The sequence below is a fragment of the Pontibacter sp. LHS2 genome (genome assembly GCF_058932845.1).
This window is the reverse complement of sequence record NZ_JBZYWG010000002.1, coordinates 517588-575258: the sequence shown is the minus strand read 5'-3', so window position 1 is coordinate 575258 and position 57671 is coordinate 517588. Positions and strand designations below refer to the sequence as shown.

Genomic DNA, 57671 nt, shown 5'->3' with positions numbered 1-57671 from the left:
TTGATTATCTCCTGCAATAAGGACAGCATTGATCCAGTTGAGCCTAACACTTCTTTCAATATACAGGAGGCCATTCATTATCACGAGTATAAGTTGCAGGGGAAACCCAGTCTCCAAGAAGTAAACGGAACACAAAGTGCGGACAAAAATCATAAATTGGATCGCAGTGTACTATGGTACTTGGCTACTTATGCTGAAACTGACAATTACAGTTATTATGAGGTGCCGATTGTCTTTAGTGAAACTAGGATGCAGATTATTACTACAGATGCTCAAACCGTCGATTTTAACACGGTTAAACCTGTTCTGGCTTCTTCTCTAAACCGTTTAATAATTTATAAGGATAAAGACGGAAAGATAGGAGAGCGTTTAGTTACTTATGTGCCTGAGATAGACTACCTCAAGAAGAAGAAGCGACCAGACATTAGCCACAATAGTCTTAGGAAGCTTGACAAAGACTTTAATGGTTATTTAGTCTATAAAGACTGGCATGAAAAGACAGAGTTTATTCTTCATATCAACCAGGGAAAACCAATTCGCAAAATAGTTCCTAAGCAACACGGGCACCAAGCTTCCCGAACTGGCTCCTCCATCCAAGCTACTGGTTTACAGCAACTGCAGGCGGAGAGTTACAGTAACTCGGTTTACTGTGTGCAGTATTACGAGCACTCTTGGGTTCGCAACTGTGCCTTGAACCCAGATGAGCCACCTTCAGATGAAAACTGTGGTCCATGGCGTATGCAGAGTTCGGAGATTGTAGATGAAGTTTGCTTTGGCGGCGATGCATCTGATCCATGTTTGAATCCTGAAAATGTACAGGATGGACTTTGTGGAACGGGAGGAGGCAGTCCAGGAACCGGATCCGGCGATGGATGGGGCAATAGTACAAACTTCTATTATGATCCGGCTTTGGTTTATAATGCCATTGGTAATATACCTGTCCGTGAATTTCAGGATAAATGTGCTGGCATTCAATTCATGTGGAATAATTACCCTAGCAACGAAGTCAATGGATATATAACTTCTGCAGGTAATTTAATTGTGACTGATATTCTTCCTTTCCATGGTGGACAAGCCAGTGGCCTTTATGAGTTTGATGGGAGGCTTTACTATCACTGGCCTTCTTCTCAAGGCCAACCTTCTTTGAATCATACTGATTTAGTAGCTAACGGCCCGAATTATTTCATTCCTGTAGTAGCTGCGATTCACACCCATGCCCCTTGCCGACAGGATGGAAGTGACGGGGTTTCCCATACTGTGAGTTCCGGTGATAATCAATTAGCGCAACGATACCCCCAGCTCAGTAAATGGGTTATTGGCTGCGGGGCGATAGCGCAATATGGTACAGGAAGTCAGTTCTTCAATATTCAAACAGGCAATCTTAGCACGTTGTGTAATAACATCAACTAAATACTTGCCATATTGAGTTGGCTTAATAGGCCCAGCGGATTACAGGTTGTAGAAGGAGGTTGCTTATCTCCTTCTACAACCTATGCTGGAATCACATTTATACACTTTTATTATATTATATTTAAAGAGCTATGAAATTTTCAAAGTATTTGTCTTGCTTGATGTTCATACTGCTTGGTTGTTCATCAGCCACTCAGCTGCCTAAGCGTCAGGTTGTGAATCCTAATGATGACAACTTACATTTTGGATCTAAGTACAAAAAGCAAGAAGGACAGCTAAACGAGCCAGAAGCATTTCCAAAGCAGGCTATTTACTTCAACTATGAAGACTTTAGGGACTTTAGTCCCGCCGGTCGCATTATAGTGGATAAGCCATTTGATACTGTAAATGACTTAAAGAAGGTCCCTGTCGATAAGCAGGGGTTATTCCATGAACTTACAATAGATTCTTCCACCGTTAAGTCTTTATCAAACCTGCTGTTAAAAGCAAATAGACCAGTTTTAAACTATAATTATACAGGTAGTGAAACTTATAGATTAATCTGGACTAGGGCGTTTCATGATGACTACATTATTGAACTGTATAAACAGCGTGACAGAGCAACGATGCATATTACCAAAATTGATAAAGAGACTGGAGTGCTAGAAATAGCAGAGAAGACGATTTCTATAAAACAGTTTGAAGAATTTAAAAAATTATTGACAAATGGTAATTTTTGGGCCTTTAAGCCTTATCAATGGGTTTCGCAAATAGACGGCTCTAATTGGACCATCGAAGCACACACCCCTTTAGGGTATAAGCTGCTAAGTCGTTATAGTCCTGGATTGATTTATGAGGATGAGCTTCTTCTCAGACAAGCAGGGCAATGGTTGATAAGTAAGGGTACAGATAACCTAAAGGACGTGTATTAATATTTAAAATATAAAAGAGGGGCATTTCAGCCCCTCTTTTATATAATAGGATTTACATGTAACTAACTTAGCTGATCCGTTAGAAGAATAAGCTAAGATAGATTATTGAATCAATTTGATTAATTATATTATAGTCTGCTCACAATCTTATCTTGTGAGATCTATTCTTTTTCTTCACTATTAGTAGTAAAAATCTGCACATCAAAGTCACTTACATATTCATACCGTATACCATTCTCGGTATACTTATCCTCTACCCAATTATCACTAGCGTAGCTGCCAAAATGAATAACCTTATCCGCACAGGGTACTGAAACTGAAGGATCTAATTCTTCAGTTTCAGTACTTGCGTTTCTTTGTCTTCCGGTAAATAGTCTAAGCTTGTTTTTATTGCCCATAACATAGGGTGTATAAATTTACAGAGAATGCCTGAGAAAAGGAATAATAAACAAAAGGTAGCATAGATACTAGATAAATACAATGCGTAGATTCCAATATTAACTATTTCATATTTTGATAAAATATAGAAACTCTTATTGCTTTTAAGTGAACGTACCAAGTCCTCTATATACATGCCTATATTAATGTAAACTTTATATGTTAATTCTGATATAAATATATATATTGCTATTACATATAACATTAGTTAGGTTCGTCATGGTAGGTACTAAATGGTTTAAATGTGATCTACATTTACACACCCCAGCAAGTAAGTGTTTCAAAGATAGAGTGGCAGTTACACCTCAGCAATGGGTTCAAGAAGCGTTAGATAAAGGCTTAGACTGTGTAGCCGTTACAGATCATAACACAGGTGACTGGATTGATCAAATAAAAGAAGCTGCATTTGAAAAAGGACTTACTGTATTTCCAGGTGTTGAACTTACTTGTAGTGATGCAAAAGTGCACATTTTAGTGCTTTTTGACCCAGTGAAAACTAAACAGGATATTGAGGACTTCATCTTTCTTTCTGGTATTGAAAGAAAGGACTTTGGAGAACAAGACGCTCATTCACCCAAAAGTGTGAAAGAGGTAGTAGAACTTGCAAAAGAGAGGGGGGCGATTTGTATTCCGGCACATATTGATGAATATAATGGTATATGTCAGATGGCCAATACACTTAGGCAAAAACTCTTTGAAGGAGATGATGTACTTGGAGTCCAAGTAGTACATCAATGTCTCACTGTTTTGGCTAAAGAGTATAATGCTACTGCAAAAAATGAAGCATTAAATAAAATTAATGCCCACTTTGGGGCGTCCGAAAAGGATATAGCAGAGAAAAGGCTAAAAGTTTCAGAAGAATTTATTAAAAGCTGGCGCTTATCTGTTGTGCAAGCTATTGAGGCTAACAAAGCTGTTCTTACGTTTTCTGACAACCCACATTCTCTAGGAGATTCTAAGCATGGTTTAGCTGGTATTGGCACCAGGTATACTTGGATAAAGATGGATCAAGTGCCTAGTCTTGAAAGCTTAAGACAAGCCCTGTTGTTATACAAGTTTAGAGTAAAGTCGGACTTTGAGTGTCCGAATGGTACTAAGCCGTATGATAATCCTGATTTATGGTTAAGAAGGATTACCATAAAAGATACAAATATATCTCATAATACGGAACCGCTAGAAATTAGCTTTAGCCCTCAGATGAATACAATAATAGGAGGAAGAGGAAGTGGTAAATCTTCTATTCTCCAATTTATAAGAGGTGTTTTTGGTAAGGAGAACGAACTAGAATCACTACCTATAGTTTTAGAAGAATTTAATCGTTTCTTTAAACTGAAAGAAAGAAATGGTAGGCAAGGAGTATTAAAAAATGGCTGTGTAATTGAAGTAGAACTGGTGAGAAGAGATGAGCTATACATGGTCAGAATGAAACATGAAAATACAAAAAGGCTTGAAGTATTAAAGTTTAATACTGACAATTCCAACTTTGAGGAAATGCTTGATAATAGCTTTTTGAATTTTTTTGACTTTGATATTTTTTCTCAGAAGCAAATATTTGAAGTAGCTACTAATTTAAACTCTTTAAGAGAAAGGATTGACGAGACTAGCCAGGAGATTAAAAGTTTAAAAAATCAGGCTGAACTGAAGGCCCAAGAATTTAAACAGAAATCTAGTGAAATAAGAACGCTTCAGTTAAAGGTACAACATAAGCCTATCCTTTTAGCGGAACTGCAAGATATCGAGGGCAGAATCAAAAAGTATCATGCTAGCGGTATTGACGATGAGCTTAAGAAACGCCAGTCTTTCTATAATGACACTGCAGTTTTGAAAGAGTTTATTTTTGCCATAGAAAGTAAAGCTGTTGAATTTGACACATTGGCCGAAAGTATTGCAAAACCTGCAATTGATTTATCGGAATTCAACGAATCCTACCAAGAAGTTCTGAATGAAGTAATAGGAGGCATCAATTCTAAAGTACAGGAAACGATAGAGGCATTAGTAAAATTAAAGGAAAGTTACAGTATCATACCTTCAGATCTAAGAACTGCCATATCTGAAACAAAATGGTACTTAGATAATCAGAAATCTCAAGTCGAATTTGAATCAAAAAAGCAAGAGTTATCTAAAGCAGGTGTTAATGCTGTAGAACAGATACAAACGGACATAGATTTACTAGAAGAAAAGAAAAGTCAGCTAAAGAATCTTGAGCAAATTGAAAATAATATAAGTTTAGGGATTTCTGATAAAGCAAATTTAAAGCAGGAGTTTGTCAACTTAAGGCTGCAAATGACTCAAAAGAGACGTGAATTCTTAAACTCGTTGCTTATTAATACTAATGTTAGAGCGAAAGTAGAAGGATGCAAAGATCTTGATAACTTAGAAGATATCGTCAGATCTATCATTGATAGCCCAGGTTATGAAGATGATGTTAATAAATTAAAGGAGAACTGGAGAGGCAGTAATTTAACGAAGAATAATGAAGAGCTATCAAAGTTAATCCTTGCAATCGTAAGTGATGAGTATACAGGAAATTCATTTGGAGGTAGATTTAAGAATAAGATAAAGTCTCTAAATGGTGAGCAACTTGATGATTTTGATTTGATGTTTCCTGAAGATAAGATTAATATAGAGTACCGTAATGGTGCAGGTACTTGGAGACAGCTTTCAAGTGCTTCTGCAGGTCAAAAGACAGCGGCTATACTTACAATGATTTTATGTCAGGGTAATAAACCGTTATTATTGGATCAGCCAGAAGATGATTTAGATAATAATTTAATTTATGACCTAGTCGTAGAGCAGTTAAGAAAGACAAAGGAGTGTAGGCAAATAATATGTGTGACTCATAATGCCAACATACCTGTAAATGGAGATAGTGAACATATTATTGTTATGGACTCCGAGACTAAGCATATTCATGCAAAGCATAAAGGTAGTATAGAGGACCTAAACATTAAAAAAGCTATCTGTGATATTATGGAAGGTGGTACAATTGCATTCGATATGCGCTATAAGAGGTATAGTAAACTAAGAGTTCCAGTATGAAATAAGCTATATTTTTAGAACTGTTCAAACAGAGATTCAAGCGAATGTTTGAATCTCTGTTTATTTTATCCACTAGCTATTCAACAGCTTTGCCGGAGTTAGACCACCCATTCGATGCAGGTTACACTCATGCCTATGCTAAAGATGGACGACTTAATCAAAAGAGAAAAGCCTTCTTGAGGCACATGCTATTTCTATTACCTGCAATAGTCAGGATGAAAGCTGACATTCTCTAGCATTGAGCAGTAGTTTTGCTGACATTTCCCTTTTCTCGTTTTTCTTTATTAATCCCCTCTCACTCAATCATGGAGGGATTACGAAAAAAACTGCAAGTCTTTTGCTGCCAAAATTAGCAGTAGTGTCAGGGCAAGTAGTAGCACCTACAATTTATAGCACTGTTTTAAATCTACTGCACTTACAGATTTCGAAAGCGAGAATATGTAGGTATTGGTTTACCCAGATGCGAAAGGGAGTCAACTTGTTGTTTATTTGTCCCGTCTGGGTGGAGTTGGCGGCGGGTTGGTGTGACCAGGAAACTCTTTTGTGTCCGGCTCTGGTCGTTCATATGGACTTGGGGCTGGCCTAGGCGTTGGCACTTGCGGTCTTTCAGGGGGTCTCTGTTTGCTCATATGCTATATTTTATTTAGGTATATGTTACAATTTACTTCAGCTTCCTTGTGAAGACTTGCATGTTTAAAGAAGATGATGTCTTCTGGCGTTTGATCAAGTACTGCCATTCGTTTACGAATGACTGGATATGTTTCCCAAACTTCATTTTCATCTATGGCTTCTCTGTCAAGCTTATGCCATAATTCTTCAAGTTCCACAGTTAAAGTCTGCCACTGGCCCTTCTTCTCACTAAAAACTTTAATGTATTTAGGGAATAAGAAGTAAGGCTTTACTAAAGTCATTACTTGACTAGCGCCTATGATTATACCCCACAAAAGATGTAGGTGATCCCATATCGCCCAAGCTGCAATACTTGAAGATGTAGATAGTACAAGAAATATGTTGAGTGACAGATCGTATTTCTGATAACGCTTTACTACTAAGCTTGAATAGCATTCATTCACTTTAGCATCTGCCAGTGCTCTCCATACCTTGTCCCTTATGTCGCTCATTAGATGTATACGGTTTAGACTATAAATATATACATTTTACGTTCTTTAAATTACACTAAATTTCATTGACTCGGAGTTGTGTTATTCTATTTCTGCAGCAATTTTATATTTAAAGGTCCTTAAACCATAGTGATTAAGTTTATTTCATCTAATCATATTGTTGCGTGGAAGATTTTTATAAGGGAGTATTATGAACTTACCTTTAATGGCTTGATGACACATTTGATCCTTTTATCCAGCACATGTTACTTGATTCTATTTATAGCATCATCTTTTAGATGTGGGTCAAAGTGTTTTAGCTGAAATGCCCAGAAATCTTGGGCAGGTATTCAGGCTAAAGGACTGATCCTGAAATCACATTAAACCCGAAGGTGCTTTGTGTTACATATTTTAGCAGATCTGTTGTGAACAGCGTTTACAGGAAATCAGTCTAATAGAATTTCTACAGTATCATGCCAAAAATTCTTAGCTACACATGGCCAGCATAGCATAAACTCCACTAGGTCACTGAGCCTGGTCGTATAACAGGGAGACAGCTTATCCCTTTTGAGTTTCCACTCACGGCCTGTTCCCTGGGCACTGCAGAAGACAGTATTCCTTCCCAGTTTTGCTGACAGGCTATCTAATGCCAGCATAAGCCTAGTGTGCATTTCTCTGTCGAAGGTGTCCAATTATTCGAGGCAATTGTAACTGAGAATTTAACTTAGCGAAGGCCTAAAATCCGAGCTTATAATGCATGTTTAGGTTTTGGGATGGTGCTATATATCGGACGATAGCACTCAGATATATAACGTTGTGAGTAATTTGCCAAAATCAATACTTTTCTTGTTGATGTTAACACATTGTACAAGGAGTGGTACAGTTTGTAGAAGCCTTAAATAGCGCCAATACTAATAATAGGTCTTTATAATCTTTTTCAAGTGATTAAAAACTTACTCTGAATCATCCTTATCCTTGACAAATCCTTTACAAGTTTGAAATGGATTCTTTGAAATTTCTTTAAAAACGCTGCATAGTGTTTGAAATCCTTGACATATCCTTGACAAACTCTTGATAAGTTTGAGGTAAACTCTTCTAAATTCCTCTAAGAATGTTGAGTAATGTTTGAAATCCTTGACAAATTCTTGGGTTGATATCGGTTTGAAAGGAAATTGAAAATTCTTTCCATCGTCTCTTCCCCTTTATACCTTCTTCAGTTTCATTTGATCCTTTTTCAACTTTTAGCTGCACAAGCACTTAAAGCTGTATTACTATAGTTTCTGAAGCAATGCTTCGCCTCGCTTTGTGGTGAGGTATATTTGGTTCTTGCCACTGGGTTTATCAGGAATCGTCAATTGCAGAAAATCCAACTGTATCAGAGGCTGAATGTACTTCCTGTAACTGGCTTAGGGTCGATGCCCACGCTGCTTTGAATCTCAAGCCTGCTATGTGCTACTTTACACAAAAGCAGAATTCTCTTAGTAAGGGCAGCATCAGTTGGCTCGTAATCCGGGATCTCCGGTAGCGGTAAAAAGGCCTCATGCACTGGAAGTGTTACCAAAAAGTAGCTTCTGGCTTCATATGTGTCAAAGACAGGGGGGGGACTTCTGCTTCTCCAGTTGCGCTTTTTCAGGGTCCGAGGTTAGTACATGAGTCATTACATTCCCGGGTACGGTGGTCACCAGGCTAGTGACAATAGCCAGCACAATTTTCAGAATGTACTGGTTCCGGGTGATCAGTTTCAGGCACTCCCGCGGCCCGCCCTCCGCGAAATCCTCCGTCTCGATTCTGAGCTCCACCCCCTTGAGCATGGCCACTTCCTTAATGATAGCCAGTAGTTCCTGCTTGCACCAGTGCATCCATGGAGCAGGAGCAGGAGGACTCTAATAGTCCAGAAAAGAAACTTTAGGATTCAGGTTTTACTGTTCAGAATCTGCTTTGCTGAAGGACTTTGTTAACTTCTTGAAAAATCGCTATGCGGTAGTACACAACGGTAATCGGTTTTCTCCAGGGAGTGCCATCCAGAAGGTTTATCAGCAGGAAAAACTTTAAAAAAGTTCTTCCTGCATAAGATGAGACAGGACGGAACTGCTACAAGGAGTTAAGCTTCTTTAGCAGCATTTGCGACACGGCAGTAATTTTACAGAATATAAATTTAAGGTAATACCTGTTGACACCGGAAACCAAGTCCCTGTCTTCAGTTTTTTTCCGGGTATAGAAGCTGTAAATTCTTTATTGTTAACTTTAACCGAGCATTAAATTTAACCATGTATATAAGAAGCCTGTACCTGAAAAACATCAGGAGCTATAGTAGTCAGGAAATTGAATTCTCCAACGGAATAAACCTGCTTGTGGGTGCTAATAATGCAGGTAAGTCCACAATTATAAAGGCGCTCTATAAGTTGCAAAGAGGGCATAGCTTAGGGAAGGATGATGTTCGGAAAACAACTAAGAAAGGTGAAATAGCCGTACGATTTGAAGCAATGGGAGAAGAGGATGTTCCCCTTTTCCGATCCGCACGTGACATGCCTAAACTTGAAACTGTTCCGGCAGGCGGGCAACTGGTTATTTCATACCAACTGAGTGCAGATAAAGAGCAGAAAGACAGGGCCTGTTTCTGCGATCCTGGTGGAAGAAGCAGGCTGTCTTATGATGCTGGCATAAGTGAAATGTATGTAGCTGGCGCAGCAGCAGATTTAATCGAGTTTGCGGGTCTGCCTGATATGGAGAATGAAAAAAATTTTATTTACCCGTTTTTTGCCAAAAGGAAAAGACAATACTACCACCATAGCCGTGGGTCGGAAGCTACCTATCAGGTACATGAGGACCTCAGTAATTTAGCATCAAAAATTCAGAAAATAACCTCCCCGTCATTTCAGCATGCTGATGAGTATAACCGGCTGTGTGAGAAAATTCTTGGTTTCAGGATAGGTTTAATCCCAGGTGAGCAGCAGGAGGAACGTTTAGGAATGTATGTCGATGGTTCGTCCACTATACCGTTGGAATCAATGGGAGAGGGCGTCATGAACGTGTTGGGATTGCTCGTAATACTTTTAACGGAGAACAACAAGCTTTTTCTGATTGAAGAATTAGAAAATGACCTGCATCCTGCGGCCTTGAAAGAGCTATTGCAGTTGATTACTGTTAAAGCCGGAAGTAATCAGTTTGTTATTTCTACGCACTCCAATATAGTGGTTAAGTATCTCGGCTCCGTACCGGGCAGTCTTATGCATCACGTTATCTGGAAACCCTATGAATCAGGCAGCAGTGCCAGAGTGCCTAGCTCTGCAATTCAGCTTGTACCAGACACACCGGTGGCCCGCATGGAAATGCTGCAAAATCTGGGTTATGATCTGTTCGACTTTGGCACTTACAGTGGATTTCTGATTCTGGAGGAGTCTTCTGCGGAGCAGGTCATCCGGGAGTTTCTTATGCCGCACTTTACACCCTCACTTGTCAGCCGTCTTAGAACGATAGCCTCGCAGGGAGCCGATGATTTACCTCCGAAGTTTCAGGATTTGCACAGGCTCTTCCTTTTTGTGCACAGTGATCCTGTCTATAAACATAGAGCCTGGGCAGTCGCTGATGGAGATTCAGTAGGGCTTAAGAGTATAAGGGAGCTGAAGAAGAGTTTTAAGTCCTGGCCATCTGAGCACTTCGTGACTTTCAGCCAACCTGCCTTTGAACATTATTATCCTGAAATTTTCCGACACGAAGTTTGTGCTGTACTTGGAATCAGAAATAAGAGAGAAAGAAAGCAGGCCAAGGGCGATCTGTTACGAAATATATTGAACTGGGCGAGAACCAATCCTAGAGAGGCGATCCCTGCTTTTGAAGCATCTGCGGCTGAAGTAATACAGTTACTGAAAAGGATTGAGACTGAGATGGCAGGTAGATAGACGAAAGAAATTGCAGATGAGTGTCAGCAACTGTTTACACTATCGTCTGTTCATCAGTAATCTGCAGCTGCAGTTCTATCTGATGCCACAGGATCTGAAGAGCTGAGTACAAAGAGATGAACTCCGCAGCCGCCACCGTCCCGGACGGGCGTCAGCTCATCTGCTGTGAGGATGCAGGGCTTGTATTCCTGCCCGGCTGCAACTGTTGTCGGGCCTGCAACCAGATTATCTGATTTTAAACCTGGGGCTAAGGGGCTTCGGGTAACCCTGGAGCAGATAAAGAGAAATACTGCTTCTGCTGGCAATACCTTCATAGCAGCCTGGCTGTGTTCCGGTTTTCTGTAAACATCAGTTGACAATGTCAGCAGAAAATACGGGGGTGGTGGCTTTCAATAATTGCACTGTTGCAGCGGGTGAAGATCTGCCCCTGCTGTAACAGTGCGATTACTGAAAGTATTATTAGTACTGAAATTAAATAATCGTCTGGATCAGCTGAAAAATGTGTTTTGCACTCAGATCATTCAGGCTGGTCTGAGCTGAATCTGACCGGTAATTGGTAACCCACAGTATATTATAGCTAAAGTTGCTCGCAGTATTTTTTACCGCATCAACTGTTGAGCCGTTGGTGCGGCAGGCACAGATTATCAGATCACAGGTTTCCGCCCTGGTAAAGTCATCCAGGCTGCCTGCTAACCTGCTGCCTGGATCACCCTGGCTTTCAATGCCTATTTTCTTTCCGTTTAATTCTATAATCAGCTTAATGTCAGAACCTTTGATAAGATCTCTGAAGGTGGCCTGAGGATAGTTCAGCCGAAAAAGAGATACAATGTTCCTGATTGTTTCTGACTTGCCCTGGTTGGCGACGCCCCATACTGCTATAATAGTACTCATATTGTCTGTTGTGATTTTTGGGTTTTTCCTGAATATCCCTTTTATTGATTTAATAGTACCTCATAGAGTATATGCTCTTCTCTCTGAGGTACTTCGGCTGCCTGACTGAATTAAGTATTATAAGCGAACAGTTGCAAAATGCGGCTGTGGCAGCATTGCTACAGCCGATTTGTTTTTCTTTCCAGCCTGGCCCGGGCACCCTGAAGTCCCTTTCTCATAGCCTCGATGAAATCCTCTCTGAATGTCAAGTCTCTATGACCCAGAAAAGGGAGCACGGCTCTGCCCGCCTGGTACAGGTCTTCATCAGTGACGGAGTCAATATGCCTGTCAAAGTCTATGCTATACTGATTGAGCGCCAGGTTACTGTCCAGTTCATTGCCTGCATCAGAGTCCGTGTTTCTTACATCTATTCCGGATTCCTTTAAAATTTCATAGAACGTCATAATGTCTGTATAAGGTTGAAAAGTAAAAGCAGACCGCAGAGTTCCGGGACCAAAACCATGCAGCCCTGCATGTAACAGCTTAAAGATGCGGTTCCGGCAGACTGCAGAATTAAAAGATAACCCGAAGTTTATGTTTACCCTCAGAAAAGGCTCCTGTTCGGCTGACTTGCCGGCTTCCGGAAATTAAAAGCTGCTGCTGCTCACTGAATCCCTGCCGGCCTGATTCGTGTTTACTGTCCTCCAGGCTTTCCTGGTTTTTAACTGCAGCCGCTATACGCGGAAATCCAGAAAGTAGGTGTCAGGACCTGTCTGCGTAATATCAACTGTGGTTCTTCCGTACTGCTCCAGGTCCTCCTTCGTTATTGGTCGATTATCCGTAATTCCGAGTCTTCGCCTGAAGTAAGTGCCCAACGTATCCTTATTGGGATATGATGCGATATTTTTCGGGTAATCCTGTCCGTCCCTTATATCAGTTACAGTCCCTTCGAATCTGCCCTGCATTGTCGTGCCGTCATCCCAGTTAAAGGTCAGAACCGGGTTATGAGCGGTCTTCGGCGGAAAAACCCCGGGGTTCCTGCGTATTGTGTCCAGGTGCAGCGGTATATAGGCATCCAGCACACGGGTATGATTACGTGAATTGGCACCCCAGTTCAGTCCTCCTGTTCTGTGCATATTGCCTGTTTTTGTAAGTAAAGTCAGTCTTACTGTGGTCATTTTATCGGTTTAATTATGTAAATATCTATACAGAGCGTATCAACCGCACCATCCCGTTCTGGTGATAGTATTTTCCCTCATTCAGACCGGTCCCCGTATCGCAGTGGAGTTCAGATTTTCCGGTCGGTCACTCTGGGGCTGAGCTGTTCACCATATGCGAAGCGGCAGGATGAATAAGCCCGTGTTCACTCCTGTCCAGGTGAGCGGCCACAGTCTTTCACGGAAATTTAAAGGTTTTTCCTGTTCTGTCAAAATACACTTTCATGGGATTTTTCACAGGCTCCCGGAAGACTTTCCGATCACATACGGAGTGCAAATCCGGCAGTCCGGCATACTCACTCGTGTGTGTTGCATTCTGACCGTTTTCACTGCAGGTTTACAGTACGGGACCCACTGCCGGAAACTTTAGCGGTATACCCTGAAGTCTCCGGAAATTCTGCTGGTCAAAATGACAGTTATGAAATAAGTATCAGGAATAGTAGATTTACTTTTCATAGTATGCCCCTGCTGCTCTTCACGCATTGAGGACATATGCTGTAACCTTAAATATACCACACACACAATAACCATGCTCTACTTAAAACGGTTTACTTCACAGGATTATCGTCCGGGAGGGGGAGGCAGTAATACACTGATAGCCAGTAAAGTGCTGGCTTATGACTTCTTTCCCGCACCGAAGCCTTATCCTGGAAATCATGACCTGAGATTTATTTCCCCGGCCCTTGATACGGTACTTCAGTTCGGGTATAATGGCTCCGCTGAATCTGAAGTCAGGATAAAGAATTTTGCCGAGGTGATCAGGGCAGAGGGGGGCGGTGTCGGCGATATAGGTATTTTTCAGAAAAGCCCGGATCAGGAAAACACCTATCAGGTGACGATTATCAGGCAGTCAGGTCCTGATTACTCTTTCTTTGCCCGGTTACTGGGTTCCAAAAATCATCTTGTAACTGAAACCGTGTCGGAAGAGGAGGAATCCCCTGGCGCTTCCGGCGAAATTCCGCACCCTTTTAACTGGTTAATATACGGTGCACCCGGTACAGGCAAAAGCAGGTTCCTTGATAAAAAATCAGCCGGACTTTTTACTTATAAAAGACGGATCACCTTTTACCCTGATTACAGTTATTCAAAATTTGTAGGAAGCTATAAGCCTTCAGTTTTTTATAAAAGTTCCTCTTCCCCAGGTGCTTTCCACGAAACCAAGGCGGACTCAGCCCCTCATCCGGATGGGATCAGGAATGAGCCCGTGATTGATTACTCATTTGTCCCCGGACCTTTTATGGAGACGCTGACAGCTGCGTACAGAGGCCTGAGCACCGGGGAGAAATTTCTGTTAATCATAGAAGAGCTGAACAGAGCCAATGCAGCTTCGGTTTTCGGAGAAGTCTTCCAGCTGCTTGACCGGAAGGATGGGAAAAGTGAATACAGAGTCAGGCTGTCCGGTGAGGCGATGCTTTATGTGACTGAAGTGCTGGCCGGGGAAGCATTTGATGTACTCCGGGAGGATATCAGAAACAACGGCCTTTACATTCCATCCAATCTGTATATATGGGCTACTATGAACAGTGCGGATCAGGGAGTTTTTCCGCTTGATGCAGCCTTTAAAAGAAGGTGGACACCACATTTTATGCCTCTGGAAGAGAATGAAAGCAAAGCACCTGTAACTTACCTGCGGTTCGGGGGTAAGTCTTATCACTGGAATTCACTGAGAAAGGCCATCAACAGGTACCTGACCGGCAATGCAAAAGTGGCGGAGGATCGGCTGATCGCCCCCTTTTTTATAGGGAACGAGGAGCTGTCTGATGCAGAGAAGCTTAATGACACTTTTAAGAACAAGATTCTGCTTTACCTGAAAGATGATGTGCTGAGACATAAGAAAGGTTTTTTCAGACCGGAAATCTCTACCTTTTCAGCAATTCACGAGAACTTTTCATTCCATACAGACGCATCCAGGAGCTATGACTTCTTCGGTATTCTTACGCCTGCTGCAGCTGATTTTCTGCAAACGGAGTATGACAGCTGCTATGAGACCTACAGGGCCGGGGAAAATCCGGAAGAAACGTCAGGGGACGACGTTATGGCGAATGAGGCTTAACTGTCCGGTGAAAGTGATACGGCAGGCATACCGCAGCAGGCGTTCTGCTGAAACTGATTCTTCTGAAGGGCAGTCTGCACTATTTTAATTCATTATCATTTACATGATCAGAACTGATGGAACATGCCGGATTAACCGTCTTCTTTGAAGTGCTGGAAGAGTGGTCAGCTGAGAAGATTAAGGACCTGCTGGGAGAACTCTATGGGATATTTAAAACCCGGGGCCTGATCAAAAGGAAAGCGAACCGGGATACCTTCAGCTTTGACTTTGCGGGGTTTGCCGTTAACAGAGACAGAATGGTTATCGTCCTTCCGAAATACCTGCACACAGAATATGCTGCCATCACTTCACGGTCTGCACAGGATGAATGGAAATCCAGGCAGGCCAGAAAGCTGCTGAGCCTTTTAAAAAGGCACGAGGAGGAATCCGAGCGGGAAAACCGGATTGATGTGCAGCGATCCGATTTTTTCAATGAATCCTCGAATGGCTATACAAATGAAATACAGATAGCCGAGTTCATTCTGAAAGATTACCAGGAAAACGGCTTGTGGTCCTACCAGGCCAGGGCTGTATTGCCGGACAGGGACGGAGAAGTGGACTGGGCTCTGACAGTATCTGATACAGAAGCTGTTGTCAGCAGAGGTATACCCTATTATTTTGATACTTATTCCAGTATAACGCAATCAGTTACAGAAAGCATTATTACTGATATTCATAAATATGCCATTGACTACAGTAATCAGCGTTATGCGTTTCTGCTGGGGGTGGAGCTGGATGAGGATCAGGGCTCAAAGGCACTGGAGGATATAGGTGACAGCTCATTCCTGCTTTATATCCTGGAGAAACAGCTTCGGGTGACATTCGTGGAACGTGAGATTCTTCTGCTCAGATATCTGGCTGAGCTGATTGAGATGAATTCCGGAGAGTCAGAAGAGTGTTTCTCCCTTTACGGAAGGAGAGACTTTGAAGTAGTCTGGGAAAATGCACTTCAGTATCTGTTTAAACACGAGGAATATTTACGCAGGAAGTACTTTCCCCTTCCGGAGTGGTATGATCATAACTCCGGAACGATACTGAAGGTAAGTATCAGTGATACACTGAAACCTGACATACTGAGAGAGTTCAGGGACAGTACGGGTGATGAGCGGATACTGGTGCTTGATGCCAAGTACTATCTGCTGAATTATGATCATCGCTCCACCTTTCCGGGAGTAGGTGATATAGTGAAGCAGTATTTCTATGAAGCCGTATTAATGCGGACCCCTATAAACTTTGCTTCAGCAGAAGTCATCAATGCACTTGTTTTCCCCCGGTCAGGAAACTCTTCCGGAAAGCACTTCCCGGTAGGTGGGCATGTAAAACTGGATAATGATTTATTCAGTATCGCAGTACGGGGAACAGTAAAGAACAAGCCCATCCTGGTTCTGTATTTCGAGCCCGAGTACGTATTTGACCGCTATGTGAACACGGAGCAGTTTTCCGATGCTGAGATCCACCAGCTAACGGATAGCTGCAGGATGTACCTGGAGGATATCCTGGCCTGATCCTTGAAGTTTAATTCGCAGACCCTGTCTGCCTGTAATACCCGCTTCGAGTTCTGCAGCTTTGATGACAGGACCTTAATAAAATCCTAAAAGTACTTTTCAATGAATATGCGCAGGGCTCCGGCTATTTTCTCAGCCAGAACAGGAGGTACGGCGTTTCCTATCATTTTAAACTGATCCCCCATACTGCCCAGGAACTCATATTCATCATCAAAGCCCTGCAGCCTTGCTGCCTCTCTTGGCGTGATGCTTCTGGCCTGCGCCGGATCAGGGTGTATATGCCTTAATCCGTCCTTGTACAGATGCGCAGGAATGGTATTACTGGGCTTTTCAAAATCCAGGACATGATACTTGTGAAACCTTGAGGTTTTTCCGGTCTTTTCATAATATAGCTCTATCAGCGCCGCTGAAGACGGATATCTGACCGATCCGTTCAGCTTGTCCTCGGCTATTTCCCTGAATATGTCCTGATCTCTTACGGAGTGGAATCTCGGTATGTGATTCATGATGCTCATACCATTGCATGAATGGGACATTTTTCGGCCATTCGTTTTTTCCTGATCAGTCAGTGGTTCCAGCACAGGTAAGTCCAGAAGAGCATCTTTTACAGTGACTTTTCTCTTTACCCTGAAGGCAGGCAGAATAGAAGAGTAGAAATCATGGAGGGCCAGTGTGGGATCGGATTTAATCTGAGCCTTATTTACCCCGATGATGATCACTCTTTTCCTGTTCTGCGGCACGCCATAATCAGCTGCATTCAACAGGGCATACTTTCTGAGGTTGCCAATCATTTCATAGCCGGCTGCTTCAAAACTGCTGTGGATGCGATTAATGATGGGTACTCCTCCCGGTTTTGCACTCAGGATTCCCTCAACATTTTCGAATACGAATACCTTTGGTCTGAAGAACTTGACAACCTCCATATAACTTTCAAAAAGAAAGTTTCTGTAGTCGTCGTGCATGCCCTTTTCATCTCTTACACGCCCTGCGATAGAATACGCCTGGCATGGAGGTCCTCCTATGACAACATCCACAGTTCTGCTGCCGACCAGTTGCTTTAAACCTATATGGGAGCCGAACCTGGCATCATCCTGCCAGCCATTGATCAGCTCATCTGTCCGCTGGATATCGAACCTCAGGACAATTTCATGAGCGTCAGGACGATTATACCTGGTGGCTAACCTCCTGATCAGTGTCTGGCAGGGCTGGTATTCCCACTCAACAAGACCTAATGATCTGTAGCCGGACTTCTCAAACCCGTCAGTAAGCCCCCCGCAGCCTGCAAATAAATCTATAGAGTTAATCATGAGATAAACTTAAGAAGCTGTTGTCCGATAACCTTTCCTAAAAGAGGAGGCACAGCATTGCCTACCTGCTTATTCTGCTTGGTTCTGGGGCCAATGAATTTAAATGAATCGGGGAATGACTGCAGCCTTGCATTCTCTCTGACTGTAGGAACCCGGTGCCACCTGTAATGGAAATGATTTCTGTGGCCGGTATCAATTGTCTTTGAAGGCTTCTGGCTGTGGTACCTGGTCCAGGCCTCATTAAATTTCCTTGAATCACCGACTCCCGGAGGCAGGTCTTTATGGTTTCCGCCTTCAGGAACCTGCGAAATAACGCTTATTACATGTTCTGTATGTTTTGTAGAGACATGGTTGTACAATGTTTTGTCTCCGTTCCGCATTAATTTCTGATACCCGCTGAATGATGGTATTTCATATAGCATTTCTTCGGCACCGACCTCATTTTCAAGTGAAGGGAGGTCTCCGATAGCCTGTTCACAGGTCACATAGGTGTCAGGAGTATGTGTCGGCTCAGGAAACACAAAAGTGCCCAGCTCCTGTTTCAGTGCCACGAAGAATACCCTTCTGCGAATCTGAGGAACTCCATAGTCTGGAGCAAATACCTGCTTATGTACAATTGTGTAGCCTAGTTTCTCACAGAGCCTGTAAATCTCATTCTTGGCTTTTCCGCCATACAGGTTGGCAATACCGGGGACATTCTCAATTATGATAGCCTTCGGCTGAAGCTTCTCTGCAAGCTCAAACACTGAGTAAAAAAGCGTATTTCGCTTATCATCCTCCTTCCTGGTGCCTGTAAGCGAGAAGCCCTGGCAGGGAGGCCCGCCGATTATCACATCCAGGGTTTCTCCGTTGACCTCCTCAATTATTCTATCAATTGAAACCTCTTCATGCAAATCCAGTAAGAGACCTTTGGATGAATCGTGGTTGAATTCAAAGGTCTTCAATGCAGTTTCATCATTATCAACACCCAGCAGAACACGAAAACCTGCCTGCTGAAACCCATAAGAAAACCCCCCGCACCCTGAGAACAAATCAATTGCTGTAAACTTTCTTTCCATTTGGAACTAAACCTGTACTATTATAAAACTCTATTTTAATGGTAGTCTAAAGAAGCGTGCAGATGCCTTTTATGCAAATATACACTATAGTGATAACAAATATACATTCCCTGTTACTGATAATACCGATGACATCTGTTTATTCTGAATTGTCTATATTCCACGAAAATAACTGATTCAGATTAGCTCCAAAAGATTGTTTAGAGTTGTTTCTCTATTATGTTTTTTTAATTCACATTCCCAGATAGTTAGCACTTTCCATCCCAGGCTTTCAAGTGCTTTGGTATTCCTGATGTCTCTTTCCGTGTTCTTATTTAACTTGTCAAGCCACCATTCCGTCCTGGTTTTAGGTATAACAGAATATTTACATCCCTCATGGCAGTGCCAGAAGCATCCATGGACCTGAACGATGGTTTTGTGTTTTGGTAAAACAATGTCCGGTTTACCCGGCAGCTTTTTATCATGCAGCCGGTATCTATAACCTTTAGAGAAAAGAAATTTGCGAACAATCAATTCAGGGCTGGTGTCTTTTCCCTTTATTTTTGACATGTTGTATCTTCTGGTTTCCTTTGAGTGAACATCTGCCATAGGTTCTGAACCAAATTGCCTAATTTAGTAACTTTAACGAAGAATCATGATTAAAGCGTACAAAGTCAATATTATCAGGGAACCCGGGCCCGATCCTCTGACCGGCGAGTTATATCCATTTGAGCATGAGGAGCTCATAATAGATGCGACGTCAGTGAGAAGTGCTTATGTTACTGCTTGCACACTCTTTAGAATGAAGGTCAGAGGTCAATTACTTAGGTTCTTCATTGATGGCGTTGAATACCTTGATGAGGGGTTTTGAGTATAGTATACGCTGAACAGGGCAGACGATACAGGTATTCTGCCCCGGAAGATCAGGTAAGGGCCGAGGCGTATCTAATACTTGTCCTGGAGTACAATTACGAACCCCACAGAATCAGTTTAGAAGTCATTGTGCTACAAAGAACGACTAGCTATTTAGCCAATATTGTAAAGGAGTTTGAGGAATGGTCCTAGGCTAAAATACTTAGATGTTCTTGACCTCTTAAAGTTTTATGAGGGTTGAACTAGCATGTGGTGGGTTCGCAGTAATACAGAAAGTCTAATCCCTTTTATTTCAATTCATATTTACCTTTAATGGAAAGAAAGACGAAAGTAGCCAGTATTCTAGAGAATGGACAGTGGTTACTCTGGACTGGCATCCTGTTCTGCCTTTCATCGCCACTGCTTTTTACCTTGCCTCTGGGTTGGATTGACTTTACAGAAACAGGTAACATAGGAGACACGATCGGTGGGATATCGGCACCATTCATCAATATCATGGGATCGATCCTGATTTTTCTGGCTCTTAAAGCTCAGATAAAGGCCAACACCATGATGCAGCAGCAATTGAAGAGTCAGGAACAGGCCAGAATGCAGGAAAATGAAAGCAGGCAGCTTTATCTATTCTATACAAATTTAAAAAGCAGTATTGAAGGGTTTAAATATTCCACCTTAGACACATGGTTGCTGGGAGAGCAGGAGCGTATTGAGTTGAGCGGCAGTGAAGCTATTTATAAGCTGTTTCAGGACTTTTACTGTGACTTTCATGCCGATGAATACGAAATAGAGCGTAATCCTAAAATTACAGAGATCGTGAGTATGCTTGAAATCTGCGATACGTTGCTTTCCAGAATTCAAGCATCGGATTTACCCGACAGAGATACGCTTTGGACGTTAACAAGTCATCAGTTCCTTTACAGAATATTTCCAAGGATGAGAGCTGAGTACCCCGATGGCCTCGAAACTTACTACTGCGGGAGTTGCAAGAAAAATCATGGGCTGCCCGCAAGGCTATGCAAGTTGATTTTTGACATCAACAGTAAGCTGGAGAAAGGATTAGCTGCGGTAAACTCAGATGGTACTATTGCCCTTGCTCCTTTAAACGGAAGTAATTCTCCTGAACTGCAACCAGTTTAATTATTTCGTACCCACCCCTTGTCGATAGAAGCACTTTTATCTGATTAACTAAGCGTGGCACTGACTTTAGCGAAATTATTGTTTAGTTAACCTGGCACCTGGTGCAGCCCATATGTCATAAACATGCTAGCGCGATAGCGTTCAGCGTCATCGACTCCTATTGCAGGGGAATCCTGCACGCACATCCGCGCATGTGCATTACCCTATCTCCATCCCAAGTGTGGGGGAAGCTGGGACAAAGCCTTTGTATTGTTTCTCTGTTGCCTTTAATAAGACTGAAGTCTCATAGAACACTGCCATTAATCCTATAAAAACCTTCAACGAAATATTTTACATGTTTGCATTGAACAGGTGAACATGCAGTGACTTTCAGATTTTAACTCATCCTATAATTACTTAATTTAATTACAGTATACAGGCCGGTTTAATAATTCCTTCTCTTCAATTGGTATAGAATAAATGGTATATTAGCTGATTATAGTGCTAAGGTTCCGAACTAGATGGATGGATTCAATTTATATAGAGAAGCAAGAGATTTTTATGATCGCCTGATTCCTGAAAAATCTGATGGGTTAATCCTGTTGTCTCTATTTGATAAATTCGGGGAAGGAGACTTCAAGGAAGACGAGATTATTCGAATCATCAACAAAACATTAAAGGATTTTGGGCATGTTTCATCCAGGGTGGAGTATGAACGCAACAATAACATTATCCTTAGACTTCAGGACTTTTTTCTGTGGCGTGACGAAATCAAGAAAGTATATCGCTTTAAGCCATACGGGATTGAGTTCTGTAAGAGAACTTGCAAGCGACTAGAGGGCAGTTATAGCCCCGCTAAAATCAAACGCTGGTTTGATGACTTATATAACAGGCTGCAAGAGGCAATCAACGAGGAGGGGGGCTTTAGGCAATGGGTAGAAGATCACTTTGAACCGCGCCATACCACTCTTGGTGAGCAAGTCGAAATTCTGGACCAGCAGGTAAATGAAGCAGTAAAAGACTTTAAGTGGCAATTAAAGCATACCAAAGAAAAAGGCAATATTATTCAGACGATTCAGGGGATTGAGATGGGGCTGGATGTAATCAAACAGCAGGCTACCGAACTCAAGAAGGCTTTTCATACCACTTACGAGATTGATGACGCACTGACCCAGATTTTGGAAGAGCAGGAAGCAAGCTCATACTTAAGTGACATAAAGAGAGTACGAGACTTTAATGACCATGTCCGCTCCCACCTTGAACAAGTGAGCAACCGCATAGAAAAGATCAAGCCTCGGGTACGGGAATTTATTTACGATTTCAATCAACGCGATTTCGATAGAAAAACAGAGCAGTTTCTAGATTTACTCTTCACTTATTCTAAGTATACAAGAGCTGGGGGCAAAAAAATGCTTGAACTTCCCGACTGCGTCCCTTTACGAAAAATAGCAGATAGCCAAACTTTACCACATTTTACCATTGTGCCACTACGGGAAATCGGGCCTAAGCTCCCTGTTGAGTTTCCTGTGCGAACGATTGATCATAGCAAGCGAGCCCTTTTAGTGAACAAGGCAAAAGCCTGGAAATATGAAAAAGACAGAGTCGTACACTGGGCAACGTTTGCACTTGAAAAAATTGAAAAAAACGGATCGTTGGATTTCTCCCCTCTCTTTTTCAGAATATTGAGGGAGGAGCACAACAATCTTTCGATCGCTGTGAAAACAGCGCACCGGCTATTAAAGATTAGTTTGAAAAATAAAGGCTTTAAGGTTCAGATACAACAAGAAGCATTTAAGGAAAGTACTACCCCAAATATTTCTTTATGGAGAATGAAGATAACCAAACTGTAACCCGTGTAGACTTCTTGAAAGATAAAAAGGTTGAACAGGTTTTCGCTAAGGTAGATTATCTGCTTAGGAGTGGGGTGCATATCCAGCATGATTACCCATTGCCTGGAGAACTATTCCGCTTTGTAGACCGGAATTTTGATAGCCTGAGACTTTATTATCAGGAACTGTTCCAAGTTAAATTGGATAAGGGAGGAGGGGAATTCAGGAGTTATTTCTATATCGATTTTGAAGAAGGAAACCGCGGTCACATTCATGAGAGTCACAGGGAATACCTAAAAACGGAATATGTGATTATAGGAATGCTTTTTTTTAAGCTTTTTAAGCTCGACGGTAATATTGAGCTGGACAGGGTCTCTGACTTCATAGCTCTTCTGTTTTCAGAATACGAAGAAGAAAAAGCTGCACTGATGAGGCTTTTAGCGGATGCCATGACTGACAAAAATTCGGATCTTACAGATCAGCGGGTAGGGCATGTCATTGCAAAGGCATTTAATAAGTTCAATGATCTGGGATGGATTGCGTGGGAAGATGAACAGGAAAAGGACCGCTTTCGGTATTTACCCTCATTTGAGAGACTACGCCTGCTATATCAACCCCAGATTCTGGGCATTGGCGAGCTAATAAAGAAACTTGAAGATGAAAAGTAGTTTTCCTAGGATATACAGTTTGTCAACCATTGGAATCAAGCAGCACTTTAACTGCGATTACCTATTCCATCCCAACCGTACAGACTTCAGTGGCGAGAGCGGCAGCGGTAAAAGTATGGTGGCAGATATGATTCAGCTTATACTTGTGGGCTCTCGCTTGTTTAAGTCTTCCACTGACAGCAACAAAGTGCGCGACCCCAAGGGAATGGTACTGGAGCCAGGAGGCCGGCAACATGGGATTTGGTATGTTTTTCTGAATATTGAGACTCACTACAACAAGTATATCGTTTTAGGCGCGTATATCGAAAGTTCCCATAACAAAGTACAAGCCTTTATGATACAGGCTGGATATGACTGGGAGGAGCAGCTCACCCCGCTATCCAAGCCTATTTTTTATCGGGACCTTTTATTAGGCGAAAAGATACTACCGATTGGAGCACTGGAGGAGCAGCTGTCAGAAGTGCGATTAAAGCAGCTGTCCTGGAAGGCATACCATCAGATACTCTATAGCCAGGAGTTGTTGGCACTTGATCTAACGAAAGACAAAACGCTGGAAAGCTTTGCCAGCATACTCAGGTCTTTCTCAAGAGGCAAGGGGTTCAAGACGGATTCAACTGCTTTGAAAAAGTTTCTCTTTGGTGATGATGACCAAATCAAGCTGATGCAGAAGTACCGTGATGAAGTGCAGGCGATTAACAATGATTTTCACGAGCACCAACGGTATTTGGCAGAGATTAAGCTGATCAACGATAAGCAAAGGCTTATTGAGGATATCATCCGGCTAAACACAGAATATGCATTAAAACAGCGTGAATATATCACGAGCAAATGCTGGTATTGGCAGCGACTGAGTCATGAATACAAACGTGAACTTGAGATTGCCACGGCCGAATTCAACAGTAGTAACATTAAGCACAAATTGCTTATTAGGAGGGAGGCAAGGCTGGAAGTTGCCTCTTTGCGCAACCTTATGGAGTTGAAAGAGCGACTTGATAGCCTGGAAGAGGCAAGTTCGCTCTCAGCCTCATGTGCGGATGAAACTGTTAAACGATTTCAAAAAGCCAGCGCCAACAAGACCGATGCTGACAAAGTGGAACGTTGGGTGATCAATCATGACAATAGCATCGACAATGTAAAATTATGGTACAGGGCTGAGCGTAATAAGGTTTCTCAGCGAGATACTCTTAATCGTTTTATTAGGCACATGGAGGCAAAAGGGCAACTGCGTGCTTTTGAAGCTTCCGCGTGGTGTACGGATTTTGAAATGAAGCGTGGCCGGTATACCAATGAGCAACTACAAGTAAGTGATACGCTTAAGGCGTTAACTACACTTTCTAAATTCTCCAATTTACATGATCCAGAATCACTCGCAGTTTGGGCAAAAGACAATCTGACTTTCCCGATATCGCACGAGGCAGAAAGTGTCCTGGTTTATTTCCAGGGGTATCCACGTGAGGAACCGGAGCCAATTCAATATAAACGATATCTGCCATTTCCAGATGATTTGTTTGACAAGCTTCAATTAGAGCACCAGGCGGGAAATGGGTTTTGGATTAATTTGGGGGGAGTGTACGAATTCATTGAGTACACAGAAAGTCGCCTGCTTAATGCAACTGATGCAGAAGAATTATTCGCAGAGCTCTTAGAGCTAAATAGCGGACTTAAGGAGCGAATTAGAGTTTTGACAGAGCAGAAAGAAGCGGAAACTAAGCTGAAAGCAGCTCTTGATGATTTTGGAGGACTGGAAGAGGTGGTGCAATTATATAGCAACAGAGGCGCTCTGTTGAATTATTCACCAGCGGATGTTACATTCTTGTCGGATGAGGAGTTCAACCGGCATGTCGAGCTTTATCAAGATAGAGATAAGATCCTCAGTGAATTCAAATTTGCGAAAAATGAATATGATCATCTGATTGCCATGCAATCAGATGAAGCGTCAAGGATGGAGGTTATCAAAAATGAAATAAAGCATACGCTAAAACATTTCAATCTTCAGACATTTGAAGAGCAAGAAGTTCATTCCCTTCTTCAGAGAAGGGAAGCTACTATGGAAGCAGCTGAAATAGAGTTGGAAGGTCTTGCAGCAGTTACGACGATACAGCATCTAGAAAAGGCATTAATACCGGCTGAGGCGGAACTTGTCCACATATTACAGCTGAAAGCTGATTATGCGAAAGAACATGCTGATATGCATAGAGAAAAGGGTGCATTAGAGGGGCTAGCGTCTAAGGCTAGAGATGCTTTCCAGCAATCAATGCAGCATTACCTGATAGCTCTCCAGGAGGATTTCGATTTAGCAAAGCCATTCGATGTTGAATCAGATCCAGATGAGGGCGAACATAGTTTAAAGGAACAATACACAGCGGCTAAATTGGAATTCCAAGCCAAATACAACCTGATCAAGGAGTCTCTGGAAGACGCAAATCAATTGGACAGTTATTCTGTAGGCATGTTAGCTTACAAGCTACTTCCCACTGTTTTTGAGAGCTCGAGCATTGACCTAAATTTGGTAAATGAAAGAATCGCTGAGCGACTGAGTAAATTAACACATGATATCCATGAGATCGGTTCAAGAAAAATAGAGATCCTCAAAGCTGTTTTTACTGAGGTACACAGAACGTATAATCAGTACCTTGAGAAGATACAAGGGATTGATACTTACCTGAAAAACAAAAATCATTTAATTACCGGAGGAAACCGCGCCTCACTCAAGCACAGGAAATCAATCGATTACCCAGACAGGTGGATGGCTCCTTTTCGCAGGCAATTGGACGATGCATTAATGAATTTCGGACTGTTTGAAAACCTCAAGGAGGAAGTGGATATCAATAACATGATGCTGAAGGCATTTCAGGCGGCTGGAGGAAGTAACAAAGTTAGCCCTGAAGATTTACTGAATCCCAAATCCTATTTTGACTTAGACTTTGACCTGAAGCTTGATAGCGGGGCGTCCAATGCAGGAAGCCAGGGACAAACCTATACGGCCAACGCACTGCTCGGATTGGCAAGACTGTCATTGATTGAATCGGAAAAAAGGAAGGGGCTCCGTATCATGCCCATAGACGAAGCGGAAGGATTGGGCAGTAATTATGACATGTTGCACAGGTTGGCAAAACAGGAAAATTATCAAATTGTCTCCATGTCTATAGAAACTGCAGGCGACATTCTGGAAGGAGAGCAATACATTTACATCATGAACGAAAACAATCTGGCAGACGAGTCCAGCTATGTTCCTCCCCTGGGTATATTCACAGGCGGTGATCCAGTTGAAAATATTGATTTGTCCATCTATCAGAATGAGGTATAGAAATGAACGAAAATCTTTCTTGGAGAGAGCTAAAGGCGCTGGATGAAATATGTACAAAGCGACAAACGAAGGCGAAAGTTCAACAGCACCCCTACATCAAATATTTATTTGACGACCGTGGGTTTTTGGATCATAAGCCAGCCAACACGAAGGTGCTAATTCCTGCGCAGGGATATGACCGTTACTATGGGGGCAAACACAAGGAGAATTTTCAAACGTATAGCGCGTTCTTCGCGCAACATTCGTTTCTTAAACCACAATCAAACTACAAGGAAAGAGACATACGGGTACTCATGTTAATCGCTGAGCAAAAAGATCAGATAAGCATGAACCAATACAGCCGGAAAAAATTTTCCAACAAATTTTTTAAGGATGCTAAATACCTTGTTCCAGACTCTTCATTAGAAAAGGCGGTTCTGAGTATTTTGGGACTTGAAAGCTTTTTGGGTTCAGATCCAAAGGATCAGCAATACAGAATTGTGCTTGACTGTAAAACCCCTCAGCGAATTGTCTTATGTGAAAATTTGGACTTTTTACTCTATCCAGAAATAGCCAGGGATAATAATATATGGCTTTGGTATGTGGGGGGCAATAATATTAAAAAGCTTGATTACCTTCCTCTTATTACCCTGCCGATCTATTATTCTTGCGATTGGGATTACCATGGTTTAAAGATCTATCAAAAAATAAAGCATAAAATACCTCAGATACAGTTGCTTTTCCCTTCTGCCGTAGGCGCCGCCAAATCAGTCTATTCTGAAAACCACCATAGTGATTGGCTGTATGATATTCCTTTCTCAGGATTAAAGCAAGACCCTGCTTATTATAGTGAAGAAGCAGATGTGCTGATCAGAAAGCTAATATCAAGACTGGAGTGGATTGAGGAGGAATCTAATGACTTGTTAGGGATGCTGAGTTTAACTTCTGATGATTGACCATTTTAGCATAGAATTGCTACAGATTCTTCTGCTTTTATTAACTTTCCCCACCCTATTAGCTACCGTTTCTAGACTATAGGGATACCTTGTAAGTGTCTAAGCTTAAGAAGTTAAGTTGCTAAACTATTAGACCTAGCGGATAAAGCTGAGGTACATTTGATCCCCAAATAGAACACCTTGTGCCAGACTGCTCTTTTGCTTAAGCTGGTACAAGATCAGCATGCGGTTTGGGAAGTAACGTCAGGTTTTGCAGGAGTTCCAGCAGGTGCTTCGCCTTTAACTGATTGGCTGCGGTGCGGTGGCTCACATTAACCTGGTAGGTGGATGTTCGAATAATGTCATAGCCTTTGTTTCGGGCTACCCGGTCTACGATCTTGACTGTTTCCCCTCTGGTGCGGGTCGCGCAGATGATGATGTCGCAGTTGAATTCATCCGCTAGTTTCCTGAGCTTACTCTCCAGCCCAGTGCCGGGGTCGCCCTGGCTTGCAATGCCTACCCGGATGCCCTGTATGCCGATGACGATCAGGAAGTCGTTTTTAGCCGGAATGCTGATGGTGTCGGGTACAACGGAGGAATAAGCAGGATAGGTAAGTAGCAGGAGGTGTGCCAGCTCGCGAATGGTCTGGGTCTTCCCCTTCCCTGCAGAATTCCATACTGAAAGGATTGTTTTCATAAATTAGGTATGTATAGTAGCTCTTCTTTGTTTCACAAATTCAAATCTGAATGTCAGCCATTGTTTATGCTCACCATTATTTCGGAAAAGAGCGTGCATCGCTTTGTGGCATACGTTTTCCAGGAGAGCATCAGATAGCAATTGATATTCCTCTACCAATTTTTTCAGGTTTAGGGTCTCAGGCTCTGCCCTGTGAGGGACGATAAGTAAGCCATCGCCCCACCGGGTGATGGAGGTTTGAGCGAGACGGAAGAAATCAATGTTGTCCCTGATGGCTTTTCCTCTTATAAGCTGATGATTGATAGTATGTGCGGCCAGTTTGTTTCTCAGATGATAGATTCCCAGCTCCTTTAGCCTCCTGCTATGTTCTTTTTTAGGAGGAATATTAAATAACTCAACAAGCTCCATTACCACGGCTACTTGCTGGTAAACCGCATTCAATAGACCGTAGAGCCGAAGATACTGTTCCCCGGTACCCCTCCCATGTCCCAGGCCATTTTTGCAAAACTCTTTTATAGCACTCTCCGTGTCTTCCAGTAAATCGACACCGGCGCGGAGCAGATCAGGCTCAACGATGTGATTGAATTTGAGCTTTGCCTTTAACTCTTCTTTATAATTTGCCTCATCATGCTTTTCCTTTGTGGGAATGTACCGAAGTATCCCCAGTAAAACTTCAGCATAGATCTCTTTATTGGACATCAGGGATAGATGCTCCTCGTCCGTTAAGCCTTGTGTAAATGTCATCTTGATAGAGCGATGGTAATTTGATTTCCTTAGTAAGCGAGAGGCGTTTTGGTTAAGCCAGCTCTGTCTGCTACATGACTTCTCGTCACAGCAGCAGCATGTCAGGTAGGAGCCCTGCCATTCAGCGTGGTCTTATGAGGTCTGCAGCACCCGCTGTTTCCTGGCGTTAAACTCAGCTTCCGTGAGCACGCCTTTTTCTTTTAGCTGGTAAAGCTTCTCCAGTTCGTCCATGGCCTGCATATTTGATAATGAGGGCATATTTACCGTTACCGGAGCGTGAGCCACGGTGATGATACCGTTGAATCTTCTGTTGAACTCCCCATCAGGCATGGTCAGGAACCGGAGAAAGTCGATAAAGCCGATAATCAAGGGAATGAAAGTCCAGCAGAAGAGTAGGCACAAAAAACTGCGCCCGACTTTGCCCAGGTAGAAGAACTGGCCGCCGATGCCCCCGAGGAAAAAGGCCAGAAGGGCCGCTGTGGTTTTGCTTTTCATAAGAAGGTGATTACTACAAGGTGTGAAATGATATGCCTGTTATTACTAGTTTCATTTCTGCGGATAGTGCCTGTTTAAAGTGAAAATATATTGTGACTCCGCACCGCTACGGTTCCATAGCGGAACTACCTGCATACTAGCCCTTTCCTTGAAAGTTGAAAAAGGCTCTGAACAGGCATTGGTACGATATGGCAATATTTACGGGATATCCGGGAGATTTTAATACCATTATACAAGTAGTATTGACACAGCGGTGCCTGTAGCTGCAAGTATAGTGATTTACTGGCATTAGAAGCCTGTCAGATCCATGTGATTTTTCCCATTGCGGTTCACGTTTATCATGTGATCCCTTCCCTGCAATGTTTCCACTTTGACTTTCTTTTATAGGTGGCGATCACGGTGTCCATGGTATGAGAAGAGCAATTCCTTAGCATATCTCAGGAGGGTAAAACGACTAATTGAATAGCCTACTAGACTGCTTGGTGCGCGCTACCTACTTGGCTGGTTTTTGTCAGGTGACCGCAAAGTAAACGCACTATGCCTGCCTGGGTTGAGAGGAATATGGAAATCGGCTGCCTTGGGCAAGCGAAGCTGCTAAGCATAGAAAATCCGGATGGTAATTGGATCAGTTTACTGTTTTCCATTCTCCGTATACTTTAGCATTAGAGTTTGAGGGATACACTGAAGCAGGCGTTGGAGGGAAGAAGGTTAGGGGTCATGGCTGCCCTTAATTTTCATCTACATACAAATTTCAATTGCCCATATCCCATTTTTCCCTGTGCCCATGCAAGTGAAATGTATCAGCTCTACTTTAGGTTGTCACATATCTATAATATATTCGTCATTGCTGTTCCACTTTCACAAAACAGGGTGGTTGACGAATCAGTATAGATTCCGTTCACACCGTAATTACTTGAGCGCTTGTCATGACGGCTGGCTGGACAGTAAAGACACAGTTAAGAAATAACATACCCGATCATGCAATTTACTCCATCCTACGCAGTAGAAGAAAAACTAAAATCATTAAGTGAACGGCTGAGGTTTTTAGCCCGAGATACCAATACAGCGAGACTGTATGTAGATCAAAATGTGAAATCTGCCAATCTCATGTATAACCTGTCCTTGGTTTTTTCTAACATACTGCTGGGTTTGCATTTCATTGACCGAAGTAAGCAAGCGTTTGAAAAAATAATTGACACCTATAATACTGACCATAAAACCCATATAGCATTTGCCGACTTTGAAAAATTAAACTGGATAAGAGTAATTGCAGGAGAGGCAGTACTGCCAAGGCTAATCAGTCATTTCGTTTGGCAGGTTGGGTCTTACGAAGAAGAAGGTAAACCAATTGAAATTCCTGCGGATAAAGTTGATTTGATTCGCTGCCTGCAAGTTTATTATGAAAGATGCTTTGCAGGTTCCAGGCTAACGATTTCAAGAATTGAACTGGAAGTTGTCTTGAACAAATTTGCTCCAAAAGACCTGAGTATTGATTATCTAGTTGATATAAAGGTGATTGGCTTTGATTCAAAAGCAGGTGTTTATTACTGGCAGGGTGGGGAGTATGCGAGGCATTTAAACAATGAAATCGCTTCTACACTTTGGCTTTTAATAGGGGGTGAGCATGCCACAGATGTTGAGTTTGGGTATTACTTTAAACTCATTCAGGGTGCTGAAATTTGGGTTGACGACTTAGGAAGATTTCTGAATCATAATAATACGGCAAAACTCAGTGAACTTGCTGTTTCATTTTTAGAAAATGAACATGATTTGCTTCAATCGGATGCTGAATTTACCAAAATTTGGCTCGATGCTGAAAATTATACGCATCTTGATATCAAGCAGGAAATTCCACGCGTGGATTTTAATTACGCTAGCACTTATGACTTCATAGAGAGTGTGCATTATTACAGGTGGCGTTTCCGTGATCTTTTTGATTATCAGAGAACAAGAAGCTACTGTCATCAATTGCTCAGGATAATTGTTTCATGCGAGACAGCGTATCCTACTCCGCACCAAAGTGTTTTAAAAATTTTAAAAGATACGTCAAGACCTTCTTTACTTTGGATTTTATACAATGACATTTCCAGGGAATTTCCCTTTGTCATTCCGTACCTGCTGACAGATGCTGAATTGCTTCCTGTTGCTTTCAGATTGACTGACAAAATAGAAATCGATCCATTGCTTTTATCTGAGCAGTCATCTGGAGATAGGGGAGCAAAGGAAAGCTATGAAGTCAAAAACTCGTTTTGGTTTGAAATGTTCGATCTGTGCTTAGAGCAGATTGGCTACCTGGATCAAGATGAAGGAGGGAAAGTTGTTGCAAAGATTATGCTTGATGTGTCTGGGAAAGTCTTCAGCACAAATACTAATAACAGCAATAGCATTAGCAACCACAATACACTAAGAATAAGATATGAAAAAGCGCTAAAGAAATTAGCCAGCCAAAGGGTCATAACGGATTCTGTTCATACAATACCGACTGGAAGTCCAAGGCATATCCATTCGCTCTTACCCGGCATAACAGCTTATCTTAAAGAGGCGATACAAAAAAGGCGGCCCAGTTACATTAACCATTTAGATTTAAATCTTGGGTTTATGGATTTGGGGATTGAAATGCTACGTCTTTCCAACCTGGAAAGTCTTGCATCGGGTAATTCGACTGATGAGGAAGTGAAGCTCGGGAATACCCAACGCGCGATAATCACGCTTTTGCAGCAGGAAATAACAGCGTTCTATCTAGCAACAGAAATTGACGTTCAAAATTTGAATTCAATCGAAACAGAAAAGAAAAAGCCCAAGAGAGGTGTCAGCACGTTTGGATTTGAAATTATTGACTGGGGATACCTGTATTTGCATTTTGAACGGACCAATGTATTGCAGCATATGCATGACAGTTTTGCCGTTTCCATACGTTTTGAAAAAGATGGCAATAAGTATGATGAGCAAAACCAGGAGCAGTATGAGAAAATAAGACTTTATTTGAAATCATTGATGCTTGCATTCATCTCTGTCAATCAAAAAAAGGATTTTTATGAAATTAGCGGGTTCCCGGTACAATCAGCTTTAGAGAAAATAGAATACTGGATTATAGAACTTTCACTGAAGTACTCAATTGACAATATCGCCAATGAGCAGATAGATGTCTTTGATGAAAGATTTAAGGTGATTGGTTATGACATGTATTATATGCAAATGACCAACTTGCTATATCGAAGTATAAACTACTTTAGCGATCAAACGCAACATGAATTTGTTTCTATGTTTTTTACATCAAGTAAAGATATAGGCAGAATGTTGTCTGCAATTAATATTTTAGATGCTAAAAAGCTAAAGGATCTGATTTCAAAGCAAATTAAATCAGTTGAGCTTGACGATTTTATCGCTTCAAGTTTTACAACGACAGAGCTTCAGTACGCACTGGTTGAAGCCATAAATTCTGAAGAACACTGGGATTTGGCAGAACCCTTGTTGTACAAAGTTCAGCAACACCTTAAGAGAGTCAAGCTGCATGATGAGCACACAGACAATTTACTTTTTGAGATACAATTACTGCTAGCATTCAAAGAAAAAAGTATAGATAAACTCACTGAGCTGGAACCCCCTGCAAAGGAGAACTACTATCGGGCTGTAAATAGGAAAGCCATAAATATTCGGCGGTTTTTTATAGCGCTTCATAAAATTTACAATGAGAAAAAATATGAAGAAGGCAGCTCAATCCTAAAGACTCTTCTATCATACGAGCCTAAAAACGTGCGTTATGCATTTCACCTGTATCGTTCACAAACCTTAAAAGCGATCGAAACCAAATGAACCTTGCCTTACTCAACCAAGCAAATCAAGATTGGGAAAGCTTCATCGACAATTTATCCAATGAGGAAAGGGAGGAGCTCTCTGAGTTGACAGAACCAATTGCAAGCAATGCGATACATCGGCTTATTGCCATGAAGGATAGTATGCGATTTGACCAGACAATCAATAAGCTTTCAAAAAGGTATTTGTATGCGGAAGAGTTAATCCCTCCAATTTATAATTATTATGTTGAGAGGGACTTGCATGAATTAGCGTTTGACTACCTGCTAAAAGCAGAAGAGTACTTCGTTGAAAGCGATAAGTCCATTTCAGCACCGATGCGCACTTTGCTTGATCGTTCCGAATCAGTTCAGCTACTGGCCAAATATAAAATAAGTCTTGACAGGATTAGAGGGCTCTCCCCAGCCAATATTCCAAAAATTTCACCTGAGACTATTAACGATAAGCGACAGTTAAACAAATTTATACTCAGCGAGATTATTCAGTCCTTAAGAATTGTTAGGGAGAAACTTGAAGCGTTAAGGCAGGTGACACATGAGAATAGATTTAATGATTTTCTACAAGCTATTCTTCGGTTCCGGTTACCTATTTGGGGATGGTCAATACCTGATCAACCAAGGCTAGGCACTTCAACTGGGGGAGCTGATGCTGGGAACGCAGATTTGGTTATTCAATCTGGAGGGGGTACCAACATAGCCCTTATAGAAGCATTTATTCTGCGGGACAAAGACTATACACAGCTCCATATTTTGAAATGCCCCCATTACGTTGGCACAATTGATAAGTATTACGTTGTTGTGTATTACTTAGGAAACGCATCAGATTTTGAAATGAAATGGAATACCTATCAGTCTGATGTACTCACTGCTTCGTACCCTGCTAATTTTGAAATCGACAAAACAGTTGGCTTTGAAGATGTCTCCGCGGAGTTTACGGATGTGGTAAATTTCAAAATCGCCAAGACAGTGCATCATACTAAACTAGAAATGTTTCATATCATGATCAATTTAGGTAAGTAAACCTACCGGGCAGATAGGCTAATAAGGCACCTATGTTGACAATGGAAAGACGCCTGTAGCTGACAAATGCCAGGTGATGAGGCATTTTGGAGAAGAACAAATAGGGCCATAAACTATATATATTGTCTCACAGCATGGTAGGAGTGCATAAAACTTTTACCAGGTAATCACACAATCTATCTTTTCAAAGTTGAACAATATGAGCATAATGAAGTAAAGTTTATGTATGGCAGAATCAGCAAAATCTAATAGAGCTCGTGTTGCTGCATTGGCTGGTCGCAGACCCGATGCCAAGGATGCAGAAACCAGTAGATTCCCTTTAAGCAAAGTGCCGGATGTAAGAGCAGCTGTAAGAGAGCTGTTTACCCGCGAAGAAGTGACGCATTTAGTCTGTTCTGCGGCCTGTGGAGCAGATCTAATTGCATTGGAGGTAGCAGACGGACTAGGGATAGAGAGTCATATTATTTTACCCTTCCCCCCGGCAGTTTTCCGGGAAGTGTCCGTGATTGATCGGCCGGGAGAATGGGGCAGGTTATATGATGAGCTGATCAGTAAGGCAAAGGCAGGGGGGCGCTTACAGGTGTCAAACTATCCACAAACAGATAATCGTGCCTTTTATAAGACCACCGAGGCCATCGTTGACCAAGCTGTTTTACTCTCGAAAGATTCACAGGCATTGGCTGTTGTAATTTGGGAAGGAAAAAGTCGCGGAGACAATGATGCCACCCAGGACTTTCTAACGCTTAGTCAAGGGACAGGTTTTCACACTGTTGAGATTTTAACCCGGTAGCATTTAGATTAGCTTGACTCAAAATCGCTAAGCAGGACATGTAAGGTTTCAGGAACTAGTTGAATACCGAAACATGACTATTCTCTGAGGGAGAGCAATTGGCTTCTATTATGGTGATCCCTGTGATTTTTCCCATCGATCTTAGGGGAATTAACCGTGTTCCCGGCTGCGTTCTGTTTTCTAGCCTCTTAGAAAATTCTTACCTTTGGATAGGTTGCGTCCCGGCTTCCTTCGCTGGGTCTGTCCGGCTGCTGAACCGGCAGCCAAGCAAAACTTAATCCCGCCTACATGAATAAAATATGCTTCGTGATCATGGGTTTTGGTAAAAAGTCAGATCCCTCCACAGGGAAGACCCTTGACTTAGACAAGACCTATCTTAATATTATTCAACCGGCCACACAGGCGGCAGGCCTGGAGTGTATACGGGCAGATGAGATACAGGAGAGCGGTCTGATAGATAAAAGCATGTATGCGCTGTTGATGTATGCGGACCTAGTGATTGCTGATATATCCACTTATAACCCTAACGCAATTTATGAGCTAGGGATCCGGCATGCGGTCCGCCCATTTTCTACCATCATCATCAAAGAGCGCAACGGAAAGATACCATTCGATCTGGACCATAGCCGTATTTTCCATTATGACCACATGGGGGATGATATCTCAGCCACGGAAGCCAGCCGGTGCCAGAGAGAGCTGCAGCGGCTCATCAGGGACGTGCTGGAGGGGAAACAGGTGGATAGTCCCCTGTATGAGTTTATCCGCGGCGTCCATGCCCCATCCTTACCGGAAGCAGAGTACAGTGAGCTAATAGCCAGACTTGCCAGAGAAGAAAAGTACCTGTTTGCTCTACGTCAGAAAGCACTTGACGCTATGGCCGCAGAACGCTTTCAAGAGGCTGCCCTGGCTTGGGAGCAGGCGTCCAGGCTGACACCCAATGAAGGGTATTTCGTGCAGCAGCAGGCGCTCTGCACCTATAAGAGTAAGCAGCCTTCAGAGCGGACGGCATTGCAGGATGCATTGCTGGTAATCAGCAGACTCAATCCAGACGGGGATACGACAGACCCGGAGACGCTTGGGATTACAGGTGCCATTTATAAGAACTTATACCGCTGCGACGGCGATTTGGAGAACATCAACCGGGCCATTACTTACTACCAGAAGTGCTATGTGGTTCGGAATGATTATTACACTGGTGAGAACTATGCCCACTGTCTGGAGCTCAAGCGCCGGGCCGTAACGGATGAAGAGGAACGGATTTACCTGAAGATAGAGGCTAAACGTACCAGACAATCTATTGTGGAGAACCTGAGACGACTACTGGCCTCAAGTGAAGAAGTGCGGGTGGATCAGAAGTGGATATACGCCACCCTGTCTAACTGTCTGCTGGCCCTCCACCACGAGGAAGAGTCAAAAAAATACGAGCAGATGTTCCGGGATATGGAACCCCTATCCTGGGAGACAGCTTCATTTGAGGAGGCAAGACAAGAAATATTAAATCCATAATATAGAAAGGAATGAAAAAGAGAGTGTTCATTAGCTATGATCATAGCGAAGACAGAGGTTATAAGGAGCTTCTCCGGGCCTGGGACGCGAATAGCGCCTTTGATTTTGAATTCGATCTGCGGTCCCCCAACGTAGCCATCGACAGTGAGGACGCGACACGGATTAAACAAGCCCTTACAAGGATGATGCGGGAGGCGGAGTACCTGTTGGTTATTGTCGGGCAGAAGTCATGGACAAGCGAATGGATGACGTGGGAAATTGATCGGGCTAAGCAAAAGGACGTAAAGCTCAAGCTGGCGGCGGTCAAGATCAGCAATAACTATACTACTCCCTTGGGGCTGCTCAACGCGGGTACGGCTTTTGCCACTGCCTTTGAGCGGGATAGAATCATCAGTGCCCTAGAACGAGCCACCAATCGATATTAAGACGCATTCATCAGATGGAATTTATTACCAGGAGTGACTTAAGCGCCAAACGGTACAGCTTTCAGAAAGCGCATGCCTACGGTGCCCTGAAGGAAGCGCTGAATGAGAGCAGGCAGCGGTCAAGCTTATCTTCCGAAGTAACCGTTTTCCTGTCCCATAAGCACGAGGACAGGGATGTGCTGGAGGATGCGGTTGCTTTCCTGAAGGGGTTAAAGGTGCATATTTATGTTGATTGGGCCGACGAAGGCATGCCTGAAAGAACCAGCGGCGCTACCGCAAACAGGCTAAAGGAGAAAATCAAGTCGTGCCGGAAATTCATCTTATTGGCCACTGAGAAGGCTATCCATTCCAAATGGTGTAACTGGGAGCTGGGCCTGGGGGATGCGCATAAGTACCTAGATCATATCGCCCTATTAGTGGTGCAGGACGACCAAAAGGCTTTCAGCGGCAGTGAGTATCTGGAGATATACCCGACTATTGGGAGACGCTATGCCTCCAGTGATCAGTATTTTGACGTTAGATTCCCGGACGGCAGTACCGTCGACTTGGAGGAGTGGTTACGGCGCTAACAGGCACCTGCCCGCGGCCTCTACAAGTACATTTTAGCCACCGGTAGTATGAGGTGCCCTGCCTAAAAAGTCTGCTGACTTTTTAGGCAGGGCACCGGTTAATTATATAATGCCTTGAGAGGCGCATCATGTACGCCTCCCAAGCTTGAGGTAGTGCCTGTTGCAGATCCATAGGTAAGCCTTAGACCACAGCCAACCGGCCGTAATAATCGCCAAGCTCAACAGCAGGAATGCGGCAGTGAGGAGGATGGCCCAACTCAGGCTGTCCAAGGGGAGGAGAACATTCCTAAGTATTTTTAGGACGACAGGGACCAGAAATAATAAAGTAAGTACGACGAGCAGGGGAAATGTTTGGCGCATGTGCTTGGAAAGTTTCCAAAGCTTGAACATACGACTACTGGCAGCTTGTAGCAACGTTAGCAGGTTCGCAGGGACGTCTGGCCGCTGCAGGTCGCCGGTTATTGTTAAGAAAGGCCAAGCAGTCGCTTTGTCAGGTGTGGATCCTAAACTGGTTATCTGTTTATCAAATTGATGGCTAGTCATCAGGTATCCGCTTGTCATCAGCGCATGGGCCTCCGTGTCATGGAATGCATCCAGGTCCGTGCGAACAGCGGCTAACAGTTCCTGGATGTCCTTTCTGATCCCGTAGGAAGTGAGAGGTCTTGATGAAGGAGCTTTCTCCCCAGGGTCGTCACAGTGAATCCAGTCGACATTCGTCACATCCAGTTCAAGTTTCAAGTGGACAAACATTAGCCCTTTCAACAGACCGGCGCGGAGCCGTGTGACCATGTCTTGGTACTGGGCATTGCGTACACGCTCCATCAGGATGTTGTTTGCGCGCATGGAAACACTCCACGGGTTGGAGTTAGGGTTGTCCATGGCGTTCATCTGTCCGCTGGCATCACTTATTAGGAGCATGGTACAGTCCTGTTCTAGGAGTCCGCAAATACCCTGGTTGTCGTGAACACCGCCGTCCACCAGGCGAATGACTTTACCGTCGTACAAATTAGGAAGGGCAATGGGGGCAAAGAGACCCGGCACACAGGCAGAAGCGGCAACGGCATGGCCCAGGCGAATTTTTCGCTGGAACTTCTCTTCCCCGGTAATCTTGTAGTACATGCGACGTAACCTGTAGTTACTGTCAATTTCCTGAATACTGGCGGGTGACTCTCCCATCCAGGAGGCTGTAAACTGCCAGTTGTGGCCGGTGTTAAGGGTTGTGGCGTTCAGGATGAGAATCGGAACTTTCGCATGCCGGCGCCAATTATCGAATTTGGGATGAAAGGGGGTGATTTTGTTTCCGTTTGAATCCATGGGGTTAATAAACAGGCCGTTGAGCCAGCGCGGCTGTCCTTCCTCCCCGTCCGTCACCTTTGAATAGAGGGCCTGCTCAAAGAGTTCGCCAGCACGGGAGGTCCTAGAGTATACGTTGTGGAAGAGCATTTTCAGGTTCGTAAGCCAACAGCCAGGAATGCGGTTGCGGATATTCTCCTGTACGCCGGACAGAAAGTTGGCTGTGATGCGCTCCACAATCTGGATATAATGCTGCCGGGTGATGGCACTGTCAGGTGTTGTCTGGAGTAGGTGGCGTACCTCCAAGTAATAGTAGGCCCCGATAACGGCGCCGCCTGAAACGCAGGAGAGCACCTCCACATGGCGGAGCATATCCAGCTCCGCGAGCCGAGCGAGTACGCCGATGTGGTAAAGCGAGGCCCTAAAGCCACCCCCTGAGAGCGCCAGCCCCACTTTGCCTGAGAAGGCTGTCCGAAGAGCCGCGGTATTGTCCCCGGTCAGGATCATCAGCACTTGCCAGGCTCCAGAATTTATCATTTGGTTGCTCTGGCGTGCTTCCCGCAGGATCGCGATGTGCGCCAGTTGCCGGGTAGTAGTCTCCAATTGCCATTCCTCTACGTCCTCTAGGCTTATCGCTTTCTGAAGCGAGGGACGTGCTTTGTCATACTGCTCCAAACCAAAGTAAATCTCCGCGACTGTTACTAGGAACCACCATTCCTGTTCCAGCTGTTTGCCCTGTGGGTTCTGGTGCTTGGAAAGGAGGGCGTACAGGAGCTCTTCACGGATTCGCACAGCCTCCCGGCGATACTCACCGGCACTGGAAGGGGCCGTGACACCATGGAGGGAATCGGTGACCTCGTGCTTGGCGAGCAGGTCCAGCATAAAAGCCGCGTTGATACCGGTATAGCCATTGTCCTGGGCTGGCCCCTGCTCGAAACCAAGACGGTAATAAGCTAGCGCCTGTTTCAGGTGCTGCACCTGCCCATTCATCTCCCACATGCGCTTGTGAATGGCTCCGGCTATCCCTAAGGTTTCCTGGTCCGTGCTGTGGTGCAGATTTGGTGCCCCGTCAACCAGGATACGGAGTGCCTGGTCCAGACGCTGCTGCAGTGGCAGGTCCTGATCTTTATAGGTGCAAAGCGCAAGCTTCTGGTCCATTACAAGGCCGAATTCCGGCTCCATGAAATCGCTGTGGCGTGTACGTTCCAGTAACTTCCGAGCATAGCGGAAGGCTTTTTCTTTTTGTAACTGTTTACACAGTTCGAGGATACGGGTAGGGCTTGCTGCCTTGCCCTGCAAAATGAGGAGGGTCTCATCAACTGCGAAACTGTTCTGACTCATAGGGTAGAGGTATAGGATGGATATATGCGTTGGTGTTGGGAGCGTGACTGCATAGCCGGGGCACTTTGATTGCCTGGTATTTGCCTGGTTCACAGTATCTACGATAGGGGCTCTAGCCTTGGCTCATCTCTGTACTCGCTTGAAAGCAGTGGTCATGGCTTCAGGTACTTCCTCAGCCTGTTGGAGTCTATGAAAAAAGTGATCTTAGAATATCTGCCTACTGCCGCTACTCACCTGCTTTATAAAATCCTGGTTAAATGTCTTTCATTTATTCTGCTATTATCGTAATGCGCTAACAGGTAGTGGTTTACGCGGTATAGCAGGGGAAAACTGTGGTTTTGCTATTCCTGGGGACTAGCAGTTCCACCGGATCTTACACTGTTGGACGTAAGATTGTACGTCAATGAAATAAACCCACCCAGCCGATAGACAGTTTCAGTAGTCATCTCGGGTGCTGCAGATAGTGCAAACTTTTGACCTGGCTGATACTGTCCGAGTAAAACGCTCCGAGGGGCAGCAGAAAGGCCTCCGCTGATCACAAACCGTTGTCTTTCTCCCAGCATGATGCCAAGTCCTCCATAATACCTTAACCGTTGTTCATCATTGATACCCAGGCCAAAGCTTATGCCCCAGTTGGTGTAGCCAGCGCTTTTTTTATACACGTGTGACATGATTCCTACGGTCGGACTGAATGCTGTACGTCGGCTATTCCTTACAAGCATGAGCGAGTCGCTCCCGACCGCATCCAGCCTGTAGCTATCATCAGTGAGGCCCAGGTTGAAGATAACGCCAGAACTTACGTCGATTTTCCAGTTGCCTGCTACCCGTACGCTGATCGGTACGACTGTTTTTCTATAGGCGGCAGGAGTTTTGTCTTTGGTTTCAATTGTGAGTGTATACCTGATTTCATCGGACGCTACCACCGGTGCATTATAACTGGCAGTGAAGTAAGATGAGCTGAGTTTGAACCTTATCTCATCGATTGTCAATATAGCTGCCATGATGTCGATTTCTTTAAACTTGTCATAAGCCGCTTGCAATACTTGTGCAAGTTCGGCAGCGTTTTCGTCGCTAACGCTGAGTTCCATGAGCTGCGATTGCAGGTTCAGGTACTCTTTATTCAAGCGATTAAAATTAGCTAGAACATCCTTTTTCAGAGGCAGGAAGAATTGATCCCGTTCCAGCTTCGCATATTGTACTTCCTCAGATGACAAGCTGTTGGAAGTGATCAGGGAAGTATAACTTTCTTCCAGGTCGTTAAGGTTTATACTATTATAGTAAGCTAGTGAGGCGATATATTTAGTAGTTCTTACTTCCAATTCTTTTATGTCTGTAATCTTTTTTTCTTCTGGAATTGCAGGCAATACTCCGCTCCCACTTTGTAAATCATTACCCCCACCTTGCGCTCCGCTACCGCCAGATGCCTCATATACAAAAGTCAACTGCTGTTCGTCAACAGTTACGGTATAAAGGGAAGTATTGATATTTTTCACAACTATTCTGGGGTTTCCTCCATACTTAATCCTATACCCCTTATCGGGCATATCCAATTCACCAGTTAAGTTATCGTAAGAAATATCTAGTTTCTTAGAAGGTTTTATAGTGCTACAGGATGCGCAACATACCATCCATGGCAACAGTAGAAGTATAAGTTTTTTCATAAGAATGACTTTAGATAATTAAATTTCTTAAGAAAGTTAGCATTTTGTTTTATATTATATTTCAAATTAAAATGTGAATTCTCACACCTGCTATAGTGATTTATTCTGTGCTTGCATCTAATTCTTCTAATCTGGAGCATGCTTATTGACAATTAGTCGTATTGGGCTTACAGGAGGTTTGTGCCACTTGGTAATAAGAGAATTGATCAGCAGGATGTTACGTAATGCTAAATAACAGCTTGCATAAGTAGAACTGTTTAACAATCCTTTTTTGAAAGTCTTCTGGGAGAGAAGGCAGTGTTTTGTATCAAGAAGTGGATATGCACTGTTGACTTTTTACCATAGGGAGAGTTATCCAGTTTCCTTTGAACCCAAACTGCCTTCTCATGCATATGCTATTGGAGGGGAAACAGGAATATGTGGTGTAGCAGTCATAAATTACCGATTGGCAGTTAATATTTAGGGCGTTGTATCGAACCTGGAGGGAAAACCGCGCTCCTCCGTGTCCTCATACAAATGTTGCTCCCTTGGACCCACGCAATTGAAGTGGAATCACCGTGCCTTCTTTTGCTTTGTGGTGGACTTTGTAGCACATATGTCATAGTGTGGCTGACACTTGTATGGTAAAGTGATACGTAGGTAATGCTAATTGAGCACCTCAGGACAACCACTCACGAGCACAGCCACTCACGGGCGAGTGAGGGTTCAAGAAAAAGCCGGGTATCAATGGGGTTGCCCTGGTAAACTGGCTGACTGGCGAATTGCTGCAGCATGCGATCCGTGTCCATCAGCTCCAGGCTCACGTGGGAGACGACACAAGCCTGCTTTTCCAGTGCTGTGGCGGAGAGGCGCGGAATCAGCTGCTCCATCAGCCAGTGCTGGTCTGCCAGTTCCAGGTAAAGGATAGCCCGGGTGTCATGAAGTAGCCAGCGGCATCCATGCTCAAGCAGTAGGTCTACCAGCAGGCACTGATTCCTTCGGAAATCCGCACTGGATGACGCAGCCAACGAGCAGAAAGTAAATTTTCCTGTATGTACAGTACCACCTCCAGGCATTCGTTTTTCAGAAGTTCAATGGCTTTAAGGTCAATTGTAAACATAACATTCAGATAGTATAAAAAAAACAAAACATGTAATTTATTGTATAAATAAATGTATTATTTTTGTATTTAGCAAATTTTATATTTAACTACGCCATCTAAGAGACAGGTTTACAGTCTCGTGGCCTTTCTATCTGTAGCCCCTGTCAGGCAGTTATTCTTCAGCTCAATCGAAAAGCCACTCAAAATTAACTTTTCTAAAACTCATTTCATGGCATTGGCATACGCTTCATCGCCTACGGCTTTCTATCCTATACTTCAGTTTAATTAGATGCCTTTTGCCGAAGCTGAGCAGACGAGGGGCTATAAAAGCCCCTCGTCTGCCAGCGAGTAATAGCTCTCGCTGGTGAGGATGATGTGGTCGAGTACGGCGATTTCCAGCAGTTCCCCGCCCTGCTTCATCTTCTTGGTCAGCTGCAGGTCCGCTGTGCTTGGTTTGAGGTTACCTGAAGGATGGTTGTGGCAGAGTACGATGCCCGAGGCGCAGGCCTTAAGCGCGGCTGCAAAGATGAGCTTGGGATCCGCCACGGTACCGGCCACGCCGCCAGTTGATACCTCGTAGATGCCCAGTACCCGATTGGCCCGGTTAAGGAGGAGCACCTTGAACTGCTCCACAAACTCGATTCTTCCCATGTCCCAACCTGCTTTGAGCACCTGGTAGCAGTCCGTGGAACAGGTAACCTGTGGTCTGTCGCAAGGCTTGACGCGGTTGCGGTAGGTGAGTTTGATCTCGGCTACACCGCTGAAAGCTGGTTTTTTGGCTGTCTTTTCCATAATTTTCGGTTTTAAGTGTGAGGAATTGATTATGGCGCCATTCCAGCCACTGGGACGAACTAAAGGCAAGGTGGAGACAAAGAAAATGCGGAGGGTCTGCCCTAGGCGGATACCCATTTTGTTTGTACTACCTTGGCAGCGCGCACCTGTGTCCGGACCCGGTGGCTAACTTTGTGCCTGCATGAATGCCATTTGATTGCCTTCTATGGCTTTACTCTTTTATTTGGCTAAGCCGCTTGGCATGGTGTGCCTGACGTTCGTTTCCCCTTTGGCCCCGGAGCTCTATTTGAAACCATCCTGTTAACTAATTTCCACCTGTTTCTTTTTCAGCCTGCCTGCATCCTGCTTTAGGTATCGCTCTTGTTGTTTGGGACAGGTGAAGGAAAATTCTGTCTTTTCCCAGGCGTATGCAAGCGGAGCACCGCTCAAATTTTTCTGAAAAGCCGGAGGAGCATGAATTACCTGGGATTGGGAGGGGTGTTTCAGAACTTGGAAATTGTCACCCAAACAAGCTGTTATGATAAATTTCTCAAACAACCTGTACGCCCGGATGACGACAGGGCTGCAGCGCATCGCCATCCAGGCGGAGAATCCTTTGCAACGCGCAAAGCAATCCTGTCGGGAAATCGAAACGGTTCTGGAGGAACTCAAGCAATTCACACAGGGCTATACCTTCCCAGACGCAGAATCGGAGATAGCCTTTTTCAGGGACATCAAGCCCCGTTTCCTGCGGGAGCTCATTTACTTTACCGAGTTGTTTTACCTGGAGGCTTTCCAACCCGTTGGGGGGAAGGACAGGCAGCGTATCTACCTGGTCCAGGCGCTGGACCGGGTAGGCGCCTACTTTGAGCGCAACCAGTGGTTTTACTCTTATTACAGGATGAACCTGCGCTACATGGACCATATCTTCTTTCTGCGGGAGGGGGAGCAGGCATCCTATTGGCCGGGTTGCTCGCCCGAGCTGGATGCCCGCTTTTCCACGGTGCACAGCTACAGGCTTTCTAAAATGCAGGCCTATGAATTGTTCCGGGATCATTTGCAGGGCCTGCTGAATGCACTCGATAACGGCGGTTCACCTGAAGGGGTAAAGGGCAATGGAACCCGTCTCACCTGGACTGAATCGAAAGCAGCGCTGATTGAACTGGCCTATGCCCTCAGGTCACGCGGCGCGGTCAATTTCGGGCAGTCAGACGTCAAGGAACTGATCAACGGCCTGGAGCACTGCTTTAACATTCGGCTGGGAAATTTCTACCGGGTCTACCAGGGGATGCGCATCCGCAAGAAAAGCCGTACCCCTTTTCTGGACCATCTAAAAGAAAGCCTGAAACTCCGCATGGACGAGGCAGACGAAACCTAAAGTATTTTTGTAATTATTTTTTTGACAGCTCACACGGCAGTGGCAGCCAGTAGGCTCTGGGCTACGCAAAGCCGTTAGGGTTGTGGGCAACGCTACTTGCCAGGGCATGCCTACCGGGCTTTGAAGCATGGGGTGATACCGGGATAGACTGTCTTCCCAAGGCCTGGCAGTAGCAAAAGGAAGGTCAAAAAAATAAGTGTTAGCTCACACCAGCTTGTCATAAACCGCCCCGGGCATGTCCCATCTTTGTCTCAATCACAGGGGAAACGGTTCCCCGGGAAAAGGAAAACGGCATGCTGCAAGACATCACCTGGAGTCAGTACCTGGTCAGTACCGGGGGGCTTCTTATCCTGTACTTTCTAGGGATCGCGGCCTACCACTTCAGGCACGAATGCAGGCAGCTGCTGGCCCGTAAAGTAGCCGCGCCGCTTGTTGAGCCAAAGCAGGAAGCAGAAGAGCGCGCTGACTTTCCATCTTATGAAGAATTAAAAGAAGTGGCGTCTCAACTACGCCACGGCATGCTCGAGGAGGTAGGCAACGAAGCCGGTAAACAGCAGCTGCTCCTGCGGATGAAAGCTGTACTGGCCAACTGCGGCGGGTTACGCCAGCCTGCCTCCCGGCGTGCCGTTAACGACTATATCATCCGCCAGGCGGAAGCGATCTGTGGAATTATTTTCTCGGAAGAGGAGCTGGAAGCGGAGTGGGAGCCCCTGTTCCGGGACAAGCAGTCCTAAGTCGGGTATGTCCACCAGACCTTTCCTTTTCTGCACGCCCAGGCGGACTCTAACAACAGATGTATCACTTTAAAACCATATAGATTATGAAATGCAGCAAAAATCTGCCGATAAAGTGGGGAATGACCTTCCCGCGCAGACCCTGGCCAACGCTCGGACTGGTGCTGGCACTGTCCCTGCTCAGCATTTGGGCTTACGGCCAGGACGGCAACGCCGGTATAAACGAGGCGAACCTGAAAGTGCGCAGTTACTTTGACTCCGGCACACAACTCATGTACGCGGTCGGGGCCCTGCTGGGCCTGATCGGGGCGGTGAAGGTGTACCAGAAATGGAATGCCGGTGACCCGGATACGGGCAAGGTGGCCGCCGCCTGGTTTGGCAGCTGCGTGTTCCTGGTGGTCGTGGCCACGGTGATAAAATCCTTTTTCGGGGTATAGCCTGCGGAAGGTGCTAAACCATCACCTGGATAGACATGGCCAACAGCGTTTACCGCATCAACAAAGGAATCAACCGGCCCATTGAGTTCCGGGGGCTGAAGGGCCAGTACATCTGGTACCTTGGGGTGGGGGTAATCAGCCTACTGTTCCTGTTCACGATCCTCTACGCACTGGGAGCGCCGCCTTTTGTCTGCGTGGGCCTTATCCTCTCTGCGGGAGCCCTGATGATTCAGCGGCTCTATTATATGAGCCATACCTACGGGCCATACGGCCTGATGAAAAAACTGGCCCGACGCCGGGTACCGCCCGCCATCCGGGTCAGCAGCCGGTTGATCTTTCGGGACCCTTCCCTTTGGGCGCACCCAGGCAAGCATGTGCGTCCTTCATCACAAAAGTCGAGTTAGCATTATGAGAAAAGAAATGGAATCGCTCTTCCCCCTACTCGGTGTCGAACAGGACGGTTTGCTTTCCCGACAGGGCGACTTTACCGTCGCCTTCCGGGCAGAGTTGCCGGAGATCTTTACGCTTTCCAACGAGGAGTACGAGGCTTTCCACCAGGTATGGGTGAAGGCCATCCGCGCACTTCCCCAGCGGACGGTACTGCTCAAGCAGGACTGGTTCCTGGACAGCCGTTACGAACCGGACTTTACCGGAGAGGCCGCCAGTTTCCTGTCACGCAGCAGCGAGCGTTTTTTCAACGAGCGCCCCTTCCTGGAGCACTCCTGTTTTCTGCTGATTACGCACAAAGCCTCCCGGCGGCAGGCCGCGGACTCGCTTTTCTCCAGCCTGATCCGGCCCGGCCTGGTGCCCAGGGAAACGCTGGAACCTTCCCTGCTGCAGGAATTCCTGGACAGTGTGGGCCAATTCCGGCACCTGCTGGAGGACAGCGGCCTGGTGCGGCTCAGCCGCCTGAAAGAAGGGGAGCTGCTGAGCCAGCGCGGGCAGATGGGCCTGATTGAGCGTTACTGCACGCTGGCAGAACAACAGAGCGATTTTCTGCTCAGGGACATCTGCTTTGAGGAGGGCATCCGCGTGGGGGAAAAGTTTGCCCAGCTTTACACGCTGGGGGATGCGGCGGACCTACCGGCCCTCTGCGGGCCACGAATCACTTATGATGCCTACTCAACGGACAAGACAAAGTTCAGCGTCGGCTTTGCCGCCGCCCTCGGGCAGCTGCTGCCCTGCAACCATCTCTACAGCCAGTATATTTTCCGGGAGGATCCGCGGCTCACGCTCCAAAAGCTGGAGCGCAAGCGGCTGCGGCTGCAGTCCCTTTCGGCTTACTCCCGGGAGAATGCGATCGCCCGGGACGCCACCAATGACTTCCTCAACGAGGCCATCAGCGCGCAGCGCCTGCCAGTCAGGGCCCATTTCAACGTGCTGGCCTGGACCGACAGCAGGGCGGGGCAGCAAGAGCTCAAAAGCCTGGTCACGGCGGCCCTTGCCCAGCTGGACGCGGTGGCCAAACGCGAGACGGTCGGGGCACCGCAGCTCTTCTGGGCCGGCATCCCCGGCAATGCCGCGGACTTCCCGATGAACGAGGCCTTTGACACTTTTGCCGAGCAGGCAGCCTGCTTCCTCAACCTGGAGACGGCTTACCGTTCTTCCCGCAGTCCCGTGGGCATCCGGCTTGGGGACCGCATGACGGGCAGACCCCTGCACGTGGACATCAGCGACGAGCCGGTGCGGAAAGGTATCTGCACCAACCGCAACAAGTTTGTGCTCGGCCCTTCGGGCAGCGGCAAGTCCTTTTTCACCAACCACCTGGTGCGAAGCTATTATGAGCAGGGAACACATGTGGTATTGGTGGACGTGGGTCATTCCTACAAGGGACTCTGTGACCTGGTGGGCGGCTATTACTTTACCTACGATGAGGAGCAGCCGCTCCGCTTCAATCCCTTTTACATCGGACAGGGGACACGGCTGGATACGGAGAAGAAAGAGAGTATTAAGACCCTGTTGCTGGCCCTGTGGAAGAAGGATGGCGAGACATTTAACCGCTCCGAGTACGTGGCCCTGTCGAGCGCCCTGCAGCTGTACTATGAGAAGCTGGAAGCGGATCCGCAACTGTTTCCAGGCTTTGACAGCTTTTATGAATTTGTGCGGGACGAATTCGTGGTGACGCTCTCCCGGGACAGCGTGCGGGAAAAGGATTTTGACATCGGTAATTTCCTCTACGTGCTCCGGCCCTACTACCGCGGCGGGGAGCTTGATTTCCTGCTCAACGCCCGGGAGAACCTGGACCTGCTGCAGGAGCGCTTCATCGTCTTTGAGCTGGATAACATCAAGGATCACCCCATTCTCTTTCCGGTGGTGACGATCATCATCATGGAAGTCTTTATCTCCAAGATGCGCAAGCTTAAGGGGGTGCGCAAGATGATCCTAATCGAGGAGGCCTGGAAAGCCATTGCAAAAGAGGGCATGGCCGAGTATATCCAGTACCTCTTCAAAACGGTCCGCAAATTTTACGGCGAGGCCATCGTCGTCACCCAGGAGGTGGAGGATATCATCTCCTCACCGGTCGTCAAGCAGGCCATCATTAACAACTCGGACTGCAAAATCTTGCTCGACCAGTCCAAGTACCAGAACAAATTCGGGCAGATACAGGAGCTGCTGGGGCTGACCGAGAAGGAAAAGGCGCTCGTGTTGTCGGTGAACAAGGCCAATGAGCCCGGGCGCAATTACAAGGAGGTCTTCATCAGCCTGGGCGGCACCCATTCGAAAGTCTACCGCACCGAGGTGTCACCGGAGGAGTACCTGGCCTATACCACGGAAGAGACAGAGAAAATAAAGGTGCAGCAGTACACCCGGGACTATGGGAGCATGCAGCGGGGAATCGCTGTGCTGGCGCAGGAGCAAAGAACGGCGGCAGCACGACAGCGGGAAGGAGGTGCGCCTTGAGAAAAGGATGGCTCTGCTTTATCCTGGCCGCACTGCTGTTGCCAGGGCAGCCCGCTAAAGCCCAGGATCCCATCACCGCCGCCATCAAGGCAGGTATCACGAAGGTGATCAAAGCGATTGACCTGCAGGTCCAGCGCCAGCAGAACGAGGTGATCTGGTTGCAGAACGCGCACAAGGCCGTGGAGAACGCCATGGCCGAGCTACAGCTTGCCGAGATTCACGACTGGGTGGAAAAGCAGCGGGTGCTCTACCAGGACTACTATGCCGAACTCCACGAGGTAAAGCAGGCGGTGGCGGATTATCAGCGGATACGGGCAATTGCCCGCAGGCAGGCGCAATTGCTGGAGGCCTACCGCCAGGCCTGGCGCCTGCTGCAGCAGGATGCGCGCTTCCGGCCCGATGAGCTGGACTACATAGCCCGGGTGTACGGCGGGATGCTCGCCCAAAGTGCCCGGCACACCGAGCTGCTGGTCCTGGCGACCCGGGCGCAGGCCGCCCAGCTGGGTGACGCCGCCAGGCTGGAGCTGATCGGCGCGGTGTCCGAGGAGGTAGACGCTGTTTACCGGGACCTGGTGCTGTTCAACAGGCAAAACGTCCTGTTGAGCATGCAGCGGGCCCGCACCCAGCAGGAGGCAGCGGCAGTCAGGCAGCTGTACGGACTGCCCTAAAGACAGCCACTATGTAAGGAAACACAAACGAAAATCTAAAATTTGAATGCCATGAGAAAAACAGTAACGCTTTTGCTGCTGCTCCTGCTGGCTGTCGGGGCACATGCCCAGACAGCCGGGGAGTGGCTGCAGCAGAAAAAGACGCAGCAGGCCTACCTGCTGGAGCAGCTAGCCGCCCTGAGGCTGTATGCGGACATCGCCCGGCAGGGATATGATATCACACAGGAGGGGCTTCGCGTAATTGGCCGTGAGAATTCGGCTGAGTACGGGAGCCACCTGGAATTTTTCAAGTCATTGCGGCAGGTGGACCCGACCCTTTCCAGTTACTGGAAACTGGCCGACGCCTTGGTGCTCGGCGATGGGATGGTGCGGCTCTGCCGGCAGGCACGACGCCTGGCCCAGGACCGGGAGGTGTTCCGAGCGGAGGAGGCTGTTTACATGGAGCGGGTCACGCAGCGGCTGCTCACCGAAAGCGGCCAGCTGGTGGAGGACCTCCGGGCACTGACGGCACCCGATTACTGGGTGATGGGCACAGCAGAAAGGCTGAGACTGGTGGAGGCCCTGCATCGACTGCTACAGGAGCATTACTTCGTAGCCAGAAGACTGGAGGAGGAAGTGCGCCTACTGGCTGCCATCCGCCGGCAAGAGCTAGAAGCATGGGAGAGGCACCGCAGACTACATGGCTTTACACCGGATGCGCGATGAAAAGGCTTTCCTGTTTTCTACTGCTTTACCTGCTCTGCAGTGCACGCCTGTGGGCGCAGACGGATGAGATCCAACAGCTCCTGCTCAACGTGGAAAAACTTGCCCAGCACAAGGAGATTCTGGCTGACATGAAGAAAGGCTATGCCCTGGTGACTTCGGGTTACAGAACCATACGGGACGTGCATGCGGGAAACTTCAGCCTGCACCACAACTACCTGGAAGGCCTGCTGGGAGTGAGTCCCGCCGTGCGGCAGTACCGGCGCGTGGGGGAAATCCTGTCCCTGCAGGCAACGCTGGTGCGCGAAAGTGGCAGTGCCATCAAACGCTTGGGAAGGGAAGGCGCTTTCAGCCCGGAGGAGGTCCGTTACCTGGACCGGGTCTATAGCAGGATGCTGCGTCACAGCCTCGAGCAACTGGAGTCCCTCACAGGGGTGCTGACCGCCAGGCAGCTGCGGATGTCGGAGGAAGAGCGCTTGCAGGCCATCGACGCCATCTGGCGGGAAATGCAGGAGCTGGTGCTGGCCCAGCGGGCCTTTAACAGAAACATGGCAGTACTGGCACTGCAGCGTGCGCGGGAGGGGCGCCAGCTAGCGGGAGTCCGCGGAATGTATGGCATAACACCTTAATACGGGCGGATGAAAAATGCAGGAAGATTTGTTTTGATGACGGCGCTGGGCCTCTTGTGGCCTATGCTGACCCAGGCGCAGCAAACAGGCACGGCGGGCATGCACCAGACGCTTGCCCAGCTCTACGAGGAAATGGTGCCCCTGTGCAGCGGACTGATCGGAGTAGCGCAGGGAATAGCGGGCTTTGCGGCCCTCTGGTATATAGGAAGCCGGGTCTGGCGGCACATCGCCAATGCGGAGCCGGTTGATTTCTACCCCTTGCTACGCCCCTTTGTGCTGGGGTTTGCCATCCTGGTTTTCCCCGCTGTGCTGGACCTGCTCAACGGGGTGCTGCAGCCAGTGGCGACCGCCACATCGGAGATGGTGCGCGACAGTGACAAAGCGATCGAGACGTTGCTACAACAGCGGGAGGCGGCGCTTCGCCAGACAAGTGAGTGGCAGGTGTACGTGGGAGAGACAGGCGGGGGCGACCGGGAGCGCTGGTATAAGTACACACACGATGACCAGGACCCGGAAGGGGAGGGCCTGCTTGAAAGCATCGGCAACGACATGCGTTTCGCGATGGAAAAAGCCGCCTACGGTTTCAGAAGCTCGGTGCGCGAGTGGATGAGCGAGGTGTTGCGGCTGCTGTTTGAAGCCGCCGCCCTTTGCATCAACACGGTGCGTACCTTCCAGTTGGTGGTGCTCGCCATCCTGGGGCCGCTCGTGTTTGGCCTGGCCGTGTTCGACGGGTTCCAGCATACGTTGACGGTCTGGCTCGCCCGCTATGTCAACGTGTTCCTGTGGCTGCCCGTGGCCAATATATTCGGCGCTATGCTGGGTAAAATTCAGGAGCTTATGCTCAGCCTGGATATCACCCGGGCAGAGGAGACCGGCCGTACCTTTTTCAGTCCCACCGACACGGCCTACCTGATTTTCCTGGTCATCGGGATCGTCGGTTATTTTACAGTGCCTTCCGTCGCCAACTACATTGTGCACGCCAGCGGGGGCAATACGCTGGTGCACAAAGTCAATCAGCTCTTCATTGCCTCTTCCAGGAGCGCAGCCCATACTGTCTCCGGTGGGACGGGCATGGCCGCCGACGCCATGGGGAACGCGGCAGCCAGGATGTCGGGCAGCCTGAGCAGCAGCGGCACCACCACAGGCTATTTCAGGGACGGGAGCGCCGATGGTGACCAGGCGGGCTACATGGAAAATAAACTAGCAGGAAAGTGACACTCTCTAAAACTTATCCAGAAAATGTTCAGACAAATGAAAAACATAGACACCGCCTTCCGCTATGTGCGCTCCTTCACCATGCTTGTTGTCGTGGGCAGCCTGCTGCTGAGCGGGTTTGCCATCCACCGGAGCCAGGCGCTGGTAGCGCAGATAGAAGACAGGGTGTACGTGTTGGCCAACGGCCGGGCCCTGGAGGCGCTGGCCGCTGACCGCAAAGACAATGTCCCGGTGGAGGCGCAGGAGCACGTGAAAAACTTCCACAGGCTTTTCTTCACCCTGGACCCGGATGACGGGGTGATTCAGTCCAACTTGGCCCAGGCGCTCTACCTGGCGGATGCCTCCGCCAAGCGCGAGTATGACAACCTCAGAGAGCGCGGCTACTATGCGCGGCTCATCGCGGGCAATATCAGTCAGCGGGTCCGGGTGGACAGCGTACAGCTGGACTTTCGACAGGTTCCCTATCACTTTCGCTGCTATGCAACCCAGCAACTTGTACGCGCGACAAGCACGGTCACCAGAAGCCTGGTGACCGCAGGCTACCTGCGGGAGGTCAGTCGGTCCGAGCATAACCCACACGGCTTCCTGATTGAGCGATGGCGGACACTGGAGAACCGGGACTTAAAAACAGAGCGCCGCTAGGGATAAGTGCTCTGCGGACACAAGACAGTGCATGAAACACCAAATCTAAAGATCATGGAAAATAGCAAAAACCCAACAGACTACCTCCGCCGGCGACGCTTCCTCCTGGTACTGCCACTTCTGGTGCTGCCTTTTACAACCCTGTTATTCTGGTTGATGGGAGGCGGTCAGGGCAATCATAGGGAAGCCCGGGTACTGGAAAGCGGGGGGATCAACCAGGCGCTTCCTGAGGCCAGCCTGACGTCAGGCCCGGAGCGCGGTAAACTGGGATATTATCAGCAGGCGGCCACTGATTCTGTCAAGTGGCGGGAGCTACAGAAGAAAGAAGCCTATGCTTTCGGAGAGATGGTGCAAGGCACGTTCCCCGGGCAGCAGGCGTATCGGACAGCTGATACCACCAGTGCAGCCATGATAAGCCAGGAGCCCACCGGGTACCCCACGCTAGCAAGCGAGCAGGCCGCTGCCTACCGCAAACTCGAGCAACTAGAGGCTCTGCTCGCAGCACAGCCGCAGGGCAAAATGCCCGGGAAGGGCACAGGACGCCTGCCTTCTACCAGTCCTGCAAGTCCCGCCAAAGCGCCTGACCGGTCCCGGCTCGGGCAGTTCCTGGAGCGCCAGCCGGAAAGCAGGGGTGCAGACCCGGAGCTGCTCCAGCTCAACGGCATGCTGGAAAAGATTCTGGATATACAGCATCCGGAGCGGGTACGGGATAAAATCAAACAGCACTCGGAAGAAAGCAGAGGCGTGGTCTTTCCCGTGGTCCCGGTAGCGCGGCAGGTTCAGGTTTCCGTGCTTTCGGGGGAGGGCATAGCACAGGACTCAGCGCCAATACCTTTCCTGGCCTGGGAGTCGCCTGAATCGGAGGGACAGGGGCAGACGGCACTGCCGGCGGTAGTGCACGAGAAGCAAACAGTGACAGCCGGCTCCACGGTGAAGCTGCGGCTGACCGGGGAGGCTTTCCTCAGTGGTGTGCTGCTGGCAAAAGACAGTTTTGTGTATGGTGTTGCCTCCCTGCAGGGGGAGCGCCTGCTAATCTCCATCCAGGGCATCCGATCGGAGGCCGCTGTGATCCCGGTGGCCCTGTCTGTTTATGACATGGACGGGCTGGCAGGCATCCGAATCCCCGGTGGGTTTAAACAGGATGCCGTGCAGGAGTCCACTGAGCGTGCCTTGCGTGGCATCAGCCTGCAGGTGCCCCATCCCACCCTGGAGCTGCAGGCCGCCAGTACCGGGATGGAAGCGGCCCGAAGCCTGCTGGGCCGCAAAGCCCGCCAGGTACGTGTGACGGTCAACGCGGGCTACCAGGTATTCCTTCGCAATGGGGGGTAGCCCTGCGCTTCCCATACTTTAAAAACAGATCCTTATTCACATTAAACCCAGCATTTATGAAAAAGCAGCATTTGACATTTATCCTTAGCATGTCCCTATGGCTGTGCACCCTCACCGTGCAGGCGCAGCACCCCCTGTTTGAAAGGGAAACGGCCGTCATCCGGTCCACTCCCCTGGCTGTTTCGGAGCACAAAACGACCCATCTTGTTTTTCCCGCCCCCATTAAAAGTGTGGACAGGGGCAGCCATGACCTGTTGGCGCAATCCGCCACTCCTGCTGATAACGTGCTGCGGGTGAAAGCGGGTAGAGCCCGATTCCGGGAGACAAACCTGACGGTGATTACGGCTGACGGCGCCCTTTATCCCTTTGTGGTAACATATGCAGACAACCCCGCCGTGTTGACGTTGGAGATTGGGAAAACGCAGGGGGGGCAGCGAGCGGTCGCCCAGGCGACCGGCAACGGTTTTGCCGAACCCGGGCTGGAGCAGGTGGCGGCTCAAATGGCGGATCAGGAAGTAATGCGTGCCTGGGCCCGGGACAAAAGACAGGGGATGGAGCTGCAACTAAGGGGCATCTTCCTGCAAGGTGATGTGATGTATTTCCGCCTGCGGCTGCGCAATGCCTCCGGTATCAGCTACGACCCGGACCAGCTGCGCTTTTCAATCCGGGACCGGAAGCTTACCAGGCGAACCGCCTCTCAGGAGATTGATCTAGCACCCATGTACCCGTCAGGGGCCATGCAACCGATCGCGGCACACAAGGAAAAGGTAGTTGTGGTCGCACTGCCGAAAATGACATTCCAAGACAGTCAGTTGCTTTGTGTGCAGTTGCTGGAAAAGCAGGGAGGAAGGCACCTCCAACTGGAGCTGCGCAGCAGGACGCTCCTGCGTGCCATAGCTCTGGAAGATAAATTAGGAACACAACAACCCATCCAACTATAAGAGCAGAACGATGAACGAGAAGAATTTGGAGTACCTCCGGGATCAGGTGCGCTATACGGGTTTCGGAGACGGCCTGCAGTCAGAGCTGCGGGAGAAGATGCAGCAAGGGGCCGCATCCTTTGAGCTGTTCCACAACGCCACCTTCGGGAAAGACAGAACCGCTTCGGTGCTGCACTTTCGGAAGTCGGATCAGCAGGATATGTATTTTTTCAATAAGTACCTGGTCGTACTACGTCCGGAGGATCCGATGAAAATTACGGAGCAAACTTTTTATATTAACAAAGGCAACAATATCACGCTGAAGGAGGCCTATAACCTGCTAAGTGGGAGAGCCGTGAACAAGGACCTGACTAATAAAGAGGGGCAGGTATACAACGCCTGGCTTCAGCTTGATTTCAAGCAAGCGGAGGGCAATGGCAACTTTGCTATCAGGCAGTTTCACCAGAATTATGGCTTTGATTTGGAACGTGTCCTGTCGGGCCTGCCCATAAAGGAACTGGGGAACGAGCAAGACAAGACTCGTATATTAGAGTCACTCCGCAAAGGCAACCTGCATCCGGTTACGCTTCTTCAAACAGATGGCAGGGAGGCAAAGCACTTTTTAGAGGTAAGTCCGCAGTTCAAGTCCGTCCACATTTATGACGAGCAGTTGCGAAGGGTAAGACAGTCTTCCAGCCAGCACTTAAAAGAGGGAGGCACGAACAAAAAGCACCAGCAGCCGACAGCCAGGGAAGAGGATGGTCCCCGACAAAAGGGGAAGCGGCGAGGGAAGTCAATCGGATCCTGAACGAGAGATGTGCGTTCCTCATCCCGAAATTCGCAGCCTTGGAAATACAAGGAAGGAACAGGTATTAAAGGACTTCTTCGAGCGGGTGGTGCATGATCCACGTATTGGGATGTCCCACATCGCCCTGTATGGGGCGCTTTACCAGCGGTGGGAAGAAGCCGGCTGTGTGGATCCGGTGCATGCGTACAGCCGGGAGATAATGCCCTTTGCTAAAATCTACGGCAGCGCTACTTACCACAGAGTCCTGCGTGAGCTGCATGTCTATGGGTATCTGCGGTATGTACCATCTTTTAATCGATTGAGGCGAAGTAGGGTTTACCTGGGCTTATGGGCGGCTGAAGCAACCATGTGAACAGTAAATTTCAGGGCGAAGTGGTATGTTCCATTCTATTATGATACCTGGTTATGACAAGATAAGTGAGATACTCCATAAAAACAGTCTATAAGTACCGTGGATTCGCTTTCACTAGTTCGAATTAAGGATGCTGAAATACGTACTGGCGGAGGCGAAATCTGTCTTGACTTTTAAAAAAATTAATTGCTGATAATGTGTGAGAATATCTTTCATAAGTTAAATCCCGCTTGTGAAAAGCAGGGGTAGGAGCAGGAATAATGATTATGTATCCAATAACTGTAAAGCTATGTCAGTAGAAATCATCACCAAAGAAGACCTGCACGCCTTCCATCGGCAGCTGCTGGAGGATTTATCTAGATTGATAGGAAAACAGCAGACCGAGGTGCCGGGCAAAGTGCTCAAGTCGGCCGATGTGCGGCGCCTGCTGCAGATATCTCCCGCCACGCTACAGAAACTGCGGGTAGAGGGCACGCTGCCCTTCACCAAGGTCGGCGGCATACACTACTACCGCATGGTGGACATCAACAGGCTGCTCAACGGAAAGCAGGGCAGGTCATGAAGCTGGGGCTGCACTTGAGGTGCTTTTATGCAAAAGCTGGCCGGGACATGCGCCTGCGCCGACCGCACCTGAGCCTGTACATGGCGCTGCTGGCCCAGGGCTGTGAAACCCCCTTTCTAGTCAAGCGGAAAGAAGTGATGCTATGCGCCCGCATCAACTCCCGCGTCACCTATCACCGCTGTATGCTGGAGCTGGCCGCTTGGGGGTATATCCGCTATGTGCCATCCTATGACCCTGGTTCCAAAAGCCAGGTGCGCATCATTTACCTGGGAGAAAAGCCTGTAGTGTTATCATTAATCGATAGATTATCGGAAACAGGCGTGGAAGGAGAGTAGCCCTGCAGCTGAGTGGCAAGCCAGGGCAAAAGAAAGGGCGGAGCTCACTGGTAAAACCAGGTAGGCCCGCTCTTTGTCTAAGTGATATTGCTAAGGATTTGGATTTGCATTCCAAACCGTTTCCAGGTCTGGGAGGCAGCTGAATGCCTGGACAAGCTAGTTGGCTGTATGGAGGACCTGCGTCTGAACCGCCAAAGGGTCTTTGCTCCGAAGGAAGTAAGCTTGATCCAGGTTCAGTAGAGCACTTGCGTGGTCTCCTGAACCTGGAGTAGTTGTAGGGGGTAGGGCATAATTTTATTTAAATAGTAGCAGTTTATTAGTGTGA

At 46.7% G+C, this 57671-nt stretch carries 51 protein-coding genes (1 of these 51 running past the window's edge); 33 read left to right on the top strand and 18 right to left on the bottom strand.

From position 1 onward, the window contains the following. Both AC5FX6_RS11210 and AC5FX6_RS11205 read left to right on the top strand, forming a co-directional pair. Positions 1-1410 carry the 3' portion of a hypothetical protein gene (locus AC5FX6_RS11210; RefSeq protein ID WP_493597142.1) on the top strand. Its footprint begins 60 nt before the window's first position, so the window shows 1410 of its 1470 coding nt (coding positions 61-1470); the start codon falls outside the window, past its left edge; it ends in the stop codon at positions 1408-1410. 131 nt (positions 1411-1541) lie between these two features. After that, positions 1542-2321 (top strand): hypothetical protein, encoded by a 780-nt coding sequence (locus AC5FX6_RS11205; RefSeq protein WP_493597141.1) that lies wholly within the window; start codon positions 1542-1544, stop codon positions 2319-2321. 161 nt (positions 2322-2482) lie between these two features. Here AC5FX6_RS11205 and AC5FX6_RS11200 read toward each other — a convergent pair whose 3' ends face one another. Beyond that, complete coding sequence (locus tag AC5FX6_RS11200; protein ID WP_493597140.1) at positions 2483-2719, bottom strand: hypothetical protein; 237 nt, start codon at positions 2717-2719, stop codon at positions 2483-2485. A 259-nt stretch (positions 2720-2978) separates the two neighbouring features. On the opposite strand from AC5FX6_RS11200, the gene AC5FX6_RS11195 reads away from it, so the two are divergent. After that, the gene (locus AC5FX6_RS11195) at positions 2979-5798 is read left to right on the top strand and encodes a TrlF family AAA-like ATPase (protein ID WP_493597139.1); all 2820 of its coding nucleotides are present in this window, start codon (positions 2979-2981) and stop codon (positions 5796-5798) included. 632 nt (positions 5799-6430) lie between these two features. Here the strand turns inward: AC5FX6_RS11195 and AC5FX6_RS11190 are convergent. The 3 genes from AC5FX6_RS11190 to AC5FX6_RS11180 all read right to left on the bottom strand — a co-directional run bounded on the left by AC5FX6_RS11190 (position 6431) and on the right by AC5FX6_RS11180 (position 8757). Then, positions 6431-6919 (bottom strand): hypothetical protein, encoded by a 489-nt coding sequence (locus AC5FX6_RS11190; RefSeq protein WP_493597138.1) that lies wholly within the window; start codon positions 6917-6919, stop codon positions 6431-6433. 425 nt (positions 6920-7344) lie between these two features. After that, positions 7345-7554 (bottom strand): DUF4113 domain-containing protein, encoded by a 210-nt coding sequence (locus tag AC5FX6_RS11185; protein WP_493597137.1) that lies wholly within the window; start codon positions 7552-7554, stop codon positions 7345-7347. 930 nt (positions 7555-8484) lie between these two features. After that, on the bottom strand, positions 8485-8757 hold the full coding sequence (locus AC5FX6_RS11180; RefSeq protein ID WP_493597136.1) for a hypothetical protein: 273 nt from the start codon (positions 8755-8757) through the stop codon (positions 8485-8487). 408 nt (positions 8758-9165) lie between these two features. Here AC5FX6_RS11180 and AC5FX6_RS11175 point away from each other — a divergent pair, with 408 nt between their 5' ends. Further along, positions 9166-10797, top strand: a complete 1632-nt coding sequence (locus AC5FX6_RS11175) for an ATP-dependent nuclease (protein ID WP_493597135.1) — start codon at positions 9166-9168, stop codon at positions 10795-10797. A gap of 471 nt (positions 10798-11268) precedes the next feature. Here the strand turns inward: AC5FX6_RS11175 and AC5FX6_RS11170 are convergent, their stop codons facing one another. The 3 genes from AC5FX6_RS11170 to AC5FX6_RS11160 all read right to left on the bottom strand — a co-directional run bounded on the left by AC5FX6_RS11170 (position 11269) and on the right by AC5FX6_RS11160 (position 12845). Continuing rightward, complete coding sequence (locus AC5FX6_RS11170; RefSeq protein ID WP_493597134.1) at positions 11269-11688, bottom strand: hypothetical protein; 420 nt, start codon at positions 11686-11688, stop codon at positions 11269-11271. 158 nt (positions 11689-11846) lie between these two features. Further along, complete coding sequence (locus AC5FX6_RS11165; protein WP_493597133.1) at positions 11847-12131, bottom strand: hypothetical protein; 285 nt, start codon at positions 12129-12131, stop codon at positions 11847-11849. A gap of 270 nt (positions 12132-12401) precedes the next feature. Next, on the bottom strand, positions 12402-12845 hold the full coding sequence (locus tag AC5FX6_RS11160; protein ID WP_493597132.1) for a hypothetical protein: 444 nt from the start codon (positions 12843-12845) through the stop codon (positions 12402-12404). Positions 12846-13413: 568 nt separating this feature from the next. Between AC5FX6_RS11160 and AC5FX6_RS11155 the strand changes: the two genes are divergently transcribed. Both AC5FX6_RS11155 and AC5FX6_RS11150 read left to right on the top strand, forming a co-directional pair. Continuing rightward, positions 13414-14937: an AAA family ATPase gene (locus tag AC5FX6_RS11155; RefSeq protein ID WP_493597131.1), complete on the top strand. Its 1524-nt coding sequence runs from the start codon at positions 13414-13416 to the stop codon at positions 14935-14937. A gap of 116 nt (positions 14938-15053) precedes the next feature. After that, positions 15054-16481, top strand: coding sequence for an LlaJI family restriction endonuclease (locus AC5FX6_RS11150; protein ID WP_493597130.1), 1428 nt, complete (start codon positions 15054-15056; stop codon positions 16479-16481). Between the two features lie 86 nt (positions 16482-16567). Here AC5FX6_RS11150 and AC5FX6_RS11145 read toward each other — a convergent pair whose 3' ends face one another. The 3 genes from AC5FX6_RS11145 to AC5FX6_RS11135 form a co-directional block, all read right to left on the bottom strand. Next, the gene (locus AC5FX6_RS11145; protein WP_493597129.1) at positions 16568-17788 is read right to left on the bottom strand and encodes a DNA cytosine methyltransferase; all 1221 of its coding nucleotides are present in this window, start codon (positions 17786-17788) and stop codon (positions 16568-16570) included. Then, positions 17785-18846 carry a DNA cytosine methyltransferase gene (locus AC5FX6_RS11140; protein ID WP_493597128.1) on the bottom strand — a complete coding sequence of 354 codons (1062 nt, stop codon included), beginning with the start codon at positions 18844-18846 and terminating at the stop codon, positions 17785-17787. Before AC5FX6_RS11140 ends, AC5FX6_RS11145 begins: the two co-directional genes overlap by 4 nt. Before the next feature lie 177 nt (positions 18847-19023). Then, entirely contained in the window at positions 19024-19434 is a 411-nt protein-coding gene (locus AC5FX6_RS11135; RefSeq protein WP_493597127.1) for a very short patch repair endonuclease, read from the bottom strand. Between the two features lie 46 nt (positions 19435-19480). Here AC5FX6_RS11135 and AC5FX6_RS11130 point away from each other — a divergent pair, with 46 nt between their 5' ends. From AC5FX6_RS11130 to AC5FX6_RS11105, 6 genes are all read left to right on the top strand, one after another. After that, entirely contained in the window at positions 19481-19696 is a 216-nt protein-coding gene (locus AC5FX6_RS11130; protein ID WP_493597126.1) for a hypothetical protein, read from the top strand. Between the two features lie 314 nt (positions 19697-20010). Next, positions 20011-20832: a hypothetical protein gene (locus tag AC5FX6_RS11125; protein WP_493597125.1), complete on the top strand. Its 822-nt coding sequence runs from the start codon at positions 20011-20013 to the stop codon at positions 20830-20832. A gap of 500 nt (positions 20833-21332) precedes the next feature. Further along, the gene (locus AC5FX6_RS11120; protein ID WP_493597124.1) at positions 21333-22661 is read left to right on the top strand and encodes a hypothetical protein; all 1329 of its coding nucleotides are present in this window, start codon (positions 21333-21335) and stop codon (positions 22659-22661) included. Next, complete coding sequence (locus tag AC5FX6_RS11115; protein WP_493597123.1) at positions 22634-23308, top strand: condensin complex protein MksE; 675 nt, start codon at positions 22634-22636, stop codon at positions 23306-23308. The genes AC5FX6_RS11120 and AC5FX6_RS11115 overlap by 28 nt, the downstream gene beginning before the upstream one ends. After that, on the top strand, positions 23298-26615 hold the full coding sequence (locus AC5FX6_RS11110; protein WP_493597122.1) for a hypothetical protein: 3318 nt from the start codon (positions 23298-23300) through the stop codon (positions 26613-26615). The genes AC5FX6_RS11115 and AC5FX6_RS11110 overlap by 11 nt, the downstream gene beginning before the upstream one ends. A 2-nt stretch (positions 26616-26617) precedes the next feature. Then, positions 26618-27550, top strand: a complete 933-nt coding sequence (locus tag AC5FX6_RS11105) for a hypothetical protein (protein ID WP_493597121.1) — start codon at positions 26618-26620, stop codon at positions 27548-27550. 202 nt (positions 27551-27752) lie between these two features. Here AC5FX6_RS11105 and AC5FX6_RS11100 read toward each other — a convergent pair whose 3' ends face one another. The 3 genes from AC5FX6_RS11100 to AC5FX6_RS11090 all read right to left on the bottom strand — a co-directional run bounded on the left by AC5FX6_RS11100 (position 27753) and on the right by AC5FX6_RS11090 (position 29465). Next, complete coding sequence (locus tag AC5FX6_RS11100) at positions 27753-28226, bottom strand: hypothetical protein (protein ID WP_493597120.1); 474 nt, start codon at positions 28224-28226, stop codon at positions 27753-27755. A gap of 3 nt (positions 28227-28229) precedes the next feature. Continuing rightward, positions 28230-28970 (bottom strand): hypothetical protein, encoded by a 741-nt coding sequence (locus AC5FX6_RS11095; RefSeq protein WP_493597119.1) that lies wholly within the window; start codon positions 28968-28970, stop codon positions 28230-28232. A 132-nt stretch (positions 28971-29102) separates the two neighbouring features. Then, positions 29103-29465, bottom strand: a complete 363-nt coding sequence (locus AC5FX6_RS11090) for an NINE protein (RefSeq protein WP_493597118.1) — start codon at positions 29463-29465, stop codon at positions 29103-29105. Positions 29466-30443: 978 nt separating this feature from the next. Between AC5FX6_RS11090 and AC5FX6_RS11085 the strand changes: the two genes are divergently transcribed. The 6 genes from AC5FX6_RS11085 to AC5FX6_RS11060 all read left to right on the top strand — a co-directional run bounded on the left by AC5FX6_RS11085 (position 30444) and on the right by AC5FX6_RS11060 (position 37587). Further along, positions 30444-33278 carry a hypothetical protein gene (locus AC5FX6_RS11085; protein ID WP_493597117.1) on the top strand — a complete coding sequence of 945 codons (2835 nt, stop codon included), beginning with the start codon at positions 30444-30446 and terminating at the stop codon, positions 33276-33278. Beyond that, positions 33275-34297 (top strand): hypothetical protein, encoded by a 1023-nt coding sequence (locus tag AC5FX6_RS11080; RefSeq protein WP_493597116.1) that lies wholly within the window; start codon positions 33275-33277, stop codon positions 34295-34297. The genes AC5FX6_RS11085 and AC5FX6_RS11080 overlap by 4 nt, the downstream gene beginning before the upstream one ends. Before the next feature lie 226 nt (positions 34298-34523). Beyond that, positions 34524-35087, top strand: coding sequence for a hypothetical protein (locus AC5FX6_RS11075; protein WP_493597115.1), 564 nt, complete (start codon positions 34524-34526; stop codon positions 35085-35087). A gap of 288 nt (positions 35088-35375) precedes the next feature. Next, positions 35376-36593: a tetratricopeptide repeat-containing protein gene (locus AC5FX6_RS11070; RefSeq protein ID WP_493597114.1), complete on the top strand. Its 1218-nt coding sequence runs from the start codon at positions 35376-35378 to the stop codon at positions 36591-36593. 11 nt (positions 36594-36604) lie between these two features. After that, on the top strand, positions 36605-37018 hold the full coding sequence (locus AC5FX6_RS11065) for a TIR domain-containing protein (RefSeq protein ID WP_493597113.1): 414 nt from the start codon (positions 36605-36607) through the stop codon (positions 37016-37018). A gap of 14 nt (positions 37019-37032) precedes the next feature. Beyond that, on the top strand, positions 37033-37587 hold the full coding sequence (locus AC5FX6_RS11060; RefSeq protein ID WP_493597112.1) for a toll/interleukin-1 receptor domain-containing protein: 555 nt from the start codon (positions 37033-37035) through the stop codon (positions 37585-37587). Between the two features lie 126 nt (positions 37588-37713). Here AC5FX6_RS11060 and AC5FX6_RS11055 read toward each other — a convergent pair whose 3' ends face one another. From AC5FX6_RS11055 to AC5FX6_RS11040, 4 genes are all read right to left on the bottom strand, one after another. Continuing rightward, a complete protein-coding gene (locus tag AC5FX6_RS11055) occupies positions 37714-40221 on the bottom strand; it encodes a tetratricopeptide repeat-containing protein (RefSeq protein ID WP_493597111.1) in 2508 nt (835 codons plus the stop codon). A 341-nt stretch (positions 40222-40562) separates the two neighbouring features. Continuing rightward, positions 40563-41882: a hypothetical protein gene (locus AC5FX6_RS11050; protein ID WP_493597110.1), complete on the bottom strand. Its 1320-nt coding sequence runs from the start codon at positions 41880-41882 to the stop codon at positions 40563-40565. Positions 41883-42553: 671 nt separating this feature from the next. Next, complete coding sequence (locus AC5FX6_RS11045; RefSeq protein WP_493597109.1) at positions 42554-42889, bottom strand: hypothetical protein; 336 nt, start codon at positions 42887-42889, stop codon at positions 42554-42556. Positions 42890-43284: 395 nt separating this feature from the next. Next, on the bottom strand, positions 43285-43755 hold the full coding sequence (locus AC5FX6_RS11040) for a JAB domain-containing protein (protein ID WP_493597108.1): 471 nt from the start codon (positions 43753-43755) through the stop codon (positions 43285-43287). Between the two features lie 517 nt (positions 43756-44272). Between AC5FX6_RS11040 and AC5FX6_RS11035 the strand changes: the two genes are divergently transcribed. The 13 genes from AC5FX6_RS11035 (at position 44273) to AC5FX6_RS10975 (ending at position 56097) form a co-directional block, all read left to right on the top strand. Further along, on the top strand, positions 44273-45112 hold the full coding sequence (locus AC5FX6_RS11035; protein ID WP_493597107.1) for an RteC domain-containing protein: 840 nt from the start codon (positions 44273-44275) through the stop codon (positions 45110-45112). Between the two features lie 293 nt (positions 45113-45405). Continuing rightward, positions 45406-45846, top strand: a complete 441-nt coding sequence (locus tag AC5FX6_RS11030; RefSeq protein WP_493597106.1) for a hypothetical protein — start codon at positions 45406-45408, stop codon at positions 45844-45846. A 122-nt stretch (positions 45847-45968) separates the two neighbouring features. Continuing rightward, entirely contained in the window at positions 45969-46283 is a 315-nt protein-coding gene (locus AC5FX6_RS11025) for a DUF4134 domain-containing protein (protein ID WP_493597535.1), read from the top strand. A gap of 35 nt (positions 46284-46318) precedes the next feature. Continuing rightward, positions 46319-46687 (top strand): DUF4133 domain-containing protein, encoded by a 369-nt coding sequence (locus AC5FX6_RS11020; RefSeq protein WP_493597105.1) that lies wholly within the window; start codon positions 46319-46321, stop codon positions 46685-46687. A 4-nt stretch (positions 46688-46691) separates the two neighbouring features. Then, positions 46692-49184, top strand: a complete 2493-nt coding sequence (locus AC5FX6_RS11015; RefSeq protein WP_493597104.1) for a TraG family conjugative transposon ATPase — start codon at positions 46692-46694, stop codon at positions 49182-49184. Beyond that, entirely contained in the window at positions 49181-49852 is a 672-nt protein-coding gene (locus AC5FX6_RS11010; RefSeq protein WP_493597103.1) for a conjugal transfer protein TraI, read from the top strand. The genes AC5FX6_RS11015 and AC5FX6_RS11010 overlap by 4 nt, the downstream gene beginning before the upstream one ends. Before the next feature lie 51 nt (positions 49853-49903). Beyond that, a complete protein-coding gene (locus AC5FX6_RS11005; RefSeq protein WP_493597102.1) occupies positions 49904-50557 on the top strand; it encodes a hypothetical protein in 654 nt (217 codons plus the stop codon). Further along, positions 50554-51183, top strand: a complete 630-nt coding sequence (locus AC5FX6_RS11000) for a TerB family tellurite resistance protein (RefSeq protein WP_493597101.1) — start codon at positions 50554-50556, stop codon at positions 51181-51183. Before AC5FX6_RS11005 ends, AC5FX6_RS11000 begins: the two co-directional genes overlap by 4 nt. Positions 51184-51192: 9 nt before the next feature. After that, positions 51193-52398, top strand: a complete 1206-nt coding sequence (traJ, locus tag AC5FX6_RS10995; protein WP_493597100.1) for a conjugative transposon protein TraJ — start codon at positions 51193-51195, stop codon at positions 52396-52398. A 36-nt stretch (positions 52399-52434) separates the two neighbouring features. Continuing rightward, positions 52435-53040: a conjugative transposon protein TraK gene (traK, locus tag AC5FX6_RS10990; protein ID WP_493597099.1), complete on the top strand. Its 606-nt coding sequence runs from the start codon at positions 52435-52437 to the stop codon at positions 53038-53040. Between the two features lie 54 nt (positions 53041-53094). Continuing rightward, positions 53095-54369, top strand: a complete 1275-nt coding sequence (gene traM / locus AC5FX6_RS10985; RefSeq protein WP_493597098.1) for a conjugative transposon protein TraM — start codon at positions 53095-53097, stop codon at positions 54367-54369. A gap of 56 nt (positions 54370-54425) precedes the next feature. Further along, complete coding sequence (gene traN, locus AC5FX6_RS10980; RefSeq protein ID WP_493597097.1) at positions 54426-55310, top strand: conjugative transposon protein TraN; 885 nt, start codon at positions 54426-54428, stop codon at positions 55308-55310. A gap of 10 nt (positions 55311-55320) precedes the next feature. Further along, the gene (locus tag AC5FX6_RS10975) at positions 55321-56097 is read left to right on the top strand and encodes a hypothetical protein (protein WP_493597096.1); all 777 of its coding nucleotides are present in this window, start codon (positions 55321-55323) and stop codon (positions 56095-56097) included. Positions 56098-56161: 64 nt separating this feature from the next. On the opposite strand, the gene AC5FX6_RS10970 is transcribed toward AC5FX6_RS10975, so the two are convergent. Beyond that, positions 56162-56356, bottom strand: a complete 195-nt coding sequence (locus AC5FX6_RS10970; protein ID WP_493597095.1) for a hypothetical protein — start codon at positions 56354-56356, stop codon at positions 56162-56164. A 382-nt stretch (positions 56357-56738) separates the two neighbouring features. Here AC5FX6_RS10970 and AC5FX6_RS10965 point away from each other — a divergent pair, with 382 nt between their 5' ends. Further along, positions 56739-57011: a helix-turn-helix domain-containing protein gene (locus AC5FX6_RS10965; RefSeq protein ID WP_493597094.1), complete on the top strand. Its 273-nt coding sequence runs from the start codon at positions 56739-56741 to the stop codon at positions 57009-57011. Between the two features lie 47 nt (positions 57012-57058). Next, a complete protein-coding gene (locus AC5FX6_RS10960; RefSeq protein ID WP_493597093.1) occupies positions 57059-57346 on the top strand; it encodes a hypothetical protein in 288 nt (95 codons plus the stop codon). The last annotated feature ends 325 nt before the right edge of the window (positions 57347-57671 follow it).

Bases quoted from the DNA above. Each gene is read 5' to 3' on its own strand.
- AC5FX6_RS11090 (WP_493597118.1), bottom strand. From the start codon at position 29,465: ATGAAAAGCAAAACCACAGCGGCCCTTCTGGCCTTTTTCCTCGGGGGC.
- traK (WP_493597099.1), top strand. From the start codon at position 52,435: ATGAAAAACATAGACACCGCCTTCCGCTATGTGCGCTCCTTCACCATG.
- AC5FX6_RS11070 (WP_493597114.1), top strand. From the start codon at position 35,376: ATGAATAAAATATGCTTCGTGATCATGGGTTTTGGTAAAAAGTCAGAT.
- AC5FX6_RS11190 (WP_493597138.1), bottom strand. From the start codon at position 6,919: ATGAGCGACATAAGGGACAAGGTATGGAGAGCACTGGCAGATGCTAAA.
- AC5FX6_RS11140 (WP_493597128.1), bottom strand. From the start codon at position 18,846: ATGGAAAGAAAGTTTACAGCAATTGATTTGTTCTCAGGGTGCGGGGGG.
- AC5FX6_RS11100 (WP_493597120.1), bottom strand. From the start codon at position 28,226: ATGAAAACAATCCTTTCAGTATGGAATTCTGCAGGGAAGGGGAAGACC.
- AC5FX6_RS11195 (WP_493597139.1), top strand. From the start codon at position 2,979: ATGGTAGGTACTAAATGGTTTAAATGTGATCTACATTTACACACCCCA.
- traM (WP_493597098.1), top strand. From the start codon at position 53,095: ATGGAAAATAGCAAAAACCCAACAGACTACCTCCGCCGGCGACGCTTC.
- AC5FX6_RS11170 (WP_493597134.1), bottom strand. From the start codon at position 11,688: ATGAGTACTATTATAGCAGTATGGGGCGTCGCCAACCAGGGCAAGTCA.
- AC5FX6_RS11075 (WP_493597115.1), top strand. From the start codon at position 34,524: ATGGCAGAATCAGCAAAATCTAATAGAGCTCGTGTTGCTGCATTGGCT.
- AC5FX6_RS11050 (WP_493597110.1), bottom strand. From the start codon at position 41,882: ATGAAAAAACTTATACTTCTACTGTTGCCATGGATGGTATGTTGCGCA.
- AC5FX6_RS11095 (WP_493597119.1), bottom strand. From the start codon at position 28,970: ATGACATTTACACAAGGCTTAACGGACGAGGAGCATCTATCCCTGATG.
- AC5FX6_RS11135 (WP_493597127.1), bottom strand. From the start codon at position 19,434: ATGGCAGATGTTCACTCAAAGGAAACCAGAAGATACAACATGTCAAAA.
- AC5FX6_RS11030 (WP_493597106.1), top strand. From the start codon at position 45,406: ATGCTGCAAGACATCACCTGGAGTCAGTACCTGGTCAGTACCGGGGGG.
- AC5FX6_RS11175 (WP_493597135.1), top strand. From the start codon at position 9,166: ATGTATATAAGAAGCCTGTACCTGAAAAACATCAGGAGCTATAGTAGT.
- AC5FX6_RS11155 (WP_493597131.1), top strand. From the start codon at position 13,414: ATGCTCTACTTAAAACGGTTTACTTCACAGGATTATCGTCCGGGAGGG.
- AC5FX6_RS11115 (WP_493597123.1), top strand. From the start codon at position 22,634: ATGGAGAATGAAGATAACCAAACTGTAACCCGTGTAGACTTCTTGAAA.
- AC5FX6_RS11165 (WP_493597133.1), bottom strand. From the start codon at position 12,131: ATGACGTTCTATGAAATTTTAAAGGAATCCGGAATAGATGTAAGAAAC.
- AC5FX6_RS11085 (WP_493597117.1), top strand. From the start codon at position 30,444: ATGCAATTTACTCCATCCTACGCAGTAGAAGAAAAACTAAAATCATTA.
- AC5FX6_RS11065 (WP_493597113.1), top strand. From the start codon at position 36,605: ATGAAAAAGAGAGTGTTCATTAGCTATGATCATAGCGAAGACAGAGGT.
- AC5FX6_RS11080 (WP_493597116.1), top strand. From the start codon at position 33,275: ATGAACCTTGCCTTACTCAACCAAGCAAATCAAGATTGGGAAAGCTTC.
- traN (WP_493597097.1), top strand. From the start codon at position 54,426: ATGAAAAAGCAGCATTTGACATTTATCCTTAGCATGTCCCTATGGCTG.
- AC5FX6_RS11040 (WP_493597108.1), bottom strand. From the start codon at position 43,755: ATGGAAAAGACAGCCAAAAAACCAGCTTTCAGCGGTGTAGCCGAGATC.
- AC5FX6_RS11105 (WP_493597121.1), top strand. From the start codon at position 26,618: ATGAACGAAAATCTTTCTTGGAGAGAGCTAAAGGCGCTGGATGAAATA.
- traJ (WP_493597100.1), top strand. From the start codon at position 51,193: ATGAAAAATGCAGGAAGATTTGTTTTGATGACGGCGCTGGGCCTCTTG.
- AC5FX6_RS11000 (WP_493597101.1), top strand. From the start codon at position 50,554: ATGAAAAGGCTTTCCTGTTTTCTACTGCTTTACCTGCTCTGCAGTGCA.
- AC5FX6_RS11060 (WP_493597112.1), top strand. From the start codon at position 37,033: ATGGAATTTATTACCAGGAGTGACTTAAGCGCCAAACGGTACAGCTTT.
- AC5FX6_RS11185 (WP_493597137.1), bottom strand. From the start codon at position 7,554: ATGCTGGCATTAGATAGCCTGTCAGCAAAACTGGGAAGGAATACTGTC.
- AC5FX6_RS11055 (WP_493597111.1), bottom strand. From the start codon at position 40,221: ATGAGTCAGAACAGTTTCGCAGTTGATGAGACCCTCCTCATTTTGCAG.
- AC5FX6_RS10970 (WP_493597095.1), bottom strand. From the start codon at position 56,356: ATGCAGCTCACGCAGGACTCTGTGGTAAGTAGCGCTGCCGTAGATTTT.
- AC5FX6_RS11025 (WP_493597535.1), top strand. From the start codon at position 45,969: ATGACCTTCCCGCGCAGACCCTGGCCAACGCTCGGACTGGTGCTGGCA.
- AC5FX6_RS11130 (WP_493597126.1), top strand. From the start codon at position 19,481: ATGATTAAAGCGTACAAAGTCAATATTATCAGGGAACCCGGGCCCGAT.
- AC5FX6_RS10965 (WP_493597094.1), top strand. From the start codon at position 56,739: ATGTCAGTAGAAATCATCACCAAAGAAGACCTGCACGCCTTCCATCGG.
- AC5FX6_RS10975 (WP_493597096.1), top strand. From the start codon at position 55,321: ATGAACGAGAAGAATTTGGAGTACCTCCGGGATCAGGTGCGCTATACG.
- AC5FX6_RS11205 (WP_493597141.1), top strand. From the start codon at position 1,542: ATGAAATTTTCAAAGTATTTGTCTTGCTTGATGTTCATACTGCTTGGT.
- AC5FX6_RS11020 (WP_493597105.1), top strand. From the start codon at position 46,319: ATGGCCAACAGCGTTTACCGCATCAACAAAGGAATCAACCGGCCCATT.
- AC5FX6_RS11110 (WP_493597122.1), top strand. From the start codon at position 23,298: ATGAAAAGTAGTTTTCCTAGGATATACAGTTTGTCAACCATTGGAATC.
- AC5FX6_RS11125 (WP_493597125.1), top strand. From the start codon at position 20,011: ATGGAAAGAAAGACGAAAGTAGCCAGTATTCTAGAGAATGGACAGTGG.
- AC5FX6_RS11005 (WP_493597102.1), top strand. From the start codon at position 49,904: ATGAGAAAAACAGTAACGCTTTTGCTGCTGCTCCTGCTGGCTGTCGGG.
- AC5FX6_RS11035 (WP_493597107.1), top strand. From the start codon at position 44,273: ATGATAAATTTCTCAAACAACCTGTACGCCCGGATGACGACAGGGCTG.
- AC5FX6_RS10960 (WP_493597093.1), top strand. From the start codon at position 57,059: ATGCGCCTGCGCCGACCGCACCTGAGCCTGTACATGGCGCTGCTGGCC.
- AC5FX6_RS11160 (WP_493597132.1), bottom strand. From the start codon at position 12,845: ATGACCACAGTAAGACTGACTTTACTTACAAAAACAGGCAATATGCAC.
- AC5FX6_RS11150 (WP_493597130.1), top strand. From the start codon at position 15,054: ATGGAACATGCCGGATTAACCGTCTTCTTTGAAGTGCTGGAAGAGTGG.
- AC5FX6_RS11120 (WP_493597124.1), top strand. From the start codon at position 21,333: ATGGATGGATTCAATTTATATAGAGAAGCAAGAGATTTTTATGATCGC.
- AC5FX6_RS11180 (WP_493597136.1), bottom strand. From the start codon at position 8,757: ATGCACTGGTGCAAGCAGGAACTACTGGCTATCATTAAGGAAGTGGCC.
- AC5FX6_RS11145 (WP_493597129.1), bottom strand. From the start codon at position 17,788: ATGATTAACTCTATAGATTTATTTGCAGGCTGCGGGGGGCTTACTGAC.
- AC5FX6_RS11200 (WP_493597140.1), bottom strand. From the start codon at position 2,719: ATGGGCAATAAAAACAAGCTTAGACTATTTACCGGAAGACAAAGAAAC.
- AC5FX6_RS11015 (WP_493597104.1), top strand. From the start codon at position 46,692: ATGAGAAAAGAAATGGAATCGCTCTTCCCCCTACTCGGTGTCGAACAG.